This is a genomic window from Pseudoalteromonas sp. S4741 (assembly GCF_005886135.1).
Classification (GTDB): Bacteria; Pseudomonadota; Gammaproteobacteria; order Enterobacterales; family Alteromonadaceae; genus Pseudoalteromonas; species Pseudoalteromonas tetraodonis.
In genome coordinates, this window is the sequence record NZ_PNCN01000031.1 from 56,778 (window position 1) to 102,323 (window position 45,546).

Below are 45,546 nucleotides of genomic sequence, written 5' to 3' on the forward strand. Positions count from 1 at the left end.
GCGGATGATAAAGATAATAAGTTGGTGGGAGAGTTACTAGGGTTATTAAAACAACACCAGCTTGATTATACCAATACTTTTAATGCGTTAACTGAATCGTTAACTGGACAAGCGCAAATACCATCAGCACTCGTATCGTGGGCACAGCAATGGCAAACACGAACTAACGAGCATAGTTATAATATAATGCGACAGGCAAATCCAAGTGTGATTCCCCGTAATCATATTATTGAAGATATTATTACTCAGTACACTACGCATGGGGATAGTGAGCTACTCAGTCGTTTTAGCAAAGTGATGTCGAGCCCTTACACAAGCAATATGCAAGCTACAGAGTTTCAACAGCCGCCTGAAGATGATAAGAATTATCGTACTTTTTGTGGTACTTAAGTATTGTTTGTTGCATCTTAAAATGAATATAAAAGGTCATTTTTTACTCCTGCAATGTTCATTCATAGAGTAAACTATGAACGAGTGATACCATAACTCCATAAAGGCCAGTAATCGTGTGGGGTTTAAAGCGATTGTTTGCTTTTTGAGCTAGCCTGTGTTCATCGACATTTTTTATGAGCTAGTTTTATTATCCTAGATATTGAAAAAATATATTTGCGTTAAGCATTGATTAACAAAGACTCAGTTACTATATAAGTAAGTTAGAAGAGCTAGCAATGCTTAGCTATATTTTTAGTTGTTAAAATGGGAAGAAAACAATGAAATTAAAATCACTTACAATGGCTATTGCGTTAGCTGCAACTAGCGCATCTACTTTCGCAGCCGAGCAAGAAGGCTTTTACATCGGTGCATTCGGCGATTATTACGATGCTTCGTGGAAAAACATGCGTGAGCAAGCTGGCCTTGACGTTAATGAGTCAACAGGCTGGGGTGCTGAATTAGGCTACCGCTTTAATGATTACTGGAGTGCGCGTTTAGAGTACGCAGACCTAGACTTTAATGCTCACGACAAAGTATTGAACAACCGCAACGATATTGACGGCGAACGTTATGGTATCGATGCACTTTACCACTTTGGTGGCGGTCCTTTCTACGGTTTATTTGGTCTGAAAGATATTGATGTTGTTGATGACAACACGTTTTTAAACGCAGGTGTAGGTTACCGACACTTTGTTACAGACAACTTTTTTGTTAATGCTGAAACCAGTGTTTACCAAGGTTTAGATAAAGGCTACACAGATGTTGGCGCTAAATTAGGTATAAACTACTTCTTTGGTCAAAAATCGGCGCCAGTAACACCGGTTGAGCCTGCACCAGAGCCAGAAATTGTTCCTGTGCCGGTAGCACTTGCTGATACAGATAAAGACAGCATCCCTGATGTAGATGATAAATGTGCCAATACACCTATGACAGATGCTGTTGGTAGCGATGGTTGTACACTTTATGAAGATACTGAAGTAACAGTAAGCTTGTTAGTAACATTCCCTAACAATGATTCTTCAGTTTCGCAGCAGTACTTAAATGATATTGACGAAGTAGCGACTTTCTTAAAAGAGTACCCAGATACAACAGTGCTTCTTGAAGGTCATACGTCTGCAGTAGGTAAAGCGTCTTACAATAAATGGTTATCTAAAAAACGTGCTGATGCAGTAGCTAAAAAGCTAATTGCTGATGGTATTGCAGAAGATCGCATTACAGCGGTAGGTTTAGGTGAAGAACGCCTTAAAAATGAAGCGAATACGGCAAAAGCGCATGCTGAAAATCGCCGCGTTGAAGCACACGTAAAATCTATTAAACGTGTAAAAGTATTACGTTAATAGTCTCATTATTGAGTAAAAACCCAGCTTAGGCTGGGTTTTTTTATGGCTGCTTAATAGGTATTCATGGGAGTTGGTTTTACTTTGTTCACTATTCATATTATTAATAATCGGTATAACTAGTTGCATAACTGGATGGATTTTAATCTATGCACAAAAGCTTTATAATCGGCAGATAGAATACTATAAGTATTGGGTTATGGTGTGTTTAGTAAACACCACCGAATACTTTAACGTCACCAAGAGGGCAATACTGTGCTACAAGAATATCGTAAACACGTAGAAGAACGTGCCGCGTTAGGTATCGTACCAGCGCCATTAGACGCTCAGCAGACGGCTGATCTTATTGAGCTAATTAAAACGCCACCGGCAGGTGAAGAAGAGTTCATCCTAGAACTACTGATTAACCGCGTACCACCAGGTGTTGATGATGCAGCCTACATTAAAGCAGGCTTTTTAGCGGCTGTTGCTAAAGGTGAAGCTGTTTCTCCGTTGATTTCTAAAGAAAAAGCAGCTGAGTTACTAGGTACTATGCTCGGTGGCTACAATATTGCACCAATGGTTGAACTACTTGATGACGAAGCGTTAGCGCCAATTGTAGTAAAAGGCCTTTCGAACACATTATTAATGTTTGATGCGTTCTACGATGTAGAAGAAAAAGCAAAAGCAGGTAATGCATACGCCAAGCAAATTATAGAGTCTTGGGCTGCTGCAGAATGGTTTGTCAATAAGCCAGCCGTTGCTGAAAAAATCTCTGTGACGGTATTTAAAGTCACTGGCGAGACAAACACAGATGATTTATCACCAGCACCAGATGCATGGTCACGTCCTGATATTCCGCTTCATGCATTAGCCATGCTTAAAAATGAGCGTGATGGTATTAACCCTGACAAAGACGGTGAAGTAGGTCCAATCACTCAGCTTGAAGAATTAAAAACTAAAGGCTTACCACTTGCTTACGTAGGTGACGTTGTTGGTACAGGCTCTTCGCGTAAGTCTGCAACAAACTCTGTGCTTTGGTTTATGGGTGATGATATCCCATTCGTACCAAACAAGCGCGTGGGTGGTGTATGTTTAGGTAACAAGATTGCGCCTATTTTCTTCAACACAATGGAGGACTCGGGTGCGTTACCAATCGAGTTAAATGTTGATGAATTCAACATGGGTGACCAAATTGATATTTACCCATACGAAGGTGTAGTTAAGCGCCACGGTACTGATGATGTGATCTCTACATTTGAACTTAAATCAGAGGTAATTTTAGACGAAGTTCGTGCTGGTGGTCGTATTCCATTGATCATTGGTCGTGGTCTTACAGACAAAGCGCGTACATCATTAGGTTTAGGCGCAACTGACGTATTTAAAGTACCAGCAGTGACTGAAGTATCAGACAAAGGCTTTACGCTTGCGCAAAAAATGGTTGGTAAAGCATGTAACGTTGCCGGTATTCGCCCAGGCCAATACTGTGAACCTAAAATGACCACGGTTGGCTCGCAAGATACAACAGGTCCTATGACGCGTGATGAGCTTAAAGACTTAGCCTGTTTAGGTTTCTCTGCAGATTTAACAATGCAGTCTTTTTGTCATACATCGGCTTACCCTAAGCCAATCGATGTAAACACGCACCATACGCTTCCTGATTTTATTATGAATCGTGGCGGTGTATCGCTTCGCCCTGGTGATGGTGTAATTCACTCATGGTTAAACCGTATGTTATTACCAGATACCGTAGGTACGGGTGGTGATTCACATACACGTTTCCCATTAGGTATTTCATTCCCAGCAGGTTCGGGGGCGGTAGCGTTTGCAGCTGCAACGGGTGTAATGCCACTAGATATGCCTGAATCAATTTTGGTTCGCTTTAAAGGTGAAATGCAACCGGGTATCACTTTACGTGATCTTGTACATGCTATCCCTTACTTCGGTATCAAAGAAGGCCTATTAACGGTTGAGAAAAAAGGTAAAATTAACGAATTCTCTGGTCGCATACTAGAAATCGAAGGGGTTGAGCACTTAACGGTTGAGCAAGCGTTTGAGCTATCAGATGCATCAGCAGAGCGTTCAGCTGCTGGCTGTACTGTTAAACTTTCTAAAGAGTCTATCAGCGAATACCTTGAGTCTAATATTGTTATGCTTAAGTGGATGATTTCTGAAGGTTACGGCGATGTACGTACGATTGAACGTCGTGTTACTGCAATGCAAGACTGGTTAGCAAACCCAGAACTAATGGAAGCTGATAAAGACGCAGAGTACAAACACGTACTTGAAATCGACCTTGCTGAGATTAAAGAGCCAGTACTGTGTGCGCCAAATGACCCAGATGACGCGCGTTTACTTTCTGATGTTACTGGCGAGAAAATCGACGAAGTATTCATCGGTTCTTGTATGACTAACATTGGTCACTTCCGTGCTGCAGGTAAATTACTCGATGGCTTTAGCGGTCGTATCCCAACTCAACTTTGGGTAGCTCCACCAACGAAGATGGATAAAGACCAACTAACTGACGAAGGTTACTACGGTATCTTTGGCCGTGTTGGTGCACGCATCGAAACGCCAGGGTGTTCTCTGTGTATGGGTAACCAAGCACGTGTTGCGGACAAAGCAACGGTTGTTTCTACCTCAACACGTAACTTCCCTAACCGTTTAGGTACAGGGGCAAATGTATTCTTAGCATCAGCTGAGCTTGCTGCAGTAGCGGCAATTTTAGGTAAATTACCTACACCCGCTGAATACCAAGAATACGCAGCGAAAATCAACGCAACGGCTGCAGATACATACCGTTACTTGAACTTCCACCGTATGCCTCAGTACACTAAAAAGGCAGACAACGTAATTATTCAGCAAGCTGTATAATTTATAGAGTGTGTTTAAAAAACCCGCTTTGGCGGGTTTTTTATTGTTCAAATAAAATATTAGATAGATAATGCTTAATTCGCTGCATGATTGTATTAACTTTCGTTAAATGTCGTCATTGATATGGTTAATAAAGCAAAAAATCCTCTCTATATGCATTAAAATCCTCGGCAATATTATCATTATTATAAGCAGGATTTTATGACTACATTAAACAACCAGAACCTTCTGCAACTTCGTTTTATTAACCAAGCAAATATTGATTTGGTTAAGCCTTCTTTTGATAACCTACCTGCAAATCCGTATGCAGACGGTGAATTTCGTAAGCGTCGTTACTCGGTAATTAAATTTCAAAATGGTGAGCTAAAACTTCAAGCTGCCAAAGCGTTTGTTCAAGACGATTCTATTAATACCTTTCAGGGTAATGTTGAGCGTACTTATGAAAACTTAGAGCAGAGCTTACTTGAGTCTCAGGGTATGAAAAGCATTGTAAGTGAGTTTTGTGAGCTTACCGGCATTGATGAAGACCGTGATATTGAAATACATCAATTTAGAATGCTTGCCATTGATAGCGATACGCCTGCAGCCCCAGAAGGTGTGCATCAAGATGGGTTTGAGCATGTTTGTGTATGTGGTGTTTCACACGAAAACCTTGAGGGCGGCGAACTGCTAGTATACGAAAACAAGCAAGCTGAACCGTGTTTTAAAATGGAAATTAAAGACGGTATGTTTGCACTAATTAATGACCGTCAGGTATGGCATAACGCCACGCCAATGAACAAAATTGATGCTAACAAACCAGGTTACCTGGATTGCTTTGTACTAACTGCTTAAGAGAAATAAAATGAATTTAATGCAATTGCGCGCGCAATTTCCTGCTTTAATGCAAACCGTTGATGGTAAGTCACCAATATTTTTAGATGGCCCAGGCGGCTCTCAAGTGCCGCAGTCTGTATTAAATGCAATGACTGCTTATTTAGGGCACTACAACTCAAACTTAGGCGGTGCGTTTTTTTCAAGTGATAAAACGGTTGAGCTGATGGCGAATGCGCGTCAAGCCGCGGCTGATTTGTTAAATGCGCCCAGTGCACAAAATATTGTGTTTGGCCCTAACATGACTAGCCTGACCTTTAGCTTTAGCCGTGCTATTTCACGCGATTGGCAAGCAGGTGATGAGATTATTGTGACCAATGCTGATCATTTTTCAAATGTGTCGTCATGGCAGCAAGCCGCAGAAGATAAAGGCGTTAAGGTTCAAACCGCTTTAATTAACGAGGCTGATTGCAGCTTAGATATGGCGCATTTTGAAAGCCTATTAAACAGTAATACTAAATTAGTTGCCGTTACGTATGCCTCAAACACCACGGGATCTATTAACGACATTAAACGTATTATAGAGCTTGCTCATAATGTGGATGCGTTGGTGTATGTTGATGCGGTGCATTATGCGCCACATGAACTGATTGATGTACAAGCGTTAGGTTGCGACTTTTTAGCTTGTTCTGCATATAAATTTTTTGGCCCGCACTTAGGCATGGTTTATGGTAAAACTGAGCACTTAGAAGGGTTTACACCTTATAAAGTAGAGCCAGCAAAAGATGTTGCACCAGGTCGTTGGGAAACCGGCACACAAAGTTTTGAGGCACTTGCAGGCTTTATTGCGGCGGTTGATTACATAGCGGCGATTAGCAAACTTGATGACAGTCACTCACGCCGAGAAAAATTACGTGTTGCGTTTGCTAAAACAAAACAACATGAAATGGCATTGAGTGAATACTTTTTAACGCGTTTAGTTAATTACCCGCGTATTAAGCTATTTGGCATTGATGATCTTGAGCGCTTAAATGAGCGTACGCCAACGTTTGCTTTAACCTTTGAAGGGCTAGAGCCGCGTGAGGTGTCTGAGTTTTTAGGTAAACAGCATATTTGTGTGTGGGATGGTAATTTTTATGCACAAGGCTTATGCAAGCAGTTAGGCGTACTTGATAAAGGCGGCGTAGTGCGTATTGGCTGTATGCATTACAACACAACAGCTGAGCTAGATAAGTTATTTGATTTATTTGATGAGCTACTAGGTTAAAGCCTTACCCATTTAGCACTTTAAAAGCCATAAGTAAAAAACTTGTGGCTTTTTTATTGTCTGATTACTTAGCTTTTTGGCGTTCCATAAATTTGCTCTGCTCGATTAAACAAAACCCATGAGGTTAAAATATACTTATCGTTTGATACTGGCTTATTGCCTCTATGTGTATGCGTAAAGTAGCCTGGGGCAACCACCATACTGCCCTTTTTAGGGGCTATTTTACGATTTTGATAATAAAACTCGGTTTCTCCGCCTTCTTCAACATCATTTAAATAAAACATAAATAACAACACCCGATGCAGTGCTTCATTATGCTGTAGCTGCGGATACACCTCACTGTGCCAATACGGATAACCGCCTTTATTTACTTCGTATTTTTGCGCTTGAATATTACCGAGTCTAAAAATTTGCTGCACCAATAAGGGGAGTTGTGGTTTACCTACCTCGTCATAGTTGGCGTGAGTTAAATCAACCGGTTGTCCTGTTTTTGGGTGGTATACCTTTAAACCAAATGCCCCAATCATCATAAAAATATGTTCTTCAATGTAGTTGAAAACATACTGTGCAGTGGTTTGTTGAATATGTTTTAATTGTTCTGCGTATTCAGGATGATTGTTTAGGTATAAGTCGTGGCTATCTTTTTTATTAAGATCAACACCGCCCGATGTCATCCCTTGTTTAATATGCGGGCTTTGAGAAAAGGTAGTGATAAAGTTATCGCAAAATTCATTACTGAGCGCGTTGTCATACACGCGGATAAAGTCCGTCATGAGTTACCTGTTTAATTATTATTGGATTATTATGTTTACTGAAAAAGTGATACCGCGTTTTAGCGAAACGGATGCACTCGGACACATCAACAATACCGTACTCCCCGTATGGTTTGAAGCGGCCCGAGTACCTATTTTTAAATTTTTTACGCCAGATCTAAATCCACACAACTGGAAGTTAATCATTGCTAAAGTTGAAGTGTCGTTTGTTGGCGAACTATTTTATGCCCATGAGGTGACAATTAACACTAGCATAGAGCAAATTGGCAATAGTTCATTTGTGATCCGCCAAGAAGCATGGCAGCAAGATAAGTGTTGCGCCATTGGTAAAACGGTGATGGTACGTTATGACTTTGCTAGCAAAACAAAGCAACCACTTTCGACTGATGAAAAAGCCGCATTAACACAGCACCTTGTAGCAGTTAGTTAATCGCAGCTTAACTATGACAAGCTGGATGTTTAGTTAAATATTGCCCCAAGGCAATGACTTGTTTTTCTGAAAAGCGCAGCCCAAGCTTTGTTCGTCGCCAAAGTATATCTGCGCTGGTTCTTGCCCATTCATGGTTTACTAAGTAATCAACTTCTTGCGCATACAGACCATGACCAAAGTGATAACCTAAATCACCGATTGATTGGCTGTTCCCCAGTAATTGATAACTAAGCGTGCCATAGCTGCGAACCATACGTTTTAATGTGTCGATTGCCAGCCAAGGGTAGCTACTTTCTAACTGAGCGGTAAGGTATGTTTGGTTACTAAAGTCGCCGCCTGGTAAAGGGGCATCTTTGGTCCAAGAGCCACTCATCTTTGGGTAAAAAGGCGCTAACTTATTAACGGCGTTTTCTGCAAGCTTTCGATAGGTAGTAATTTTACCACCAAACACACTTAATAAAGCGGCATGATCGGTGTCGTTGTTTAATATCAGCTTGTAATCGCGGGTGACGGCTTGAGCATCTGTTGATTTGTCATCTAATAGTGGCCGCACCCCACTAAAGCTGTGCACAATATCGGCCGCGCTTATTGCGTTGTTAAAGTAATGGTTAGTGATACTGATGAGGTACTGTATTTCTTGCTCACTAATTTTTACATCAGTAATATCGCCGGTGTACTCTTCATCTGTGGTGCCAATCAGTGAGTAATCTTGCTCATAAGGAATGACAAATACAATGCGATTATCTTTATTTTGTAAAATATAGGCAGCTGGCTCATTGTGGAGTCGGGGCACTACAATATGACTGCCTTTCACGAGGCGAATAGTGTGCGGTGTGGGCTGGGTAAATACATCTTCAAATAGTGACGCGACCCATGGGCCTGCGGCATTTACAACACTTTTTGCCTTTATATTTAGGTGCTGCTTGCTGGCTTGTTGCTGTAAAATCACATCCCAATAATCTGCGTTACGCGTTGCTTTAATGCAGCGGGTGCGTGTTGCAATGGTGGCGCCTAAATTATGAGCAGCTTGGGCGTTTAAAATCACTAAACGCGCGTCATCAACCCAGCCATCGACGTATTCAAAGCCATGGGTTATACTGTTGTTAAGTATACTATTGCTGTCAAATTTAATCGTTTTTGAGGCAGGTAAGGTGTCACGTTTCGCTAGGTGATCGTAAATAAATAACCCCACACGAATCATCCAAGAAGGACGTAAGTGTGCTTGGTGCGGTAGCCTAAAAGAAAGCGGCCACATAATATGCGGCGCTTTTTTTAATAGCACTTCACGTTCACCTAATGCCTCTCTTACCAATCTAAATTGATAATTCTCTAAATAGCGCAGCCCGCCATGAATAAGCTTACTGCTATTAGAGGAAGTGGCTGAGGCTAAATCGTTTTGTTCACACAATAATACTTTTAAACCGCGACCACTGGCATCGGCTGCTATTCCGGCGCCATTAATACCGCCGCCAATAATGAGTAAGTCATATTCGTTGTCGTGTGCGCTCATAGATTTTACTCACTCTCGCCGTCAGTGCTATTAGAAAGTCTAACTTGTGCAATGCAATGTAGCCACTTTGCGTATAAATCGTTGCGCTCTTCACTGCTCATGGTCGGTTCAAAGCGACGATCGCTTTTCCACATGCTGGCAAGCTGCGCAGTTGATTCATAAAGCCCAGTTTGCAAACCGGCTAAGTAAGCAACCCCTAACGAAGTGGTTTCGGTTAGAGTAGGGCGCTCAACGCTTGCGCCTAAAATATTGGCTAAAAACGCCATTGCCCAATTATTATTTGCCATGCCGCCATCAACTCTTAGAATACTAGGGCGGAGTCCGTCACCTTCCATGGCTTTTTGTAGATCTTTGGTTTGATAACCCACCGACTGCAAGGCAGCTGCAACAATAGTGCTAATGCCTGAGTCTCGGGTTAGGCCCAAAATTGCGCCTCGGGCATTTGCATCCCAATAGGGCGCACCTAAGCCTGTAAACGAGGGAACCAAGAATACCCCATGATCCAAGGGAACATCTTTGACGAGGGCTTCACTTTCTCCCGCGTTTTCTAATAACTTTAAGCCTTCTACTATCCACTGCATGGTGGCACCAGCCATAAAAATACTGCCTTCAATCGCATAGGAGGGTTTGCCGTTGAGCCGATACGCAAGAGTGGTTAATAAACGATTATTTGATTTTAGTGCTTTATCACCCGTGTTAAGCATTAAAAAGCAGCCTGTTCCGTAAGTACTTTTTGCCATACCTTCTTCAAAACAAGCTTGACCAATTAAGGCGGCTTGTTGATCGCCTGCTATACCGCAAATTGGAATTTCACCACCAAGTAGCTCGCTTGCAGTCACCCCAAAGTCAGCCGCTGAGTCCATTACCTCAGGTAGCATCGACGCTGGAATATTAAATAAAGCCAGTAACTCTTCATCCCAGCATTGCTGATGAATGTTAAACAGTAATGTACGAGAGGCATTGGTAGCATCGGTTTTGTGAGCTTTACCGTTAGTGAGTTGCCATAGCAAGTAGGTATCTATCGTACCAAATGCTAGTTCACCTGCGTGTGCTTGCTCTTTAGCGCCTTTGACGTTATCTAAAATCCAACGAATTTTGGTTGCAGAAAAGTAAGGATCGAGCACTAAACCGGTTTTATCATTCACCATTTGTGTATGCCCAGCATGACGTAAATTATCGCAATAGTCACTGGTACGTCGGTCTTGCCACACAATCGCATTGTAGATAGGTTGCCCGGTTTTTTTATTCCACACTAAGGTGGTTTCTCGTTGGTTAGCAATGCCAATGGCAATAATGTCGGCGGCAGTGACTTGTTGCTGCGATAATACGTTTTTAACGCTGCTTAATACGGTTTGCCAAATATCTACAGGGTCATGTTCAACCCAACCATTTTTCACAAAGTGTTGAGGGAAGGTTTGTTGAGCCGTGTCAAAAACCTCGGCATCTTTAGTGTATAAAATAGCTCGAGAGCTTGTCGTTCCTTGGTCAATCGAGAGTATGTATTTAGACATAAAAAATAGTGTTGTTTAATTTAGATAAAGACAGCTTGTCTTTAAGCTAAACGAATAGCAATGCTTTTGCACCATAATGGTTAAAATTATAGATGAGCGAAAGGTAGGAGAGAGGTGAACACTCAATTCTGGCGCCTACAATTTAATAGGCGCCAAATAACAACAATTAATTAGCATCCGTTAATTGTTGATGTAGCCAATCTTTTAATACCATTCGGTCGTGTTTTAACTGCTGCATGGCTTCGTCATCTATGGGTGAGTCTTGTAGCTCAAGTACTCGAATTTCTTTATCGATTTCATTATATTGCTTTGCTTTGGTTGCAAAGTTTTCATCGTTTGCATTAAGTTTTGCAATAGTTTGCGTGTAATCAGGAAAATCTTTGGTTAATGAATGGTCTTCGCCTAACATAGGTTACTCCTTAAATGGCTGTTGCATAATGCACGTCACGTTATATAAAAATGATCAGTGACTTGGGGTGACCCCATACAACAGAGCTTGGGCTGATCTAAAATAAATCAACCGTTATTGGTTGTTAGTGTGTCTATTTATGTTTGTTGGGCTGCAAAACGCTGACACCTGCAAAGGCTTCAGTTAGAATATGCCTGCGACAGGCCCTAATTACTTTGAGTACTTTATTGCATGCTTTTAATGATCGATAACTACGACTCGTTCACCTATAACTTGGTACAGTATTTTCAGCGCTTAGATCAAGACGTGTTGGTAAAACGTAACGACCAAATAACGCTGAGTGAGATCAAACAGTTAAACCCAGATCATATTGTGATTTCTCCAGGGCCTAAAAACCCGACTGAAGCGGGAGTGTCGTTATCTGTGGTAGAGCAGTTTAAAGGAGTTTATCCTATATTAGGTATTTGTTTGGGGCACCAAACCATTGCTCAAGTGCTAGGTGGTAAAGTAGTGCGAGCTAAACAGGTTATGCATGGCAAAACATCGCCTATTTATCATCAGCATCAAGGTATGTTTAAAGGTTTACCTAACCCGCTGACAGTGTGCCGCTACCATTCTTTAATTGTTGAAGCACACTCATTGCCTAAAGAACTAGAAGTCACAGCGTGGACTCAAAGCAACACTGGGCAGCGTGATGAAATTATGGGATTATTACATAACGAGCTCGCGCTCGAAGGCGTGCAATTTCATCCTGAAGCAATTTTGACAGAGCAAGGCTTAGCTTTACTTGATAACTTTTTAACACGCTTCTAGGCTTATACCTGCAAGCTATTTACTTTTTCCCTAAGATAGAGCTTATGACTGACACATTGCAGCAACAGCGTATTGTTAACGTGCTACATCAACGAGCGCATGATTTGCTACTGGGTCATAGTTTTGCCAACCAGCAAATAGGCTTTATTCATACCTTAGATCTCAATGATGGTAAACCGGTTAAAAATCGTACCTTATTAGAAGTTGAAGTGGCCGCTCAGCAAAAGCGTCAACAAAAAAGTACTTCACATCAAAAGTTACAGGCAAAAACCAGTCAAAAATTACATACGGTTATTGAAACCGTGATTGCTAAACGTCTTGAAGACATCGATTTTGTTATTAAAGACACCATTGGCATAGAAGATAACGTGTGCGCCATACTTGATATACTGGCTACTCGCGCCGCCTCGGTTGGCCGTTTAGAGCCGCTAGTTAACGATTTAAACTGGCTTGGACGAGAGCTGGTTACCTTAGTTAATTTACCTTTTTATCGTAAGCAACGCAGTAAAGGCACCTCAGTCAAAGTAGATACCCCAGCGTTGGCATTACGTTATTTGGGCTTAGATAACCTGCAACTTGTAGTGCCTACTTTTGCAGTGCGCCATTGGATGCCACATAGCACAGAACCCTTCACGTTATTAAAGCGCAGGTTAAAAGACAACACCATGTCGTGTGCAATTGCAGCGCAAACGCTTGCCCAGCTTAACGGGGTAAACCCAATGCATGCGTTTACATTGGGCATGTTACTTAATGTAGGGCAAATTGCTTTAGTGCGCTTATACCTAAAAGTGTTTGATCAGGTATGGCAGCGCAAAGTACTGCGTGCTCGTGAAGAAGGTGATAAAAACTTACACACCGCGCTATTAGAGCTAAAACCAGATCCGTTATTTTTAACAACACTGCTACACGAAAAATCACTGCTTGTTAGCGCTAAGGTGATTGAGAGCATGTCATTTAAATATTTGCCGTTTGACAGTGCTATGCAGCAGTTAGTGAATGGAGTAGCAAAGGGCGATAGTTTATTGCCATTAGCGCAAGTAATTTTAAAAGCGCGTTGTTACTCTCAATACTTAAATTTAAAAGAGCACCAGCTTATTGAAGACGATGAATTACAAAGCTGGTTTAGCTATTATCAGTTCACTAAAAAAGAGTTAGATACCTTACAAACGGGTAATTTTACTAATTTGGCACTCCAAATCGATTAAATCTGTTAATTTTTTTGCGACTATTCATTCACTTTAATTCTACTTCTTCATGTGCTGTTGGTTTATAAGCGCCATGCCTTTTTCGTTGTAGAGGCGCTTACTAAGGTAAGCATGCGTTATTTTTAGCTGCCAAATAGTTATTCACTATCTATGAAATAATATCTTAAGCCCTTTATTTTAAAGGGGTACATGAAAGTTTTTGAAGAGACATAACTCCAAATTTCTGAAATAATGAGCGCCTGAAAATTGAACCACAACGTAGTTTCAGGCAAATATAATCGTATTAATTTTGCCCACCTATTTGGTTATTAACAATAATCACACCCCTATTCTACTGCTTTGTGATGCACACAATTAAGAGGAAATAAAATGACAGTCAATCGCGAATTATTTGATCACGTAATGGTTCCTAACTACGCACCTTCAAGCGTAATTCCAGTTCGAGGCGAAGGCTCTCGTGTATGGGATCAACAAGGACGAGAGTTTATCGACTTTGCTGGTGGTATTGCCGTTAACTGTCTTGGCCATTGCCATCCTGCATTAGTAGGTGCATTAAAAGAGCAGGGCGAAAAAATTTGGCATTTATCTAATGTAATGACCAATGAGCCAGCGCTTCGCTTAGCTAAGAAAATGGTTGATGCGACTTTTGCAGAAAAAGTTTACTTTGCAAACTCAGGCGCAGAAGCAAACGAAGCGGCACTTAAATTAGCGCGTCGTTTTGCGCTTGATAAATTTGGCGCGGAAAAGTCGCAAATTATCGCCTTTAATAAAGGTTTCCATGGTCGTACCTTCTTCACGGTTACTGTAGGCGGTCAAGCGGCTTACTCTGACGGTTTTGGTCCTAAGCCAGGCGACATTGTTCATTGTGACTACAATGACCTTGCCGCATTTGAAGCGTTGATTAGCGATAACACCTGTGCGGTAATGATGGAGCCAATTCAAGGCGAAGGCGGTATCATTTCGCCAACTGACGAATTTGCTCAAGGCGTTCGTGATTTATGTACTAAGCACAATGCATTGCTAATTTTTGATGAAGTGCAATCAGGTGTTGGCCGTACAGGTGAGCTATATGCATACCAAGGTTTAAACGTAGTGCCTGATATTTTAACTTCAGCAAAAGCTCTCGGTGGCGGTTTCCCAATTGGCGCTATGCTAACAACCACTGAAATTGCACAGCACCTCAAAGTAGGTACTCATGGTTCTACTTACGGCGGTAACCCATTAGCGTGTGCAGTTGCAGAAGCCGCATTTGATACTGTAAATAACCCAGATGTTTTAGCGGGCGTTAAAGCAAAGTCGGCGTTATTTACTGAGCTATTAAATGCCATTAACGATAAGTACAACGTATTTAGTGAAATTCGTGGCCAAGGTTTATTAATTGGTGCTGTAGTAAACGAGCAATACAAAGGCCGTGCAAAAGAGTTTTTAGTTGCCGGTACTGAGCATGGCTTAATGTCATTGGTTGCTGGTGCTGATGTGGTTCGTTTCACTCCTTCTTTAGTCATACCTGAAGCGGATATTCGCGAAGGTATGGCACGCTTTGAAAAAGCAGTAGCCCACGTTGTAAATGCGTAATTGCTAATTCAACTGCTTTAGGGGCAAACGTAGTTTGCCTTGCAGTTCCTATTTACCGTTATATATAAGGGAGTAAGCGGATTCATGATGATCCTTCGCCCAATCCAAAAAAGTGATTATGCAGCTTTAGTAACCATCGCCGACGAGTCGGGACATGGCTTTACTTCTTTGCCTAATAATGAAGAGTTATTACAAAAGAAGATAGCGCATTCAGTTAACTCATTTACAAAAACAACATCACAACCAGGTGATGAGGGTTACTTATTTGTTCTTGAAGATACTGAAACTGGTGAAGTAGTCGGTACTTCAGGTATTGAAGCCGCAGTTGGCTTAGATGACGCATTTTATCATTATCATTTGAGTAAAGTGATTCACTCTTCGCGCACGCTAGATGTGTATAAAGCGGTAGATATTCTCACCCTTTGTAATGACTACACTGGGGCGACAGAGCTGTGCACACTGTTTTTAAAAGACGGCTATCGTAAAAATTGTAACGGTAAGCTGCTTTCAAAAGCGCGTTTTATGTTTATAAAACAGCATCAACAGCGCTTTGCACAAACCGTTATTGCAGAAATGCGCGGTGTATCTGACGAAAACGGTAGTAGCCCATTTTGGCAGTGGCTTGAAGAGCACTTTTTCTCTATGGACTTCCCAACGGCAGATTATCTGACGGGAATAGGGCAAAAAGTATTTATTGCTGAGCTTATGCCTAAATACCCAATTTACGTCAACTTATTGAGTAAAGACGCGCAAGCGGTTATAGGTCAAGTGCATGACAATACGCGCCCTGCAATTCAACTATTGAAAAGTGAAGGTTTTACTTTTAATGGTTACGTTGACATTTTTGATGCGGGTCCAACCGTTGAAGCAAAAGTAGATAACATTGCGACAATTCGCAATGCACAAAACTTTAGCGTTGAAATTGGCGAAATGACAGGCGATACCATGGTGTTGTTAGCCAATGACAAACTTGAAGACTTTAGAGCAACAGTAGCGCCAATGGCATTTGACGAGCGCTCAAACAGCCTGGTATTAACACAGCAACTTGCTGATGCATTACATTTGAAATCGGGCGATTTTGTTACTGCTACCCCAGTTTAATTTAGGAGAAAGTATATGACTCATCCTGCACAATTTATTAATGGTCAATGGTCACCAGGCCAAGGCACAGAATTTAACTCAGTTAACCCTGCAAATAACGATGTTATTTGGCAGGCATCAGCTGCAAGCGCTGAGCAAGTAGATAGCGCGGTAGCCTCTGCGCGTGAAGCATTTTATAGCTGGGCTGATAAAAGCTTTGCGCAGCGCTTAGAAATTGTAAAAACCTTTGCTGCAACGTTAAAAGAGCATAGCGAAGAGTTGGCTGTGGCAATAGCTCAAGAAACAGGTAAGCCACTTTGGGAAACGCGTACTGAAGCGGGTGCCATGGTCGGAAAAATTGCCATTGCTGAAAAAGCATTTTTAGAGCGTACCGGCGACGTTGAAAACGCGATGCCGCAAGGCCGTGCGATGATCCGCCATAAGCCACACGGTGTTGTTGCTGTATTTGGTCCTTATAACTTCCCTGGGCATTTACCAAATGGCCACATTGTACCTGCACTTTTAGCTGGTAATACCGTGGTATTTAAACCGTCTGAACTAACACCTATGGTGGCTGAGCTAACCCTTAAACTATGGGAAAAAGCCGGTTTACCAGCAGGGGTTATTAACCTTGTACAAGGTGAAGTTGAAACAGGTAAAGCATTGGCATCACACAAAGGCATTGATGGTTTATTCTTTACTGGGTCTTCTCGTACGGGTCATATTTTACATGAGCAGTTCGCAGGTCAACCAGGTAAGATTTTAGCGCTTGAAATGGGTGGTAATAATCCGCTGATCGTTAAAGATGCAGAAGATACGCTTGCTGTTGTGCACGATATTGTGCAATCTGCGTTTATCTCAAGCGGCCAACGCTGTACGTGTGCGCGTAAATTGTTTTTACCAACAGGTGCTAAAGGCGATGAAATTTTAGCTCGCCTAATTACAGCGACTAAAGCAATCAAAGTTGGTAACTATGACGATGCTGACCAACCATTTATGGGCTCTATGATTTCAACGGCCGCTGCCGCTGGAATGGTTAAAGCACAAGATGAGTTAAAGGCCATGGGTGGCGAAGTGCTAGTTGAACTTAAGCACACAGCAAACACTGGTTTTGTTACACCGGGTATCATTGAGTGTACAAATATCAATGACTTCCCAGATGAAGAGCATTTTGGTCCGCTTCTAAAAGTATTCCGTTTTGATGACTTTGACCAAGCAATTGATAAAGCAAACGACACGAGCTTTGGTTTATCAGCAGGCCTACTCAGTGATAACCAAGCCGATTACGATCATTTCTTACGTCGTATCCGTGCAGGTATTGTTAACTGGAACCGTCCAATTACCGGTGCATCAAGTGCAGCGCCGTTTGGCGGTATTGGTGCTTCAGGTAACCACAGAGCAAGCGCTTATTATGCCGCTGACTACTGTGCATACCCTGTTGCGTCTGTGGAGCTTGAAAAAGTAACCATGCCAGCAACATTAAGCCCAGGTTTAAAAATCGATTAATCGATTTTTAAACTAGTAATAAATCACTAAAAAAGCAGCTTCGGCTGCTTTTTTAGTACTGCAATCTCACAAAGCTAGCAATTATCAGTGCTTTCTGCTTAAATTAAACAACCAGTATTTTCGAGGTAAGTAGACAATGGTTTTAAACAGGCAAGGGTACGATGACTTAATAATGTACCTAACTCAGAACTTAGCGTTGTTTGAAAAACCAGGTGAAATAAAGCCAGGTGCACCAACGGTTATTGAGTTAATCGAAGATGTAATTGCCGAAAATGTCATACGCATTTGTCAACAACACCCCGATCTATCTACAGAGCAGCGTAGTCAAATTGTACGCGAAGTTGATGGCATTGTTTACGACTTACAAGAAGTACTCAGCAGTGTGACTTCTCACACCGCCACAGTTGAACAGCATGCTTTTATTGATGAGTTTGCAGGGCTAGTCAAAAACTTATTTGATAACGCTATTAGTTAATATTTCCCCCTTTAAAACCACGCTTTATTCGCTATTTAATTTTAAATGCGTGCGAGTGTCTGCGTGTAATGAATATAAATTATTGAGATAAAACAATGCAAGCAAATGTAAAATGGGTTGAAGGTAATACTTACATCGGTCGCTCTAATAGCAATCATAATGTCGTGTTTGATGCGGGCAGTGACGGAGCAGCACCTAGCCCAATGGAAATGGTATTGATGTCGGTTGGTGGTTGTTCATCGGTTGATGTGGTGAGTATTTTAAAAAAAACTAAGCAAGAGTTCTCATCAGTAGATGTGCAGTTAACCGCTGAACGAGCAGAAACAGCCCCGCGCGTGTTCACCAAAATTAATTTACACTTTGTTGTAACCGGTAATAATGTATCTGAAAAGCACCTAGAAAGAGCGGTTTCGCTTTCGGCAGAAAAGTATTGTTCAGTTGCATTAATGCTTGATAAAACAGTAGAAATTACCCACAGCCATGAAGTTGTTCAAGAACAGGCAAAATAACGCTTTTTCCGTGAGTAAAATTCGTATAAAATCCGCGAACTTTTCATTCTGCAGGTGCAGATTTCACTAATTTATAGGTTGGTTTATATGAACAAACCCTTCGATAAACTTAAACTTCATGGCTTTAATAATTTAACTAAAAGCCTAAGCTTTAGTATTTACGATATTTGCTATGCAAAAACAGAGCAACAACGTAAAGAATATATAGAATATATCGATGAGCAGTATAGTGCAGATAGACTAACCGACATTTTAGGTGATGTGGTTGATATTATTGGTGCCAATATTTTAAATATTGCACGTCAAGATTACGAGCCACAAGGTGCCAGCGTAACTATCTTGGTTTCAGAAGAGCCAGTAGAAGAGCAGCAAAATTATGATGCTGATGAAGCACCAGGGCCGTTACCTGACTCAGTGGTTGCACACCTTGATAAAAGTCACATTTGTGTTCACACGTACCCTGAAGCACACCCTGATGATGGTATTTGTACTTTCCGTGCTGATATTGAAGTATCAACCTGTGGCATTATTTCGCCGCTTAAAGCGTTAAACTTCTTAATCCATAGCCTTGAGTCTGATGTGGTAACGATTGATTACCGTGTGCGTGGTTTTACCCGTGATGTAAACGGCGTTAAACATTACATTGACCATGCAATTAATTCGATTCAAAACTTCATGACAGAAGATACCAAAGAAGCGTACCAAATGATGGACGTGAACGTGTATCAAGAAAACCTGTTCCATACCAAAATGATGCTAAAAGAGACCGATTTAAATACGTATTTATTTGGTTTATCTACTGATGATTTGTCAGATGACGAAGAAGAAGAGATTCGCTCAAAACTAACGCGTGAAATGCAAGAAATATTCTATGGCCGTAACCTGCCAGATACAGAATAATAGCAACGAATTAAATAAAAATGGCGCTCATTGAGCGCCATTTTTATTTGTCTGAGAAAGCTCAAGTAAATGAGCAGGGCTTTTGTAAAAAATACTTGCTTAGCTAAGCATGCTGTACAGTAACGCACACACAGCTAATGAACCGACAGCCAGTACAAATAAGGTACTTAAACGATTACGGTACTTTTGTAAGCTAGGCACTTTGTAAACTGCAATCATTGGCATAATGAATAAAATCATCGCAATGATTGGGCCTGATAACTGATCCATCATATCTAGTATGCTTGGGTTTTTAACCGCGCAGAACCAAATAGCGAAAAACATCAGTACCGCACCCACTTTGTCAGCCACTTTAGGGCTCATGCTTGAGTGTTTAGTCACTAACCCAGTAAAGCTTTCGCGCGCCCCTAAAAAGTGACCTAAAAACGACGACATAATAGCAATAAAGGCAACCAAAGGTCCCAGCGTTGCAATAAATGAGTTTTCTGTAATATTAGCTAAGTAAGACAAAACAGAGACGTTTGCCGCTTTGGCTTCTGCCATTTGCTCACCTGTAAGCGATAACACACACGAGAATACAAATAACAAAACAAAGGTGATCAGTAATAAGCTGGTACGTTTTAGAATTGCTTCTGACTTAGACGTTGCTAGTTCACCGTAGTGACTGCGTTGTTTATTAACAAAGCTTGAAATAGCCGCTGCATGGCTAAACGAAAATACAATAATAGGAATTGATAACCAAAGTGTTTTACTAAAGCTGCCAAGTTCAGGCAAGCTTGTATCGGGCATTTGCCAGCTTGGGATTAAATACAAAGACAAAAAGAATAAAATACCTACTAACGGGTAAACTAAAATAGCAAAGGCGCGCAGCATTAAGCGCTCACCGCCCATCATTAAGCCAATCATTAGCGCAACTAAAATACCCGATAAAGCAACGCGTGACGGCGACTCCATCCCTAATTGATTGACCATAAAGCTGTCTACCGTATTGGTTAAGCCCACACCGTAAATAAGCAAAATAGGGAAAATCGATAAAAAGTATAACAAGGAGATCAGTCGACCCGCATTTACGCCAAAGTGCTCTTCTACTACATCGGTAAAGTCAGCCTCTTTATTTTTTGACGATAATACAAAACGCGCCAAACCACGGTGCGCCAAAAAGGTCATTGGAAAGGCTAAGCTTGCTAGAATAATCAGCGGCCAGAACCCGCCTATACCAATATTGATAGGTAAAAATAAAATGCCCGCGCCCACTGCGGTGCCAAAAAGGCTCAGTGTCCACTGCGTATCATGTAGGTTCCATTTTGACGTGTGTGTGTCTTGTGATGATGCATTTGAAAGCGTTGCACCTTGAGATGTTGTCATGTGTGTGTATCCATTATTTATAATAATAATTGCGCCGAAGAATATAGTTTTTAGGCACTCATTTCATGTGTTTTTATGTCTTGGATATAAATTTGTTGTAGCGTATTAGTTACTGACTGTCACGAATACGAAACAGCGTTTAAAAGCTGCGCAATTAGTGTAGGAATATGCCGCGAAATGCGTGAATAATGTTCACTTTTTTGAGTTAAGAGTGTGGGGAATATATTTATATGTATTTGTTAAAGTGCTAAGTGCTTGTTGGGTTTCGTTCCACTCAACCCAACCTACGGTGTTTAAATTGCCATTGAGCTACTCGCGACTCTAAGCCCGTAGCTCGCAACTCTTAGCTTTTATTCTTCCACCGCACTCACTACAAAATACGGGTTCAAATATTCATCTTTGGTGTTATATAAAAGCGGGCTGCCATCAAGTTGAGTTACTTTTGCACCGGCTATTTCGGCGATGGCGTGGCCTGCTCCGGTATCCCATTCACAAGTTGGGCCTAAGCGCGGGTAAATGTCGGCGCTGCCTTCGGCGACTAAACACAGTTTGAGTGAGCTGCCTTTTGATACCATTTCAACCTCATCAAAGCGTTTTACAAATTCAGCTAAATCAGGGGAAGGGTGGGAGCGGCTACCTACAACACGAATAAGGCCTTTGTTAGGCTTGGTGGTAACTTTAAGCTCGATGCGCTCATCGCCTTTATCTTTAAAAGCACCAATGGCTTCGGCGGCTAAATAAGATACACCCAGTGCAGGGGCATCAACCACGGCTAAAACCGGTTTGCCATTTTCGATTAGGGCAATATTAACGGTAAACTCGCCGTTCTTTTTTATAAATTCTTTGGTGCCATCGATTGGGTCAACCAGCCAGTAGCTTTTCCATGTTTGGCGTACATCCCAACCAATATCGGCACTTTCTTCACTAAGCACAGGGATATCTGGGGTGAGCTCTTTTAGTCCTGCACTAATGATTTTATGAGCTGCTAAGTCGGCGTCGGTTACAGGGCTTTCATCGGCTTTGTACTCAACGTTAAAGTCTTTATTGTAAATACCCATAATCGCGCTGCCCGCTTTGCGGGCGAGAATAAGGGTTTCTTCTAGCAGTTCAGTGTGGTTCATTACATGGGCCTATAGTATATGCTGATGTTTTAGATACGTTATCAGTTGAGCTACCGATTGGTCTAGGGTGTTTTTACTGGTATCTAAAATTATTTCAGGATTAACCGGCGGCTGATAGGTTGAATCAATCCCGGTAAAGTGTTTAATTTCACCGGCGCGTGCTTTTTTGTATAAGCCTTTTGGGTCGCGGCTTTCGCACACCTCAAGAGGGGTGTCGATAAAAACTTCGATAAATTCACCTTCATCTACTAACTCACGAACCATGTCGCGCTCAGCTTTAAAAGGAGATATAAACGCAGTAAGGACTAACAAACCAGCGTCAACCATTAGCTTGGCTGTTTCGCCTACGCGGCGGATATTTTCAACGCGATCGGCATCACTAAAGCCCAAATCTTTACATAAACCATGGCGAACATTGTCGCCATCAAGTAGGTACGTGTGCGCACCTTGCTGATTGAGTGCCGCTTCTAGTGCATTAGCAACGGTGCTTTTACCTGAGCCAGAAAAACCAGTAAACCATAAAATAGCCGGCTTATGCTTTTTTTGTTTGCTGCGCTGTACTTTAGTGGTGGCGTAATTATGCCAAACAATATTGTTATCCATTTGCTGTGTCTCTTTATGCTATAAGCGCGGGCATTAAAACGGAAATACCAGCGGGATCAAAGTTAGTACGGTAATTGAATAAATAATAGAAAGGGGTAGCCCCATCATTACATAGTCTTTTAGTCGGTAGTTACCCGCGCTATAAACCATTAAGTTAGTTTGATAACCAAAAGGTGAAATAAAGCTGGCTGAGGCGCCAAATGCAACCGCCATAATAAACGGCAAAGGTTCTACGTTAAAGCCAATAGCCAATGAGTAGGCAACCGGAAACGAAAGTGCCGCTGCGGCGTTATTAGTGATCAATTCGGTAAATAACACCGTCATTAAAAAGATTGCGATAAACGCGCCATAAGGGCCAAAGTCGCCTAGCACTACAAACATGGCGTCTGATATTTGCCCAGCAAGGCCGGTGCCTATCATCAGTTTAGCTAAACCTATGGCACTACCTACTACGGCAAGTAACTCAATAGGAAAGCGGCGTTTTATTTCGCTCAGCTTAATCGTGCCACACATCATCAGCCCAATAAGTAACACTAACAAGCCTTTAACCAGCGGTACTGCACCTAAAATACTTAACCCCAGCACACCCGCAAAGCTTAACAACACAATATTTGATTGTTTTGCGTTGAGGTGGGTTTGTAAATCAAGCCCTGAAATATACACAAACTCGCGTTTTAAGTTCGTGAGGCTATAAAAGCTTTTTCCTGGTGCGAGGATTAATGAATCACCCGCTTGTAATCGCACTTGGCCAAGCCCACCTCGTAAACGGTCATGCCCACGGCGAATAGCAATAACGGCCGCATGAAACTGCTCTCTAAAGCGGGCTTCTTTTACCGTTTTGCCAATTAACTTAGACGACTGGCTAACCACAACTTCAACGAGGTGTTCAATGTCTTTCTCGTGTTTGTCGTGCACTACTTTTAATCCATCAAAGCGAGTGAGCAAAGGCACTGACTTTATATCGCCTACAAACAGCAGTATGTCGTCTTGTTGAATAATATGTTGGGGGGTCACGGCGCAAATGCGATTGCCATCGCGAATAATTTCAGCCAAAAACAAGTCTTTTAAATCGCGTAAACCGTTTTCTTCAACGGTGCGGTTTATTAGTTTAGAGCCGGTTTGTACTTTCCCTTCTAAATAAAAAGGCACCACCTCTTGGCTATTTTTACCATTGTCGGGCAGGCATTTTAGCATCACCAAAATAGTGATTAAGCCAACACTGAGTGCGCCTAAACCCACTAAGGTAAAATCAAAAAAGCCTAATGGTGCCATCCCCGCATCTACTGCAAAGCCATTTACGATTAAGTTAGTAGAGGTACCGATGAGTGTAATAGTACCGCCTAAAATTGCGGTGTACGACAAGGGTAGCAACAGCTTTGAAGGGGAGTGGTTTGGGTTATCTTTTATGGCGGTAATTAAAGAAGCAACCACCGCAGTATTGTTAGTAAAGGAAGACAAAAACGCCGTAGAAAGCCCAAGCTTGGTCACTGATTTTACTAAACTGCCACTGGATAACGATTTAGCTAAGCGTTGAATAAGCGTGGTTTTTTCTATCGCTATCGACACTAAAATTAATAACACTAAGGTGATTAATGATGGATTAGTATAATTAACCAGCATGCTTTCTAAGTCAATTAACCCCGCTAGGTAGCTGGTGCCTATGGCACTGACAAATAACCACGCAGGATTAATACGGGTGCCAAACAGGCACCCGACTAAAAGCAACATAATGCCTGTTAAAATGAGCTGTTCTACCATGCTTTAAATGTTCCTAACAGGCGTTCATTAATGTTATAGCTTTGAAATATCAAGCGCTTGCCAATGTGGAAAGTGCTTGCGTACGAGGGCATTAAATTCAACTTCAAAGTCGCTAAATTTACCCGCATTTTCTTCACTTTGCAGTACTTGCTCTATCATTCCTGCTGCAACCGTTAAGTTTGATAAACGGTCAATAAGAATAAACGAACCGGTTTCATGATTGTGATGGTACTGATCCGCTAAAATAGTCTCGGTCAGCTCCAGTGTTACAATCGCAATTTCGTTTAACTGTAATGAATCTGCGCTGCCATGCTCTAGGGTGTTTACATCAATAGTGTGGTCAATTTTTGTGACCGTGGCCGAGGTGTTTTTACTGCCAAGTTTAAGGTTATAGCTTTTACCGAGTACCAATGGCGATTCGTGCATCCACACAATTTTAGCCTGTAATTGGTTGGTTACTTGAGCTTGCGAGTTTGCCGGTACAATCACATCCCCTCGGCTAATATCTATTTCAGTATTAAGTGTCACTGTGATTGCTTGGCCAGCTTGTGCAGTATCTAGGTTGCCATCAAAAGTAACAATTTCTTTAATATGTGATGTTTTACCTGAAGGCAGTGCCTTTACTTCATCACCTACACGTAATTTACCCGATGTAAGCGTGCCTTGAAAACCACGGAAGTTTAGATTAGGGCGTACCACGTATTGCACCGGAAGACGCGCTTCAAAACCGGTGTCGATTTCAGCGGCTGGTGAATCTTCTAACAGCTCAAGCAATGGTTTGTCGGTGTAATAAGGAGTATGTGCAGAGCGGGTTACTACGTTATCGCCTTTAAGTGCCGACATAGGTACAAACTTAATGTTTGATACGTTAAGTTGCTCGGCAAATTTTAAATAATCGGCTTTAATTTTTTCATAAACGGTTTCGTCAAAATCAACAATATCCATTTTGTTAACCGCAACCACAAACTGTTTAATGCCTAATGAGTCACAAATAAAGCTATGGCGCTTAGTTTGTACCTGCACGCCATAACGTGCATCCACTAAAATAATGGCAACATCACTGGTTGATGCACCCGTTACCATGTTACGGGTGTACTGCTCATGCCCAGGGGTGTCGGCAATAATAAACTTACGCTTAGCGGTTGAAAAGTAACGGTACGCTACGTCAATTGTTATGCCTTGCTCACGCTCAGCTTGTAGGCCATCTACTAACAGTGCTAAATCAAGATCTTCACCGGCGTTACCCACTTTTTCGTTATCTTTATGAAGCGCGGCTAGCTGATCTTCATAAATTTGGTGACTGTCGTGTAATAGGCGGCCAATGAGGGTTGATTTACCGTCATCCACACTGCCACAAGTCAGCATACGCAATAAGCTTTTATCTTGTTGACGTGCTAGGTAAGCGTCTATACCAATTTCTTTTACTTCATTAAATGTATCGTTATTTAGGTTAGACATTAGAAATACCCCTCACGTTTTTTCTTCTCCATAGAGCCTGCTGAATCATGATCAATCACTCGACCTTCACGTTCAGATGACGATGAAAGCAGCATTTCTTCAATAATTTCGGTTAGATTGCTGGCCGTTGATTCAACTGCGCCAGTGAGTGGATAACAGCCTAAGGTTCGAAAGCGAACCGACTTCATTTGCGGTACTTCACCTTCATTAAGTGGCATGCGATCGTCATCAACCATAATTAAAGTACCATCGCGCTCTACTACAGGGCGCTCTTTAGCAAGGTAAAGTGGCACCATTTCGATATTTTCTTGATATATGTATTGCCAAATATCTAGTTCAGTCCAGTTAGACAGCGGGAATACACGAATACTTTCACCTGGATTCACTTGGCTGTTATAGGTATTCCAAAGCTCAGGACGTTGGTTTTTAGGATCCCAGCGATGGTGTTTATCACGAAATGAATACACGCGCTCTTTAGCCCGTGATTTCTCTTCATCACGACGTGCGCCACCAAATGCGGCGTCAAAACCGTATTTATTGAGCGCTTGCTTTAGCCCTTGAGTTTTCATGATATCTGTATGTTTACCCGAACCATGCGTGAATGGGCCTACACCCATTTCGATGCCTTCAGGGTTTTTGTGTACGATTAAATCAAAGCCATACTCTTTGGCTAAACGGTCGCGAAACTCAATCATTTCACGAAACTTCCAGTTGGTGTCTACGTGTAATAACGGAAACGGAATTTTTGCAGGGTAAAATGCTTTACGAGCTAAGTGCAAAAGTACCGATGAGTCTTTACCGATTGAGTAAAGCATAACTGGGTTCTCAAACTCAGCGGCGACTTCGCGCATGATTTTGATACTTTCAGCTTCAAGTTGCTGAAGGTGAGTTAAAGCCATTGTTGGTCGTCCTACTAAAATGATTAAATTAAAATCTGTTAAATTACGCCACGTCTGTAAGCGGTTGAGCAAAGCTACTGATCTGCGCTTTTTCACCAAACCAGTGTAATTCTTGATGCAGCGAAGCTACTTCACCAATAATCAGTAACGCGGGTGAAATAATTTGATGCTGCTCAATAAGCTGCGCTAATTGGCCTAACTGTCCTGTGACAACACGTTGATTTTTGCGTGTACCGTTTTCAATTATGGCCACAGGTGTTGTTGCTGCTCGCCCATGTTTTAATAGCTCGGCTTGAATATGCGGCGATTTAATTACCCCCATATAAATAGCCAGTGTTTGGTTTTTTTGTGCAAGCGACTGCCAATTAAGCTCTTGGCCTTCTTTTTTACAGTGTCCGGTAACAAACTGAATAGCTTGGGCATGGTCGCGATGCGTTAAAGGAATACCTGCGTAGGCACTACATCCGGCGGCTGCCGTTATACCTGGCACTATTTGGTAATTTACGTTATTGGCTGCCAGTACTTGTACTTCTTCGCCACCACGGCCATAAATAAATGGGTCACCCCCTTTAATTCGGCACACTTTTTTACCTTGTTGTGCTAAATCAACCAACATCTTATTTGTATCTTCTTGAGCTACGCTGTGATCGCCTAAGCGCTTACCCACACAGATTAAATCGGCATCGCGACGCACTAATTCCATAATTTCATCGGATACCAAGTAATCATATACCACCACATCGGCTTGTTGCATTAGTTGCAGCGCTTTTAGGGTGAGTAGCTCCGGGTCGCCTGGGCCTGCACCGACTACGTATACTTCGCCTTCTGGTTCAACTTTGGCATCTAGCATTTGCTCTAGTTGTTGCTCAGCGCCATGGGTATCACCGGTTTGGACTTTGCTTACTACTGATGAATCAAACACGCCTTCCCAAAATTGGCGACGATCAGCAAAATGTTTAAAGCGTTGCTTTACTTTATGGCGAAAGCCACCGACCAAGTTAGCGAGTGGGCCGATATGCTGCGGGATTAGAGTTTCGAGCTTTTCACGTAAACGTCTTGCTAATACCGGTGCGGTACCTGCACTTGAAATCGCTATGGTAATTGGGTTGCGATCAACAATAGAGGGAAAAATAAAGGTACATTTAGGTTGATCATCCACCACGTTCACAAACACATTACGTGCATTGGCGAGTTCAAAAACCGTATTATTAACTTCATCATTGTCGGTGGCGGCAATAATCAAAATTTTGCCATCAAGATGTGACTCTTCAAAATAGGCATCTATTAAAGTAACTTCATTGTTGTGCGCATGTTCTTTTAATTCTTCGCAAAACCAAGGGGCAACTAGCGTTACATTGGCGCGTGCTTTTAAAAACGCACGGCATTTTCGCAAGGCAACCTCTCCACCGCCAACAACCAATACGGGTTTGTTGTCGAGTTTGGTAAAGATAGGTAAATATTGCACTGAATAACGCCCCTAAAAAATAATAAAGTGTTTAACTGAGAAGCAGAATATAGTGGCTATTGATAAGTAAAAAATAATTAAATCTTAGTTGTTATTCTTAAAAGTTATATCAATTGTGTTTTTTAGGTCTAAATCGTATTTAGTAAGGGGTAGAGTGACGTTTAGTATAAAAAACGCGCTTATAGTGTTTGGTTATGAACTATAGCAAGTTTAAGCTATGATGCTTATATAGTTTAAGGTCACACAATTTCATAGGCATAAAATGACATACAATACTCAAAACGCCACGCTAGCCGTTAGCTTAATGGACTTAACCAGTTTAAACACTGATGATAGTCAAGCCAGTATTAGCGCATTAGTAAACAGTATAAATCCTAAGCTAGGCACGCCTGCTGCGCTTTGTGTGTTTAGTGAATTTGTTGATGACGCTAAAATAGCACTTGCTAATCGCTTATTGAGCCATGTAAAGGTGGCCACCGTAACTAACTTTCCCTCTGGTGATGCGCCACTCAATGAAGTGCTTAATGAAACGCTAATAGCTTTAGAGCGGGGGGCCGATGAAATTGATCTAGTTATTCCTTATAAAGCACTTTTAAAAGGTGAAGTAGATACCGTGCTGGAATACGTGAGTGAGAGTAAAAAGGTATGTGGCAGCCGTGCTAAGCTCAAAGTGATCATTGAAACTGGCGAGCTAAAAACGGTAGCATTTATTACTCAAGCAACCGAACTTGCCATCCAAGGCGGGGCTGATTTTGTAAAAACCAGTACAGGAAAAGTCGCGGTGAATGCCACGCTTGAAGCAACTGAAATAATGCTTAAAACCATCAAAAAATCATCAAAGCGAGTAGGTTTTAAGGCTGCAGGTGGAATCAAAACAACAGTAGATGCAAATGCTTATTTGCACCTAGCAACCGAGATTATGGGGCATGATTATTTAGCACCAGATACATTTAGGTTTGGCGCCTCATCGCTGTTAAATGACGTTTATAAGGTGTTGAATGAAGCGCAGCAGTGATGCCGAAAAACAACAATTAGAGCACGATGCGGCCAAGTTGTTTTTGCGATGTTATGAACAACAAACGGGAATTCACATGCGCCATATTTGGCACAATGAACCGAATAGACCCGATGTAAGCTGTTATCAAGAAAATCAACAACTCGATATAGAGGTGGCGCATTTATATGCCAGTGAAACGGAAGCCATGGCCGTGTTAGGCCGGCCACTGTCGATACAAATGCAGCGTGATTTAGCCGACATGGCGCAACAACCAAGCGAACACCGGTTGCAATCAGCGTTGGAGCGCTTATTAAAACAAAAAGCGACTAAGCGTTATTATTCAAAGCGTACGTGGTTGTTAATTCGTAACGCTAGTACTATTTGGCATAAGAGCGACTTTGAAGCGGCAGTTAAAAAAGTATGTTTTCCAAATACCCATCAATTTGAACAAATATGGTTATTGTGTGATTTTTATCGCGGTGAGTTATTACGAGTGGATCATTAAAAAGTGATTTGACTAATACGTATTAAATGTTTCTAAACGGATGAAAGCCACAGGATTAATTTGATTATCAGGCCTATAAACTTATTAACAGTGAAGATTTTATCAGATGACTATCTTTACTCTTGTGTTAATGAATTGCGTAAGTATAATAGGCATCCACTTTGCAGGGGCGTAGTTCCAATTGGTAGAACAGCGGTCTCCAAAACCGACGGTTGGGAGTTCGAATCTCTCCGCCCCTGCCAATTTTTACAAGTGAATAAAGTCTAGAACTAAAAATTGGTTTGAATAAGCTTGTTTTTAAGTTTAGATTTTAATGGATTAACCCTGTCGACGTGCAGGGTTGTTGTGTCTGTAGTTAAGGTAATAATATTATGAGCACGAATATAGAAACACCATCAAGTGGGATGGAGTCAGTAAAGTGGTTAGTAGCAATTGCGCTACTTGCAGGCGCAGTCGTTGGTAATCATATGTTTGCAGATCAGTCTGTATTACTACGTGCTATTGGCGTTGTGGTTGCAATAGCGGCGGGTTTAGCTATTGCTTCGCAAACTTTTAAGGGACGTACCTTCCTTGCTTTTGCTAAAGAAGCGCGTATTGAAGTACGCAAAGTAATTTGGCCAACGCGTCAAGAAACAATGCACACGACATTAATCGTAATGGTTGCAACAGTGATTATGGCACTTATCCTTTGGGGATTAGATGGCATTTTATTCCGCGCTGTAGGCTTTTTAACTGGATTGGAGATCTGATCCCATGTCGGATGAGAATAACGAAAAGAAACTACGTTGGTACGTAGTACAAGCTTTCTCAGGTTATGAGAAGCGTGTTGCTCAAACATTATTAGAGCACATTAAAATCAAAGGCCTAGAAGATAGCTTTGGTGAAGTATTAGTTCCTACTGAAGAAGTAGTTGAGATGCGTGCTGGTCAAAAGCGTAAGTCTGAGCGTAAATTCTTCCCAGGTTACGTACTAGTACAAATGGATATGAACGATGCAAGCTGGCACTTAGTAAATAGCACTGAACGTGTTATGGGCTTTATTGGTGGCACATCAGACCGTCCTGCACCAATTAGTTCTAAAGAAGCTGATCGCATTCTTAATCGCTTACAAGAAAACGCTGAAGCGCCTAAACCAGCAACATTATTTGAACCAGGTGAAGTGGTTCGTGTTACTGATGGTCCATTTGCTGACTTTAGTGGTGTGGTTGAAGAAGTTGACTACGAAAAGAGCCGCGTAAAAGTATCGGTACTTATTTTTGGTCGTTCTACGCCAGTTGAACTTGAGTTTGGTCAAGTTGAACAAGATAAGTAATTGATTTAAAGCGTTGTGTTAAAAGTTTCTTAATTTTTGGCACGAAGCTTGAAAAAGGCCGCTGATTAACTTATAATCAGCGGCCTTTTTGTATTCAGGGAAAGCGTTTGTTTAACTGTTTACTAAAAAGTGAGAAACCAATTTTTAAACTGGGAAGCCGCTAGAGTACGCGTCCTCGCGCGCACAAGGCTAAGACCCACCTAATGAGGTATTTATAATGGCTAAGAAAGTTGAAGCTCTAATCAAGCTACAAGTTGCTGCTGGTATGGCTAACCCTAGTCCTCCAGTAGGTCCAGCACTAGGTCAACACGGTGTAAACATCATGGAATTCTGTAAAGCGTTCAACGCACGTACAGAATCTATCGAAAAAGGCGCTCCAGTTCCTGTAGTGATCTCTGTTTACGGCGACCGTTCATTTACGTTCGACATGAAAACGCCACCGGCTGCTTACTTACTTAAGAAAGCTGCAGGTATCAAATCTGGTTCAGGCCGTCCTAACACTGAAAAAGTAGGCACAGTAACTCGTGCTCAACTTGAAGAAATCGTTGAGACAAAGAAACCAGACCTTACAGCTTCTGATTTAGAAGCTGCGGTTCGCACTATCGCAGGTTCTGCGCGTGCGATGGGCTTGAACGTAGAGGACTAAGATAATGGCTAAATTAACTAAACGTATGCGTACTATCCGCGAAAAAGTGGAAGTAACTAAAGATTACGAAATTAACGAAGCAGTTGCTCTTTTAAAAGAATTAGCGACAGCTAAATTCGTAGAAAGTGTTGACGTTGCTGTTAACCTTGGTATCGATGCTCGTAAATCTGATCAAAACGTTCGTGGTGCGACTGTACTACCTAACGGTACTGGTCGTGACGTTCGTGTTGCTGTATTCACTCAAGGCGCTAATGCAGAAGCTGCAAAAGAAGCCGGTGCTGAATTTGTAGGCATGGAAGATCTTGCTGATCTAGTTAAGAAAGGCGAGATGAATTTTGACGTTGTTGTTGCATCACCAGACGCTATGCGTGTTGTTGGTCAACTAGGTCAAATCTTAGGCCCACGTGGTCTAATGCCAAACCCTAAAACTGGTACTGTAACACCTAACGTTGCAGAAGCAGTTAAAAATGCGAAAGCAGGTCAAGTGCGTTACCGCAATGACAAAAATGGTATCATCCATACTACGATTGGTAAGGTTGATTTCACTGCTGAGCAGTTACAACAAAACCTTGAAGCTCTAATTGTTGCGCTTAAGAAGGCTAAACCTTCTCAAGCTAAAGGTGTTTACTTGAAGAAAGTAACTATCTCTACAACAATGGGCGCAGGTGTTTCTGTTGACCAAAGCACTTTAAGCACAGTTGTTGCTTAATTGAGTGTTTACATGGCGTGAAATTTGTACTATAATTTTGCGCCATTTTGCTGATTAATTTAGTTAATCACAAAGTAAAGAATTCGGGTTGAAGTCCATAATTTCGAAGCGCCTTAGGGCAACGCGATAAATTGGGCTTCCGTCCAAGACCGTAGGCGGCTTCGGCCTTAATATTACCTACGTAGACGGTGTGAATCCCCAGATAGATTTTTCCTAATCTTCTGGCTCTCGCCGTAAAAAGCATCTCCACCTTTATTGGTGGGGAAGAGTAAAACAGGGAAGCCGATGTACGGTAACCCATTAAACCAGGAGTAACACCCATGGCTTTAAATCTTCAAGGCAAAAAAGCAATTGTTGCTGAAGTCAACGAAGCAGCCACTGGTGCTCTATCTGCAGTAGTTGCAGATTCTCGTGGTGTAACAGTTGGTGCAATCACTGCCCTTCGTAAAGAAGCTCGTGCAAATGGTGTTTGGATGAAAGTTGTCCGTAACACTCTAGCTAAACGTGCTCTTGAAGGAACGGACTTTGAATGCCTATCTGATTCATTTGTTGGTCCAAGCTTAATTGCTTTCTCATCAGAGCACCCAGGTGCTGCTGCGCGTATCTTCTCAGATTTCGCGAAAAAGAATGAGAAATTTGAGCTTAAAACGGCCGCTTTTGAAGGTAATGTAGTAGACGCAGCTATGCTTGCAACTCTACCTACATACGACGAAGCTGTTGCACGCTTAATGAGCGCTATGAAAGAAGCGTCTGCTGGTAAATTGTGTAAAACAATTGAAGCAGTACGTGTACAGAAAGAAGAGCAAGCTGCTTAATTTTAAGCTGCTTAATCCCTTTCGGTGTAAATTTATTTGGACCTTAGAGTCCGTTAATTATTAGGAAATTTGTAATGTCTGTAACTAAAGACCAAATCCTTGACGCAATTGCTGAAATGTCAGTAATGGACGTTGTTGCTCTAGTTGAAGCAATGGAAGAAAAATTCGGCGTAACTGCTGCAGCTGCTATGGTAGCAGGTCCTGCTGCTGAAGCTGCTGAAGAGAAAACAGAATTTGACGTAATCCTTACTGGCGCTGGCGCTAATAAAGTTGCGGCAATCAAAGCTGTTCGTGGCGCAACTGGTCTTGGCTTAAAAGAAGCTAAAGCACTTGTTGAAGCTGCTCCAACTCCAGTTAAAGAAGGTGTTTCTAAGGAAGAAGCTGAAGCTCTTGCTAAAGAACTTACTGAAGCTGGTGCTGAAGTTGAGGTTAAGTAATCTAGCTTTTGCTAGGTTCGCTGCCTGAGAAATCAGGCAAGGGCTGGTGATTATTTAATCACCGGCCTTTTTGCGCTATAGAGCGACTATTCTTATAGCGCAAATAAAATCTGATTTATTCTTTAATTTCAACGCTTTATAGTTTGCTAGTGTTGAGATGGGATTAAGTTGGAACAACAGTTAAATGTTGTACATCTTGGCATAGATGCCAGTTAAGTCTGTTCTTACAAGAACAGGTCGGGTCAAAGATCAGCAAGCTGAGGAACCCCATGGCTTACTCTTATTCTGAAAAGAAACGTATCCGTAAGGATTTTGGTAAACGTCCACAAGTTTTGGATATACCTTTCTTACTGTCGACGCAGTTAGAATCGTTTAAAAAATTCTTAGTCCCGGACGCTGATGGCGATCATGGTTTGGAAGCTGCCTTCCGTTCTGTGTTCCCAATTAAAAGCTACTCGGGAAATTCTGAGCTTCAATACGTAAGTTATCGTATTGGTGAGCCAGTATTCGATGTAAAAGAATGTCAAATTCGCGGTGTGACTTATTCTGCTCCACTTCGCGTGAAACTGCGTCTTGTAGTAATGGACAAAGAAGCTCCAGGCACAGTTAAAGACATTAAAGAGCAAGAAGTTTACATGGGCGAAATTCCGCTCATGACCGATACCGGTACTTTTGTAATCAATGGTACAGAGCGTGTTATCGTTTCTCAGCTACACCGTAGCCCTGGTGTATTCTTTGATAACGACCGCGGTAAAACTCACTCGTCAGGTAAAGTGCTTTATAACGCACGCGTAATTCCTTACCGTGGTTCATGGTTAGACTTCGAATTTGATGCAAAAGATAACTTATATGTACGTATTGACCGTCGTCGTAAATTACCGGCGTCTATCATCTTACGTGCACTTGAGTACACGAGTGAAGAAATCCTAGATATCTTCTTCGATACTACTGCGTTTGAAATTGCTGACGGTAAAGTTCTTATGGAACTTGTGCCTTCACGTTTACGTGGTGAAACTGCCGCTTTTGATATCAAGAGCGAAGACGGTGAAGTCCTTGTTGAAAGCGGTCGTCGTGTTACGGCTCGCCACATCAAGAGCATCGAGAAAAAAGGCATTAATCAATTAGAAGTACCACATGAGTACATCATTGGCCGTGTATTAGCGAAGAACTATGTTGATGAGTCAACAGGTGAAATCATCGCGACTGCAAATGACGAGCTAACGCTTGAAATGATGGCTGAATTGGTTAAAGCAGGTCACACTACTATTGATACATTATATATCAATGAAGTGGACAGCGGCGCTTACATGTCAAATACATTAAACATTGACTCGTCAAGCAACCGTTTAGAAGCACTAGTAGAAATTTATCGCATGATGCGCCCAGGCGAGCCACCGACGAAAGACGCGGCTGAAGCCTTATTTGAGAACTTATTCTTCTCAGAAGAACGCTATGACTTATCAACAGTAGGTCGTATGAAGTTCAATAGCCGTGTTGGTTACGATTCAGACACAGGCCCTGGCACATTAAGCAAAGAAGACATCGTAGCGGTTATGAAAGTATTGATTGCTATTCGTAACGGTGTTGGCGATGTTGATGATATAGACCACTTAGGCAACCGTCGTATACGTAGTGTTGGCGAAATGGCTGAGAACCAATTCCGTGTAGGTTTAGTACGTGTAGAACGTGCTGTACGTGAGCGCTTAAGCTTAGGTGACCTAGACGCTGTAATGCCACAAGATCTTATTAACGCTAAGCCTATTTCGGCAGCAGTTAAAGAGTTCTTCGGCTCGTCTCAGTTATCACAGTTTATGGACCAAAATAACCCGCTATCAGAAGTAACGCACAAGCGTCGTATTTCTGCATTAGGTCCGGGCGGTCTAACTCGTGAGCGTGCTGGCTTTGAAGTACGTGACGTTCACGTAACTCACTACGGTCGTGTATGTCCAATCGAGACTCCTGAGGGTCCAAACATCGGTCTAATTAACTCATTGTCTACGTATGCACGTACCAATGACTACGGTTTCTTAGAAACACCTTACCGCAAAGTGGTAGACGGTGTAGTAACTGATGAAGTTGATTACCTATCAGCCATTGAAGAAGGTCAGTTTGTTATCGCACAGGCGAACTCAAACTTAACTGAAACCAATGAGTTTGTAGATGAACTTATTCCATGTCGTCACAAAGGTGAATCAACCTTTATGGGTCGTATGGACCAGCAATATATGGATGTATCACCACAACAGGTGATCTCTGTAGCGGCAGCACTTATCCCGTTCCTAGAACACGATGATGCTAACCGTGCATTGATGGGTTCAAACATGCAACGTCAAGCAGTACCAACATTGAAAGCGGACAAACCGTTAGTAGGTACAGGTATTGAGTTAACACTAGCAAAAGATTCTGGTGTAACGATTGTTGCTAAACGTGGTGGTGAAGTAATGTATGCCGACGCAAGTCGCATCGTTGTTAATGTACATGAAGAAGAGCGCATCCCTGGTGAAGCGGGCATCGACATCTACAACTTAACCAAGTACACACGTTCTAACCAAAATACATGTATTAACCAAAAGCCGACTTGTATGGTTGGTGAACCGGTTACTCGTGGCGATGTGTTAGCAGATGGTCCTTCGACTGACTTAGGTGACTTAGCCCTTGGTCAAAACCTTCGCGTGGCATTCATGCCATGGAACGGTTACAACTTCGAGGATTCAATCTTACTATCAGAGCGCGTAGTTGAAGAAGATCGTCTAACGACTATCCACATTCAAGAACTACAGTGTATCGCCCGTGATACTAAATTAGGCTCAGAAGAGATCACAGCAGATATCCCGAACGTGGGTGAATCTGCACTAGGCAAGCTTGATGAATCAGGCGTTGTATATATTGGTGCTGAAGTTAAAGGCGGCGATATCCTAGTAGGTAAAGTGACTCCGAAAGGCGAAACGCAATTAACACCAGAAGAGAAGCTACTACGTGCTATCTTCGGTGAAAAAGCGTCTGACGTTAAAGACAGCTCTTTACGTGTACCTAACTCTGTAACTGGTACTGTAATCGACGTACAAGTTTTCACCCGTGATGGTGTTGAAAAAGATAAGCGTGCGTTAGAAGTTGAAGACATGCAGCTTCGCGAAGCGAAGAAAGACTTCAACGAAGAGTTCCGTATTCTAGAAGCTGGTGTTTTAGAGCGTGCTCGCAAGTTACTTGTGGCAGCTGGCTTCGATGAAGACAACTTAACGTCACTGAATGCTGAAAAGTTACTAACTCAAAGCCTTGCTGAAGAAGACAAGCAAGCTGAACTTGAGCAACTAGCTGCACAGTACGATGAGCTTAAAGCTGAATACGATAAGAAGTTTGAAAACAAACGTCGTAAAATTACCCAAGGTGACGACTTAGCACCAGGTGTACTTAAAATTGTTAAAGTATACTTAGCTGTTAAACGTCGTATCCAACCGGGTGATAAAATGGCGGGTCGTCACGGTAACAAAGGTGTTATCTCGACTATCGTACCAGTAGAAGATATGCCATACGATGACAAAGGTCGTACCGTTGATATCGTACTAAATCCACTAGGTGTACCATCGCGAATGAACATCGGTCAGATCCTTGAAACACATATGGGTCTAGCTGCACGCGGTATTGGTGAGCGCTTAGAAGAAATGATGAAAGAGCAACGCGAGCTTCATGAGCTACGTGAATTCATCAAACAAGCTTATGAGATCGGTGAATCTCGTCAGGTTGTGGATATCGCTAGTTTCTCTGATGACGAAATTCGTCGTTTAGCTGAAAACTTGAAAGGTGGTTTACCGATTGCTACTCCTGCATTTGATGGCGCGAAAGAAGACGAAATCAAAGACATGCTAGAGCTAGGCGGCTACCCTAGAAGTGGTCAGGTTACACTTTATGATGGCCGTACTGGCGATCAGTTTGAACGCCAAGTAACTGTAGGTTACATGTACATGCTTAAACTTAACCATTTGGTTGATGATAAGATGCACGCGCGTTCTACTGGTTCTTACAGCCTTGTTACTCAGCAGCCGCTGGGTGGTAAAGCACAGTTCGGTGGCCAGCGTTTTGGTGAGATGGAAGTATGGGCACTTGAAGCTTACGGTGCTGCTTACACGCTACAAGAAATGCTAACAGTGAAATCGGATGACGTGAACGGTCGTACTAAGATGTATAAAAACATCGTTGATGGTAACCATAAAATGGAACCAGGTATGCCAGAATCGTTCAACGTATTGTTGAAAGAAATCCGCTCACTGGGTATCAACATCGAGTTGGAAGAAAATTAAGCCAATTAGTTGCTGCAGTGAACGCTGCAGCATCTGTTATGGCTGAATAGAATGTAGGGACGAGAAAATCCGTCCTCAAGATTAACTCCGACAGGAGAGCTAAGGTGAAAGACTTACTTAAGTTTCTGAAGCAACAAAATAAGACCGAAGAATTCGATGCAATTCGCATTGGTCTTGCTTCACCAGACATGGTTCGTTCATGGTCATACGGTGAAGTAAAGAAACCTGAGACTATTAACTACCGTACTTTCAAGCCTGAGCGCGATGGCTTATTCTGTGCCCGTATTTTCGGCCCAGTGAAAGATTATGAGTGTTTATGTGGTAAATATAAACGCCTTAAACACCGTGGTGTGATCTGTGAGAAGTGTGGCGTTGAAGTAACACTCACTAAAGTGCGTCGTGACCGTATGGGTCATATAGAACTGGCAAGTCCAGTTGCGCATATATGGTTTTTAAAATCATTACCGTCACGTATCGGCTTAATGCTTGATATGACGCTTCGTGATATTGAACGTGTTCTTTACTTCGAATCATTCGTAGTAACTGAGCCTGGTATGACAACGCTTGAGCGTGGTCAGCTATTAGGTGAAGAAGAATACCTAGATGCACTTGAAGAGCATGGTGATGAGTTTGAAGCGAAGATGGGTGCTGAAGCAGTATTAGACTTGCTTCGTGAACTCGATCTTGCTCAATTAATTGCAGAGATGCGTGAAGAGTTACCAACAATTAACTCTGAAACTAAGCGTAAAAAGATCACTAAACGTCTTAAGTTAATGGAATCGTTCCACCAATCAGGTAATAACCCTGAGTGGATGATCATGACAGTACTTCCAGTATTGCCACCTGACTTACGTCCATTAGTACCACTAGACGGTGGCCGCTTTGCGACATCTGATCTAAATGACCTTTACCGTCGTGTTATTAACCGTAATAACCGTCTTAAGCGTCTACTAGATTTAGCTGCACCAGATATTATCGTACGCAACGAAAAACGTATGTTACAAGAAGCGGTTGATGCGCTACTTGATAACGGTCGTCGTGGTCGTGCAATTACAGGTTCTAACAAACGTCCACTTAAATCGCTTGCTGATATGATCAAAGGTAAGCAAGGTCGTTTCCGTCAGAACTTACTTGGTAAGCGTGTAGATTACTCTGGCCGTTCTGTAATCACGGTTGGTCCTACACTTAAGCTTCATCAGTGTGGTCTTCCTAAGAAGATGGCATTAGAGCTTTTCAAACCATTCATCTATGGCAAATTAGAACGTCGCGGCATGGCTACGACAATCAAAGCAGCTAAAAAGATGGTTGAGCGTGAAGTAGCGGAAGTATGGGATGTACTAGATGAAGTAATTCGTGAACATCCAGTATTACTTAACCGCGCACCAACACTTCACCGTTTGGGTATCCAAGCGTTTGAACCTGTGCTTATCGAAGGTAAAGCGATTCATTTGCATCCATTAGTATGTGCGGCTTACAACGCCGACTTCGATGGTGACCAAATGGCGGTACACGTACCGCTAACAATTGAAGCTCAGCTTGAAGCTCGTGCGTTAATGATGTCTACAAACAACATCTTATCGCCTGCTAATGGTGAGCCAATCATCGTTCCTTCACAGGACGTTGTATTAGGTCTTTATTACATGACGCGTGACCGCATTAACGCCAAAGGCGAAGGCACCGTATTTAAAGATCCAAAAGAAGCAGAAAAAGCATACCGTAGTGGTAATGCCGACCTTCACGCAAAAGTGAAAGTACGTATTAGCCAATCAGTAGCTAATGAAGATGGTGTTGTAGAAGATACAATTACTATCATTGATACTACAGTGGGTCGTGCAATTCTGTCTCTTATTTTACCTAAAGGTATGCCGTTTGAGTCAATCAACCAAGCCCTAGGTAAAAAGCAAATTTCTAGCTTATTAAATGAGTGTTACCGTCGTCTTGGTTTAAAAGACACTGTTGTGTTTGCTGACCAAGTTATGTACACCGGTTTCCACTACGCAATGAAGTCAGGTGTTTCAATTGGTATCGATGACTTAGTTATCCCACCAGTGAAAGCATCAATCATTGAATCAGCTGAAGCTGAAGTAACTGAAATCAACCAACAGTTCCAATCGGGTCTTGTTACGGCTGGTGAAAAGTACAACAAAGTTATCGATATCTGGTCACGTGTAAATGAAAACTTATCACGTGAAATGATGGCTAACTTGTCAAAAGACACCGTAGTGAATGCGCAAGGTGAAGAAGAAGAGCAACCGTCATTTAACTCAGTGTTTATGATGGCCGACTCAGGTGCTCGTGGTAGTGCCGCTCAGATCCGTCAGCTAGCAGGTATGCGTGGTCTAATGGCACGTCCAGATGGTTCAATCATCGAGACGCCAATCACGGCTAACTTCCGTGAAGGTCTAAACGTACTTCAGTACTTCATCTCAACGCACGGTGCGCGTAAAGGTCTTGCCGATACAGCACTGAAAACAGCGAACTCGGGTTACCTAACGCGTCGTCTAGTAGACGTTGCACAAGATTTGGTAATCAATGAAGACGATTGTGGCACAGAAGATGGCTTAACAATGAAACCGCTTATTGAAGGTGGTGACGTTGTAGAAGCACTTCGCGAACGTGTACTAGGTCGTGTTGTTGCTGAGCCTGTTGTTATCCCTGGTACTAATACAGTACTTGTAGAACGTAACATCATGCTTGACGAAAAACTGTGTGACCTTTTAGAAGAGCACTCAGTTGATGAAGTTCGTGTACGTTCAGTTATCACCTGTGATAACGACTTTGGTGTTTGTGCTAAGTGTTATGGTCGTGACCTAGCACGTGGTCATATCATCAATGCGGGTGAATCAGTAGGTGTTATCGCGGCACAATCAATCGGTGAGCCGGGTACACAGCTTACGATGCGTACATTCCACATCGGTGGTGCGGCATCAAGAGCGTCTGCTGAAAATAATGTACAAGTTAAAACTAACGGTACATTAAAACTTCACAACGCTAAGTATGTATTAAATACAGACGGTAAGATTGTTATTACCTCTCGTTCTACAGAAATCACTATCATTGATAGCTATGGTCGTGAGAAAGAGCGTTATAAAGTACCTTACGGTGCGGTATTAACAGTGCAAGACAATGCAGAAGTTCAAGGTAACGACATTGTTGCTACTTGGGACCCGCATAGTCACCCAATCGTTCTTGAGCATAAATCAAAAGTATCGTTCAGCGATATCGATGATTCAAATACTGAAGCACAGACTGACGAACTAACGGGTTTAACTCGTGTAGTTGTTAAAGATCTTGCTAAAGCGAATGCGAAAGAGCCGAAACTTATCATTGAAAGTGATGAGCGTGGCTTGCAAGAAACACGTCTTCCTTCATTCACTACGATTGAAGTAACAGACGGCGCGACTGCAAACCCAGGTGACGTATTAGCACGTATTCCGCAAGAAGGTTCGAAAACTCGTGATATCACGGGTGGTCTACCACGCGTAGCCGACTTATTTGAAGCGCGTAAGCCGAAAGATCCAGCTATCTTAGCTGAAATCACCGGTACGATTAGCTTCGGTAAAGAGACTAAAGGTAAGAAACGTTTAGTTATTACTCCAGCTGAAGGCGATCATTACGAAGAAATGATTCCTAAGTGGCGTCAACTTAACGTGTTTGAAGGTGAGCAAGTGTCTAAAGGTGAAGTTATCGCCGATGGTCCAGAATCACCGCATGACATCTTACGCCTACGTGGTGTGACTCATGTTGCTAACTACATTGTTAACGAAGTGCAAGAGGTTTACCGTTTGCAGGGCGTTAAGATCAATGATAAGCACATTGAAACTATTATTCGTCAAATGCTACGTAAATGTATCATTCTAGACGGTGGTGATACTGAGTTCTTAGCCGGTGAGCAAATTGAAGTGGCACGCGTTAATATCGCAAACCGCGACCTTGAAGCTCAAGGTAAGATCCCAGCTAAGTTTGAAATCCAGTTAATGGGTATCACTAAAGCATCACTAGCGACAGAATCTTTCATCTCAGCAGCCTCGTTCCAGGAGACAACTCGTGTCCTAACAGAAGCCGCTGTAAATGGTAAGAGCGATGAGTTACGCGGTCTGAAAGAAAACGTAATTGTGGGTCGATTGATCCCAGCCGGTACCGGTTTTGCGTATCATCAAGATCGTATGGCTCGTCGTAAGCAAAAAGACGTTGTTGAAGAGCAAACGGTAAGTGCAGAAGAGGCGACTCAAGCACTGACTGATGCCTTAAACGCGGATTTATCTGGAAATCAATAAACCGAATCTAATCAATAGATTAGAGTTTAGCAAGGTAGTTATCTACTGCCTTGCGAGCGGTTTAGGTTGACAGGTCAATCTTTGCTCATTAAAATTCCGCCACCCATTTACTTGCACGTTTAATACATGCTGGTAAAACAAGGGCGGATTTTTTATTTTTTTCAGTAGTAATTTTAATTTCAGGAGCTATTTAAATGGCAACTATTAACCAGCTAGTGCGTAAGCCACGTCGTAGCAAGGTTACTAAAAGTAACTCAGCTGCGCTTAAAGCGTGTCCGCAAAAGCGTGGTGTATGTACTCGCGTATATACAACTACACCTAAGAAACCAAACTCGGCGTTACGTAAAGTAGCTCGTGTACGTTTAACTAACGGTTTCGAAGTAACTTCATACATCGGTGGTGAAGGTCATAACCTTCAAGAGCACAGTGTAATCCTAATCCGTGGTGGTCGTGTTAAAGATTTACCAGGTGTGCGTTTCCACACTGTACGTGGTGCACTTGACTGTGCAGGCGTAAGCGACCGTCGTCAAGCTCGTTCTAAATACGGTGCAAAACGCCCTAAAGGCTAATTGTATTCCGTTAGTAAGGCCAAGCACTAAATATTATTAATTATTGTTTTGGGTTATTGTTCCAAAAGGACAAACCTGAATAAACCGGAGATACAAAATGCCTAGAAGACGCGTAATAGGTCAACGTAAAATTCTTCCAGATCCTAAGTTCGGATCGGAACTTCTTGCTAAGTTCGTTAACATCGTAATGTTAGACGGCAAGAAATCTACTGCTGAAAAAATCGTTTATGGTGCGCTAGACGTGGCTGCTGAGAAATCAGGCAAGTCGCACCTAGAAATCTTTGAAACTGCACTTGATAATATCCGTCCACAGGTAGAGGTTAAATCTCGCCGTGTTGGTGGTTCAACTTATCAAGTACCAGTTGAAGTACGTCCAGTACGTCGCAACGCATTAGGTATGCGTTGGTTAGTAGACGCTGCACGTAAGCGTGGTGAAAAATCTATGGGCTTACGTTTAGCTCAAGAAATCGTTGACGCTGCTGACAACAAAGGCACTGCGGTTAAGAAACGTGAAGACGTTCACCGTATGGCTGAAGCGAATAAAGCATTCGCTCATTACCGTTGGTAATCTGTCCTTAACCTTTAAGAGGATTTTATGGCACGTACAACTCCACTTGAGCGTTACCGCAATATCGGTATTTGTGCTCACGTAGATGCAGGCAAAACCACCACAACAGAACGTGTTCTGTTCTACACAGGTCTTTCTCATAAGATCGGTGAAGTACATGATGGCGCCGCAACTATGGATTGGATGGAGCAGGAACAAGAGCGTGGTATCACAATCACTTCTGCTGCAACAACGTGTTTCTGGAAAGGGATGGACGCGCAATTTGACAACCATCGCATCAATATCATTGATACCCCAGGACACGTAGATTTCACTATCGAAGTAGAGCGTTCTTTACGTGTACTAGATGGTGCGGTAGTTGTTCTTTGTGCTTCATCGGGTGTACAGCCGCAAACTGAGACAGTTTGGCGTCAAGCGAACAAATACGAAGTTCCGAGAATGATCTTCGTAAATAAAATGGATCGCACAGGCGCTGACTTCTTAACGGTTGTCGGCCAGGTGAAATCTCGTCTTGGAGCAACGCCTGTTCCAGTCCAGTTGCCAATTGGCGCTGAAGACGACTTTAAAGGTGTTATTGACCTTATTAAAATGAAAGCTATTAACTGGAATGATGAAGACCAGGGTATGACTTTCTCTTATGAGGCAATACCGGCAGAACTTCAGGATTTAGCTGAAGAATGGCGCTCTCATTTAGTTGAAAGCGCTGCTGAAGCCTCTGAAGAATTAATGGATAAATACTTAGAAGGTGAAGAGTTAAGCGAAGCAGAAATTAAAAATGCTTTGCGTCAACGCACATTAGCGAACGAAATTGTTCCCATGACCTGTGGTAGTGCATTTAAAAACAAAGGCGTTCAAGCTGTGCTTGATTGCGTTGTTGAATATATGCCATCACCAACACAAGTGAAACAAATCCAAGGTATCCTCGAAGATGGTACCGAGGAAGAGCGTCCTGCTGATGATAAAGCGCCGTTTGCTGCACTTGCTTTTAAGATTGCAACAGACCCGTTTGTTGGCACCTTGACCTTTTTCCGTGTTTACTCTGGTACTGTTAAACAGGGTGACGCGGTATATAACCCAGTTAAAAGTAAGCGTGAGCGTCTTGGTCGTATCGTTCAGATGCATTCAAACTCACGTGAAGAGATCAAAGAAGTCTACGCAGGCGACATCGCGGCGGCTATTGGTCTCAAAGACGTAACAACAGGCGAGACACTGTGTGATCCGAATTCTATTATTACGCTAGAGCGTATGGAGTTCCCAGAACCAGTTATCTCTGTTGCGGTTGAGCCTCGCACAATCGCTGACCAGGATAAAATGGGTATCGCGCTAGGTAAACTAGCGGCAGAAGATCCATCTTTCCGCGTACAAACTGACGAAGAATCAGGCCAGACGATTATCTCTGGCATGGGTGAACTTCACCTTGATATCATTGTCGACCGTATGAAACGTGAATTCAGTGTTGAATGTAACGTTGGTAAGCCGCAGGTTGCATACCGAGAAGCTATTCGTTCAACTGTTGAAGTTGAAGGGAAGTTTATACGTCAATCAGGTGGTCGTGGTCAATATGGTCACGTCTGGCTTAAACTTGAACCGATGGATATTTCGGATGATGAAGCCCCAATTTACGAGTTCGTTAACGAAACCGTAGGTGGGTCAGTTCCGAAAGAATACATCCCTGCGGTAGACAAAGGTATCCAAGAGCAAATGGCTCAAGGTGTACTGGCAGGCTACCCATTACTTGGCGTGAAAGCGACTTTATATGATGGTTCATTCCATGATGTAGATTCGAATGAAATGGCATTTAAAATAGCAGGTTCACTCGCTATGAAGCAAGGTGCGCTAGATGCAAACCCTGCTTTATTAGAGCCAGTAATGAAGGTTGAAGTACTCACTCCTGAAGCAAACATGGGTGATGTAGTTGGCGACCTAAACCGTCGTCGCGGCATGATCGAAGGCATGGAAGATGCACTTGGTGGACTTAAGCAAATTAATGCTCAGGTTCCGTTATCTGAAATGTTTGGTTATGCGACTGCTTTACGATCTGCAACACAGGGCCGTGCCTCATACTCTATGGAGTTTTTGAAGTACGCTGAAGCCTCTAAGCAGGTTGCAGATACAATAATTTCAGCTCGCGCTGTTATATGATTTTAGCTTGTCTGGCTCAATACTGAGTCAGGCTTTAATTTCTTTATTAGGAATTTTTTAAGATGGCAAAAGAAAAGTTTGAACGCGTAAAACCGCACGTAAACGTTGGTACAATCGGCCACGTTGACCACGGTAAAACTACACTAACTGCAGCAATCACTAACGTACTTGCAAAAGTATACGCCTGGGATGCGAACGATTTCGCATC

At 42.3% G+C, this 45,546-nt stretch carries 39 protein-coding genes and 1 tRNA gene (1 of these 40 cut by a window edge); 29 read left to right on the plus strand and 11 right to left on the minus strand.

Annotated elements, in window-relative coordinates; all coding sequences use genetic code 11:
- From CWC30_RS05525 to CWC30_RS05545, 5 genes are all read left to right on the plus strand, one after another.
- On the plus strand, window positions 1–390 hold the final stretch of the coding sequence (locus CWC30_RS05525; RefSeq protein WP_138626631.1) for a protein adenylyltransferase SelO. 1,020 nt of this gene lie to the left of the window's left edge; the window shows 390 of its 1,410 coding nt (coding positions 1,021–1,410); its start codon lies beyond the left edge, outside the window; its stop codon occupies window positions 388–390.
- 320 nt (window positions 391–710) lie between these two features.
- Complete coding sequence (locus CWC30_RS05530) at window positions 711–1,769, plus strand: OmpA family protein (RefSeq protein ID WP_036980962.1); 1,059 nt, start codon at window positions 711–713, stop codon at window positions 1,767–1,769.
- A 255-nt stretch (window positions 1,770–2,024) separates the two neighbouring features.
- Window positions 2,025–4,622, plus strand: coding sequence for a bifunctional aconitate hydratase 2/2-methylisocitrate dehydratase (acnB, locus tag CWC30_RS05535; protein ID WP_138626632.1), 2,598 nt, complete (start codon window positions 2,025–2,027; stop codon window positions 4,620–4,622).
- A 201-nt stretch (window positions 4,623–4,823) separates the two neighbouring features.
- Window positions 4,824–5,456, plus strand: a complete 633-nt coding sequence (locus CWC30_RS05540; RefSeq protein ID WP_036980968.1) for a 2OG-Fe dioxygenase family protein — start codon at window positions 4,824–4,826, stop codon at window positions 5,454–5,456.
- Window positions 5,457–5,466: 10 nt separating this feature from the next.
- The gene (locus tag CWC30_RS05545) at window positions 5,467–6,702 is read left to right on the plus strand and encodes a cysteine desulfurase-like protein (protein ID WP_138626633.1); all 1,236 of its coding nucleotides are present in this window, start codon (window positions 5,467–5,469) and stop codon (window positions 6,700–6,702) included.
- 68 nt (window positions 6,703–6,770) lie between these two features.
- On the opposite strand, the gene CWC30_RS05550 is transcribed toward CWC30_RS05545, so the two are convergent.
- Window positions 6,771–7,475: a 2OG-Fe(II) oxygenase gene (locus tag CWC30_RS05550; protein WP_036980972.1), complete on the minus strand. Its 705-nt coding sequence runs from the start codon at window positions 7,473–7,475 to the stop codon at window positions 6,771–6,773.
- A gap of 31 nt (window positions 7,476–7,506) precedes the next feature.
- Here CWC30_RS05550 and CWC30_RS05555 point away from each other — a divergent pair, with 31 nt between their 5' ends.
- On the plus strand, window positions 7,507–7,905 hold the full coding sequence (locus CWC30_RS05555; RefSeq protein ID WP_036983357.1) for an acyl-CoA thioesterase: 399 nt from the start codon (window positions 7,507–7,509) through the stop codon (window positions 7,903–7,905).
- Window positions 7,906–7,912: 7 nt separating this feature from the next.
- On the opposite strand, the gene glpD is transcribed toward CWC30_RS05555, so the two are convergent.
- The 3 genes from glpD to CWC30_RS05570 form a co-directional block, all read right to left on the minus strand.
- Entirely contained in the window at window positions 7,913–9,415 is a 1,503-nt protein-coding gene (glpD, locus tag CWC30_RS05560) for a glycerol-3-phosphate dehydrogenase (RefSeq protein ID WP_138626634.1), read from the minus strand.
- A 5-nt stretch (window positions 9,416–9,420) separates the two neighbouring features.
- Complete coding sequence (glpK, locus tag CWC30_RS05565; protein WP_138626635.1) at window positions 9,421–10,926, minus strand: glycerol kinase GlpK; 1,506 nt, start codon at window positions 10,924–10,926, stop codon at window positions 9,421–9,423.
- 166 nt (window positions 10,927–11,092) lie between these two features.
- Complete coding sequence (locus CWC30_RS05570; protein WP_013463823.1) at window positions 11,093–11,335, minus strand: HP1242/YdcH family protein; 243 nt, start codon at window positions 11,333–11,335, stop codon at window positions 11,093–11,095.
- Window positions 11,336–11,566: 231 nt separating this feature from the next.
- Between CWC30_RS05570 and CWC30_RS05575 the strand changes: the two genes are divergently transcribed.
- The 8 genes from CWC30_RS05575 (at window position 11,567) to speD (ending at window position 19,398) form a co-directional block, all read left to right on the plus strand.
- On the plus strand, window positions 11,567–12,148 hold the full coding sequence (locus CWC30_RS05575) for an anthranilate synthase component II (protein ID WP_036980977.1): 582 nt from the start codon (window positions 11,567–11,569) through the stop codon (window positions 12,146–12,148).
- A gap of 44 nt (window positions 12,149–12,192) precedes the next feature.
- Window positions 12,193–13,353: an HDOD domain-containing protein gene (locus tag CWC30_RS05580; protein ID WP_138626636.1), complete on the plus strand. Its 1,161-nt coding sequence runs from the start codon at window positions 12,193–12,195 to the stop codon at window positions 13,351–13,353.
- A 369-nt stretch (window positions 13,354–13,722) separates the two neighbouring features.
- Window positions 13,723–14,928: an aspartate aminotransferase family protein gene (locus CWC30_RS05585; protein ID WP_138626637.1), complete on the plus strand. Its 1,206-nt coding sequence runs from the start codon at window positions 13,723–13,725 to the stop codon at window positions 14,926–14,928.
- 84 nt (window positions 14,929–15,012) lie between these two features.
- Entirely contained in the window at window positions 15,013–16,029 is a 1,017-nt protein-coding gene (astA, locus tag CWC30_RS05590) for an arginine N-succinyltransferase (protein ID WP_036980981.1), read from the plus strand.
- Window positions 16,030–16,044: 15 nt separating this feature from the next.
- Window positions 16,045–17,514, plus strand: coding sequence for a succinylglutamate-semialdehyde dehydrogenase (gene astD, locus CWC30_RS05595; RefSeq protein ID WP_076922670.1), 1,470 nt, complete (start codon window positions 16,045–16,047; stop codon window positions 17,512–17,514).
- Between the two features lie 136 nt (window positions 17,515–17,650).
- Window positions 17,651–17,989, plus strand: a complete 339-nt coding sequence (locus tag CWC30_RS05600) for a DUF3802 family protein (RefSeq protein WP_036980984.1) — start codon at window positions 17,651–17,653, stop codon at window positions 17,987–17,989.
- A 95-nt stretch (window positions 17,990–18,084) separates the two neighbouring features.
- The gene (locus CWC30_RS05605) at window positions 18,085–18,498 is read left to right on the plus strand and encodes an OsmC family protein (RefSeq protein ID WP_036980986.1); all 414 of its coding nucleotides are present in this window, start codon (window positions 18,085–18,087) and stop codon (window positions 18,496–18,498) included.
- Window positions 18,499–18,585: 87 nt separating this feature from the next.
- Entirely contained in the window at window positions 18,586–19,398 is an 813-nt protein-coding gene (speD, locus tag CWC30_RS05610) for an adenosylmethionine decarboxylase (RefSeq protein ID WP_036980988.1), read from the plus strand.
- Between the two features lie 99 nt (window positions 19,399–19,497).
- On the opposite strand, the gene CWC30_RS05615 is transcribed toward speD, so the two are convergent.
- The 7 genes from CWC30_RS05615 to cysG form a co-directional block, all read right to left on the minus strand.
- On the minus strand, window positions 19,498–20,763 hold the full coding sequence (locus CWC30_RS05615; RefSeq protein ID WP_069440239.1) for an aromatic amino acid transport family protein: 1,266 nt from the start codon (window positions 20,761–20,763) through the stop codon (window positions 19,498–19,500).
- Between the two features lie 350 nt (window positions 20,764–21,113).
- Complete coding sequence (gene cysQ / locus CWC30_RS05620) at window positions 21,114–21,884, minus strand: 3'(2'),5'-bisphosphate nucleotidase CysQ (RefSeq protein ID WP_069440240.1); 771 nt, start codon at window positions 21,882–21,884, stop codon at window positions 21,114–21,116.
- Between the two features lie 9 nt (window positions 21,885–21,893).
- Entirely contained in the window at window positions 21,894–22,487 is a 594-nt protein-coding gene (gene cysC / locus CWC30_RS05625; protein WP_069440241.1) for an adenylyl-sulfate kinase, read from the minus strand.
- 33 nt (window positions 22,488–22,520) lie between these two features.
- Window positions 22,521–24,245 carry an SLC13 family permease gene (locus tag CWC30_RS05630; RefSeq protein ID WP_069440242.1) on the minus strand — a complete coding sequence of 575 codons (1,725 nt, stop codon included), beginning with the start codon at window positions 24,243–24,245 and terminating at the stop codon, window positions 22,521–22,523.
- Window positions 24,246–24,278: 33 nt separating this feature from the next.
- A complete protein-coding gene (gene cysN / locus CWC30_RS05635; RefSeq protein ID WP_069440243.1) occupies window positions 24,279–25,703 on the minus strand; it encodes a sulfate adenylyltransferase subunit CysN in 1,425 nt (474 codons plus the stop codon).
- Window positions 25,703–26,602 (minus strand): sulfate adenylyltransferase subunit CysD, encoded by a 900-nt coding sequence (gene cysD / locus CWC30_RS05640; RefSeq protein ID WP_008108450.1) that lies wholly within the window; start codon window positions 26,600–26,602, stop codon window positions 25,703–25,705. Before cysD ends, cysN begins: the two co-directional genes overlap by 1 nt.
- 43 nt (window positions 26,603–26,645) lie before the next feature.
- Window positions 26,646–28,067 (minus strand): siroheme synthase CysG, encoded by a 1,422-nt coding sequence (gene cysG / locus CWC30_RS05645; protein ID WP_138626638.1) that lies wholly within the window; start codon window positions 28,065–28,067, stop codon window positions 26,646–26,648.
- Window positions 28,068–28,329: 262 nt separating this feature from the next.
- Between cysG and deoC the strand changes: the two genes are divergently transcribed.
- The 15 genes from deoC to CWC30_RS05720 form a co-directional block, all read left to right on the plus strand.
- Window positions 28,330–29,082, plus strand: a complete 753-nt coding sequence (deoC, locus tag CWC30_RS05650; RefSeq protein ID WP_069440245.1) for a deoxyribose-phosphate aldolase — start codon at window positions 28,330–28,332, stop codon at window positions 29,080–29,082.
- A complete protein-coding gene (locus CWC30_RS05655; RefSeq protein WP_064663604.1) occupies window positions 29,066–29,569 on the plus strand; it encodes a hypothetical protein in 504 nt (167 codons plus the stop codon). The genes deoC and CWC30_RS05655 overlap by 17 nt, the downstream gene beginning before the upstream one ends.
- 165 nt (window positions 29,570–29,734) lie before the next feature.
- Window positions 29,735–29,811 (plus strand) — tRNA-Trp (locus tag CWC30_RS05660).
- A 129-nt stretch (window positions 29,812–29,940) separates the two neighbouring features.
- The gene (gene secE / locus CWC30_RS05665) at window positions 29,941–30,318 is read left to right on the plus strand and encodes a preprotein translocase subunit SecE (protein WP_036981008.1); all 378 of its coding nucleotides are present in this window, start codon (window positions 29,941–29,943) and stop codon (window positions 30,316–30,318) included.
- A gap of 4 nt (window positions 30,319–30,322) precedes the next feature.
- Complete coding sequence (nusG, locus tag CWC30_RS05670; RefSeq protein ID WP_013463844.1) at window positions 30,323–30,880, plus strand: transcription termination/antitermination protein NusG; 558 nt, start codon at window positions 30,323–30,325, stop codon at window positions 30,878–30,880.
- Between the two features lie 217 nt (window positions 30,881–31,097).
- Window positions 31,098–31,526 (plus strand): 50S ribosomal protein L11, encoded by a 429-nt coding sequence (gene rplK / locus CWC30_RS05675; protein WP_008108462.1) that lies wholly within the window; start codon window positions 31,098–31,100, stop codon window positions 31,524–31,526.
- Between the two features lie 4 nt (window positions 31,527–31,530).
- Window positions 31,531–32,235 (plus strand): 50S ribosomal protein L1, encoded by a 705-nt coding sequence (rplA, locus tag CWC30_RS05680; protein WP_036981010.1) that lies wholly within the window; start codon window positions 31,531–31,533, stop codon window positions 32,233–32,235.
- A 320-nt stretch (window positions 32,236–32,555) separates the two neighbouring features.
- Complete coding sequence (gene rplJ / locus CWC30_RS05685) at window positions 32,556–33,050, plus strand: 50S ribosomal protein L10 (RefSeq protein ID WP_036981014.1); 495 nt, start codon at window positions 32,556–32,558, stop codon at window positions 33,048–33,050.
- Between the two features lie 74 nt (window positions 33,051–33,124).
- On the plus strand, window positions 33,125–33,487 hold the full coding sequence (gene rplL / locus CWC30_RS05690; protein WP_016710549.1) for a 50S ribosomal protein L7/L12: 363 nt from the start codon (window positions 33,125–33,127) through the stop codon (window positions 33,485–33,487).
- A 269-nt stretch (window positions 33,488–33,756) separates the two neighbouring features.
- Window positions 33,757–37,782: a DNA-directed RNA polymerase subunit beta gene (gene rpoB / locus CWC30_RS05695; RefSeq protein ID WP_138626639.1), complete on the plus strand. Its 4,026-nt coding sequence runs from the start codon at window positions 33,757–33,759 to the stop codon at window positions 37,780–37,782.
- 104 nt (window positions 37,783–37,886) lie between these two features.
- On the plus strand, window positions 37,887–42,059 hold the full coding sequence (gene rpoC, locus CWC30_RS05700; protein WP_138626640.1) for a DNA-directed RNA polymerase subunit beta': 4,173 nt from the start codon (window positions 37,887–37,889) through the stop codon (window positions 42,057–42,059).
- Window positions 42,060–42,253: 194 nt separating this feature from the next.
- Window positions 42,254–42,628, plus strand: a complete 375-nt coding sequence (rpsL, locus tag CWC30_RS05705) for a 30S ribosomal protein S12 (RefSeq protein ID WP_002958885.1) — start codon at window positions 42,254–42,256, stop codon at window positions 42,626–42,628.
- 97 nt (window positions 42,629–42,725) lie between these two features.
- Window positions 42,726–43,196, plus strand: coding sequence for a 30S ribosomal protein S7 (gene rpsG, locus CWC30_RS05710; protein ID WP_010392135.1), 471 nt, complete (start codon window positions 42,726–42,728; stop codon window positions 43,194–43,196).
- A gap of 27 nt (window positions 43,197–43,223) precedes the next feature.
- A complete protein-coding gene (gene fusA, locus CWC30_RS05715; protein WP_138626641.1) occupies window positions 43,224–45,338 on the plus strand; it encodes an elongation factor G in 2,115 nt (704 codons plus the stop codon).
- Between the two features lie 62 nt (window positions 45,339–45,400).
- Window positions 45,401–45,546, plus strand: a 146-nt coding sequence (locus tag CWC30_RS05720) for a GTP-binding protein (RefSeq protein ID WP_249929833.1), incomplete at its 3' end; no start/stop codon positions are given.

Excerpts from the sequence above, each read along its gene's own strand:
- CWC30_RS05530 (WP_036980962.1), top strand. The coding sequence starts at position 711 with ATGAAATTAAAATCACTTACAATGGCTATTGCGTTAGCTGCAACTAGC.
- cysD (WP_008108450.1), bottom strand. The coding sequence starts at position 26,602 with ATGGCTTTAACTCACCTTCAGCAACTTGAAGCTGAAAGTATCAAAATC.
- CWC30_RS05655 (WP_064663604.1), top strand. The coding sequence starts at position 29,066 with ATGAAGCGCAGCAGTGATGCCGAAAAACAACAATTAGAGCACGATGCG.
- CWC30_RS05545 (WP_138626633.1), top strand. The coding sequence starts at position 5,467 with ATGAATTTAATGCAATTGCGCGCGCAATTTCCTGCTTTAATGCAAACC.
- CWC30_RS05605 (WP_036980986.1), top strand. The coding sequence starts at position 18,085 with ATGCAAGCAAATGTAAAATGGGTTGAAGGTAATACTTACATCGGTCGC.
- deoC (WP_069440245.1), top strand. The coding sequence starts at position 28,330 with ATGACATACAATACTCAAAACGCCACGCTAGCCGTTAGCTTAATGGAC.
- rplA (WP_036981010.1), top strand. The coding sequence starts at position 31,531 with ATGGCTAAATTAACTAAACGTATGCGTACTATCCGCGAAAAAGTGGAA.
- CWC30_RS05540 (WP_036980968.1), top strand. The coding sequence starts at position 4,824 with ATGACTACATTAAACAACCAGAACCTTCTGCAACTTCGTTTTATTAAC.
- CWC30_RS05585 (WP_138626637.1), top strand. The coding sequence starts at position 13,723 with ATGACAGTCAATCGCGAATTATTTGATCACGTAATGGTTCCTAACTAC.
- secE (WP_036981008.1), top strand. The coding sequence starts at position 29,941 with ATGAGCACGAATATAGAAACACCATCAAGTGGGATGGAGTCAGTAAAG.
- CWC30_RS05555 (WP_036983357.1), top strand. The coding sequence starts at position 7,507 with ATGTTTACTGAAAAAGTGATACCGCGTTTTAGCGAAACGGATGCACTC.
- CWC30_RS05570 (WP_013463823.1), bottom strand. The coding sequence starts at position 11,335 with ATGTTAGGCGAAGACCATTCATTAACCAAAGATTTTCCTGATTACACG.
- CWC30_RS05630 (WP_069440242.1), bottom strand. The coding sequence starts at position 24,245 with ATGGTAGAACAGCTCATTTTAACAGGCATTATGTTGCTTTTAGTCGGG.
- cysN (WP_069440243.1), bottom strand. The coding sequence starts at position 25,703 with ATGTCTAACCTAAATAACGATACATTTAATGAAGTAAAAGAAATTGGT.
- CWC30_RS05600 (WP_036980984.1), top strand. The coding sequence starts at position 17,651 with ATGGTTTTAAACAGGCAAGGGTACGATGACTTAATAATGTACCTAACT.
- speD (WP_036980988.1), top strand. The coding sequence starts at position 18,586 with ATGAACAAACCCTTCGATAAACTTAAACTTCATGGCTTTAATAATTTA.
- rplL (WP_016710549.1), top strand. The coding sequence starts at position 33,125 with ATGTCTGTAACTAAAGACCAAATCCTTGACGCAATTGCTGAAATGTCA.
- cysC (WP_069440241.1), bottom strand. The coding sequence starts at position 22,487 with ATGGATAACAATATTGTTTGGCATAATTACGCCACCACTAAAGTACAG.
- astA (WP_036980981.1), top strand. The coding sequence starts at position 15,013 with ATGATGATCCTTCGCCCAATCCAAAAAAGTGATTATGCAGCTTTAGTA.
- glpD (WP_138626634.1), bottom strand. The coding sequence starts at position 9,415 with ATGAGCGCACACGACAACGAATATGACTTACTCATTATTGGCGGCGGT.
- astD (WP_076922670.1), top strand. The coding sequence starts at position 16,045 with ATGACTCATCCTGCACAATTTATTAATGGTCAATGGTCACCAGGCCAA.
- rpoB (WP_138626639.1), top strand. The coding sequence starts at position 33,757 with ATGGCTTACTCTTATTCTGAAAAGAAACGTATCCGTAAGGATTTTGGT.
- CWC30_RS05580 (WP_138626636.1), top strand. The coding sequence starts at position 12,193 with ATGACTGACACATTGCAGCAACAGCGTATTGTTAACGTGCTACATCAA.
- CWC30_RS05615 (WP_069440239.1), bottom strand. The coding sequence starts at position 20,763 with ATGACAACATCTCAAGGTGCAACGCTTTCAAATGCATCATCACAAGAC.
- cysQ (WP_069440240.1), bottom strand. The coding sequence starts at position 21,884 with ATGAACCACACTGAACTGCTAGAAGAAACCCTTATTCTCGCCCGCAAA.
- glpK (WP_138626635.1), bottom strand. The coding sequence starts at position 10,926 with ATGTCTAAATACATACTCTCGATTGACCAAGGAACGACAAGCTCTCGA.
- rplK (WP_008108462.1), top strand. The coding sequence starts at position 31,098 with ATGGCTAAGAAAGTTGAAGCTCTAATCAAGCTACAAGTTGCTGCTGGT.
- rpsL (WP_002958885.1), top strand. The coding sequence starts at position 42,254 with ATGGCAACTATTAACCAGCTAGTGCGTAAGCCACGTCGTAGCAAGGTT.
- rpsG (WP_010392135.1), top strand. The coding sequence starts at position 42,726 with ATGCCTAGAAGACGCGTAATAGGTCAACGTAAAATTCTTCCAGATCCT.
- CWC30_RS05575 (WP_036980977.1), top strand. The coding sequence starts at position 11,567 with ATGCTTTTAATGATCGATAACTACGACTCGTTCACCTATAACTTGGTA.
- rplJ (WP_036981014.1), top strand. The coding sequence starts at position 32,556 with ATGGCTTTAAATCTTCAAGGCAAAAAAGCAATTGTTGCTGAAGTCAAC.
- fusA (WP_138626641.1), top strand. The coding sequence starts at position 43,224 with ATGGCACGTACAACTCCACTTGAGCGTTACCGCAATATCGGTATTTGT.
- nusG (WP_013463844.1), top strand. The coding sequence starts at position 30,323 with ATGTCGGATGAGAATAACGAAAAGAAACTACGTTGGTACGTAGTACAA.
- CWC30_RS05550 (WP_036980972.1), bottom strand. The coding sequence starts at position 7,475 with ATGACGGACTTTATCCGCGTGTATGACAACGCGCTCAGTAATGAATTT.